The organism is Truepera sp., assembly GCA_032027045.1.
In the GTDB taxonomy this organism is placed as follows: domain Bacteria; phylum Deinococcota; class Deinococci; order Deinococcales; family Trueperaceae; genus JAAYYF01.
The window spans coordinates 1,503,099-1,560,585 of sequence record JAVSMU010000001.1 but is presented as its reverse complement, the minus strand read 5'-3'; the positions used below and the strand labels follow the sequence as shown (position 1 = coordinate 1,560,585).

Genomic DNA, 57,487 nt, shown 5'->3' with positions numbered 1-57,487 from the left:
GGATACTCGCTCGACGCTCACCATGGTGGCGCTAGATTACGCCAAACTTGCGCCCGACTTCTGTGAAGGCATGCAAGAGAGCGTCAAGCTGCGCGTCGGTATGGTTGGCGTTGACACTGGTGCGGATTATCGACTGTCCGGCCGGCACGCCGGGGGGCAGCGCCGGGGTGGTGAAGATACCCAGCTCCCACAGCGACTTCCAGAAGGCCATCGCAAGCTCGTCCGGGCCTATCAGCACGGGAACGATCGGTGTTCTCGAACCCATCGTGTCGAAGCCCAGCGCCGTCATGCCTGCCGAAAGGCGCGCCACGTTGTGCCACAGCCGTTCACGGTGCTGCGGTTCCGCCTCGATGATGTTGAGTGCTTCCAGGGCGGCGGCCATCTGCATGGCGGGAAGCGCCGCCGTGAAGATGAACGGCCGCGCGTGATGCTTGACGTAGTTGACGACCTCGCGGTCACCGGCCATGAAGCCGCCCACGCTGGCGAACGACTTCGAGAAGGTGCCGACGATGACGTCGACCTCGTCCTCGAGCCCGAAGTGCTCACCGGTGCCGCGCCCGTGTTCCCCCAGCACCCCGGTCGCGTGCGCATCGTCGACGATCAGCCGGGCCCCGTATCGCTTCTTGAGGCGCACGATGCCGGGCAGGTCGGCAATATGGCCGCTCATGGAGAAGACGCCGTCGGTGACGATTATCCGCCCGCCCGGCTTACCGACGTCGGCCTCGAGCATCTGCTCCAAGTCGGCCAGGTCGTTGTGCTCGTACTTCCTCAACGTGGCGAAGGAAAGGCGCGCCGCGTCGTACAGCGAGGCGTGGTTCTCGCGGTCGTAGTACAAGATGTCGTGCCGGCCCGCAAGGGCGGAGACGACCGAGAGGCAACCGAGGAAACCGGCACTGAAAGTCAGCACCGCCTCGCGGTGGAAGAACTCGGCCAGGCGGTGCTCGAGTTCCTCGTGAAGAGTGAGCGTGCCGGTAAGGAAGCGGGAGCCCGTGCAACTGGTGCCGAAGTCGTCGAGGGCTCGGCGGGCGGCCTCCTTGAGGCGCGGGTCCTGCGTGAGCCCCAGGTAGTCGTTCGAGCCCGTGATGATCATCTCGCGGCCTGCGACACGGACACTGCCCCCGTGTTGCGACGCAATGGGTTTGAAGTAAGGGTGCATCCCGCTCGCGACGGCTTCGTCGGCCCTGCGGAACTGGAAGGCTTTGGCGAACGCGTCTCGCGCCGCGATCACCGGCGCTCCACCCTCCGCATTAGGCAATACGTCTGACAACGGTTCCTCCGAACGAGCTTGCTGGGATTCGCAGAGCTTAGCACCCCGGCAGGGCGCCGTGCGGCCTGCAGCCGCCCACGTAACCCTATAGCCCAAACGGACCGCTTGGCAAGTATGTGCGCTTCCATGCCCCCTGCCGGGGACGGTTGTGAGCCAATCGACACCACCTGGCGAAGGCCGGCGTTGGTAGAATCGCTTGGAGTTATCTTGACGGTTTCACGCTCACATACGAGTCCCGCGGCGCCAGTGCGGTGCCCGAAGGGGTGAACAACTTGTACCAAACGCTCTCTCCGATCCGGACCCGGTCGGCGACGGTCGACGACGCACCGCTCGTCCAGGAACTGTACGAGGCGACCCCCGGCTACTTCGAGATCATCTCGATCCCCGTCCCGACCGTCGCCGAGGTGCGCACCGACCTGGCGACGGCCATCTCCGACCCCAGGCGCCACGTGGAGTTGGTCCTGCTGGACCCCAGCGAGTCCGAGTCCGGGCTGCACGTGGATCCGGTGTCGGGCGCCGCGGTGGTCGGCTATCTCGACTACAAGCTCGACTACCCCGCCGCCGGCGACGCAACGGTCAACCTGCTTCTCGTGCGGGCCGGCATGCAGAGCCACGGCGTGGGCAGCGCCTGCGTCAAGGACCTCGAGCGGCGCCTGAACGGCCGCTGTAAACGGATGCTGGCGAGCATCTACGGCGAGAACCCCCGCGCGCGCAGCTTCTGGGAAAGCCACGGTTACCGCTTCGCCATCGACGCTCGCCCGCTGCTCGAGTGGTACGGGAAGAGCCTCGCTTGAAAGAGCCCACGTTGGAGGTCGTCAGCGTCTCGCTGGGTTCCGTGAAGCGCGACACCGACCAGGTCGTCGAGGTTCTTGGCCGCAAGGTTCACATCAGACGCATCGGCACCGGTGGAGACATCAAGAAGGCGGAGGCGTTGATCGGCGAGTTCGACGGCCACGTCGACGCCATCGGGCTGGGTGGCATCGACCTCTACTTCGCCGTACGAGAGCGGCGCTACTACGTGCGCGACGCGTTGCGGCTGGCCCGCGCGTCCAAGTCCACCCCGGTCGTGTGCGGCGCTGGTCTCAAGAACACCCTGGAGCGCCTAAGCGTGAAGGCCCTAGCGCCTTCGGTCGGTTGGCAGGGGCGGAAGGTGCTCATGGTCTCCGCGGTCGACCGTTTCGGGATGGCCGAGGAGCTGGCGAGGCAGGGCGCCGACGTGTTCTACGGCGACGTGGTGTTCGCGTTGGGCTTGCCGGTGCCGGTGAGGAGCCTGGGCGGACTCGTGCGCCTCGCGACGGTGCTGGCGCCCATCGTGGTTCGTGTGCCCTTCAAGTGGCTCTACCCGACCGGGGACGCGCAAGATAGCGCGCCGAACGAGCGTAAGTTCGCCCGCTACTACGATTGGGCCGAGGTTCTGGCCGGTGATTGGCACTTCATCAAGCGCTACGCTCCGGCGTCGCTCGCCGGCAAGACCGTGCTGACCAACACCACTACCGCCGACGACGTGGAGTTCCTCAGGCAACGGGGTGCAAGCGCTCTGATCACGACGACACCGCGCTTCCAGGGCCGCAGCCTGGGCACCAACCTGCTCGAGGCGACGTTCGTGGCCATGGAGGGCGCCAGCGGCGAGTTGAGCCCCGAACGCTACCAGGAGCTGATAAGAGACGCGCGGCTGGAACCATTGCGCATGGAGCTGTAGTGCCGCCCGGTCCGAAGCCGGCGTGCCTCGCCCCGCGACGGCGGGCCACAGGTTCGGGGCCGCCGGGGCCGAGGCTGCGACGGCCGGATGGTAGAGTGGCCCGGCTAATCCGCTACGGCGTGGTCGGGTGTTCGTCGACGACACTGCTAGAGCCGCGGTCCGATGCGTTGGAGGGTATTGATGATCAGCGTGACTGACCTGAGGAACGGGACGAAGGTCGAGATGGACGGCGGCCTTTGGGAGTGCGTCGACTACCAGCACCAGAAGATCGGGCGTGGTGGAGCGAAGATGGTGGCGAAGTTCCGCAACCTCGAGACCGGATCCATCGTCGAGCGTTCGTTCAACGCCACTGAAAAGCTGCAAGATATCTTCATCGAGTACCGCCAGATGAACTTCCTCTATTCCGACGGCGACGACTTCACGTTCATGGACCTGGAGACGTTCGAGCAGCCAGTGCTAACTCGCGATCAGATCGGCGACGGGGCGCGATTCCTGAAGGAGAACACCGAGGTCACGGTCGACTACTACGCCAACAAGCCCCTCAAGGTCACGCTGCCGAACGTGGTGGAGCTCGAGATCGTGCAGACGGACCCTGGCGTGCGCGGCGATACCGTTTCGGGTGGCACCAAGCCCGCCAAGCTCGAGTCGGGCGGCACCGTCAACGTGCCCCTCTTCATCGATCAGGGTGAGGTCATCCGCGTCGACACGCGCAGCGGCGATTACCTGGGCAGGGCCTGATGGACGTCAAGGAGATACGCAAGCTGCTGGAGGGCCTGGCCGCCACCGACGTCCGGGAGTTCACTTACGACACGGGCGATTACAAGTTGAGCGTCAAACGCGGCGAGGACCGGGGTCCGGCCACGGTCACGTTCACGCCTCCCCAAGCGGCCCAGCAGGGCGCTTCTTCCGGCAACCAGCAGGCCGCGCAGTCCGGCCAACAGGCACCGCCCCAGGCCCCGCCGGCGGCCGCCGCCCCCCAGTCCGCCGCGTCGGAGGCCGCCGGCCCGCAGCTTCTGGAGGTTCTCGCCCCCATCGTCGGCACGTTCTACGGATCACCCTCGCCCGAGGCGCCACCGTTCGTGAAGGTCGGCGACCGCGTGAGCGCGGGCACCGTCTTGTGCATCATCGAGGCCATGAAGCTCATGAACGAGATCGAGGCCGAGACGGCGGGGATCGTGCGTGAGGTGTCCGTGGGCAACGGCGACCCGGTCGAGTACGGCCAAGTCCTGTTCCGCATAGAACCGGCCTGAGTTCACGGGTGAGCCCCATGTTCCGGAAGATCCTGATAGCCAACCGGGGCGAGATCGCGCTGCGAGTGCTTCGCGCCGCGCGTGAACTCGGTGTGCAGACGGTCGTGGCCTATTCCAAGGCCGACGAGAACTCGCTGCCCGTGCTGTTGGCCGACGAGTCGATTTGCATCGGTCCTGCTCCCGCCGCCGAGAGCTACCTGAACGTCCGGAACCTCCTCGCCGCGGCACTGGTGAGCGGTGCGGAGGCCATTCACCCCGGCTACGGCTTCCTCGCCGAGAACGCCGAGTTCGCCGCCATGTGCGAGGAGCACGGCCTGACCTTCATCGGGCCGCGCCCCGAGACCATCGCGCGGATAGGTGACAAGGCCGCCGCTCGCGCGCTGGCCGCGGCAGTAGGCGTGCCCATCACACCCGGCAGCGAGCCGCTACGCGACCTGGCGGAGGCCACCAGCTTCGCCGACGAGATCGGGTTCCCGCTCATACTCAAGGCGTCCGCCGGCGGTGGCGGCCGCGGCATGCGTGTGGTGCATAGTCACTCCGACCTCGAGCGGCAGTTCGTCAACGCCCAGGAAGAGGCGCGCGCCGCATTCGGCAACCCCGAGCTGTACATGGAGAAGTACCTGGAGGAGCCGAAGCACATCGAGATCCAGGTCTTCGGCGACGGCAAGGGTGACGTCGTGCACCTGTTCGAGCGCGACTGCTCCATCCAGCGCCGCTACCAGAAGATGCTCGAGGAGGCCCCCAGCGGACTCGACCCCGAGCTGCGCGCCAACATCGCCGCGGCCGCCGTCAACCTCGCCAAGCACATCGAGTACCGCGGCGCCGGCACCTGCGAGTTCCTCGTCGACCGGCAGGGAGGCTACTACTTCTCCGAGATGAACACGCGCATCCAGGTGGAGCATCCGGTGACCGAGATGATCACTCGCACCGACCTGGTGCAAGAGCAGATCCGCGTGGCCGCCGGCTTGGGCATGCAGCTGAAGCAGTCGGAGTTGGAGGTGAGCGGTCACGCCATCGAGGTGCGGGTGAACGCCGAGGACCCCGACCACGACTTCAGGCCCAGCGCGGGCGTCATCACGGACGTGCACTGGCCTGGCGGTCCCGGCATCCGCGTCGACTCGCACGTCTACGCCGGCTACAGGATACCGCCCACGTACGACAGTCTCATCGCCAAGATAATCGCCTGGGCCCCGAGCCGGCAGGAGGCCATCGCGCGCATGGACCGCGCCCTCAAGGAGACCGTCATCGAGGGCGTCAAGACGACCGTGCCCTTCCACCTCAAGGTCTTGGACAACGCCTTCTTCAGGCGCGGAGCCGTGTACACCAACTTCATCGTGCGTAGGATGACCCCATGAACGAATCCTCCGATCTCGCCATCTCGGCCGACGTCCTGATGAACATCACCCAGTTGGCCGTCGAGCAGGTCGACGGCGTGCGGCCGACGCTGCCGCCCGCCCGGGTGGGTGAGATCCTCGGGGGGAGGCGCGCGCGTGGCATAGTCATCGAGCGAGACGGCGACGACGTATGGGTGGACCTCTCGCTCGCCGTCGACTACGGCGTGGAGATACCCAAGGTGGCGGCGGCGGCGCAGTCGGCGGTGCGTGAGGCGATCGCCTCCATGACGGGGCTGGTGGTGCGCAGCGTGAACGTTGCCGTGGAGAGCGTCGAGTTGCCGGAAGAGGACGCCACGCGTGGGTAGACGCCAGGCGCGGGAGCTGGCGTTTCGAACCCTGTTCCAGTCCGAGCGCGGCGCCGAGCCGCTGCTGGACGTCTGGCGCAGCGTCAGGGCGGAGCAGGCCGAGGTTGTCGAGGACGCGGACGACGCCGTCTACGGCGACGCCCTCGACGTTACCGACCTCGAGTTCGCGGGGGGCTTGCTGAAGTCCTTCGACGCCCACCGCGAGGAGCTGAACGCCGAACTGGCCGCCGCCATCACGGGCTGGTCGTTCGGTCAGATGTCGCAGACCGACCTCAACGTGTTGCGCATAGCGCTCACCGAGATGCGCCACGGCACGGAACCGCCCGAGGTAGCGATCGAGATGGCCGTCAGGTTGGCGAAGAAGTTCGGCGGCGACGAGTCTGGGCGGTTCGTGAACGGGGTGTTGGCGAAGCTCCTACGTGAACAGCGAGGCGCGATGGGCGTGGATCCCCGCGAACCCGAACCGGTGCGCGAGCCCGAGGACGGCGATGCCCCGAGCTCCTGAGGCCGTGAGGCTCGACGGCAAGGTCGTGTCGGCGGCCCTCGTGGAGCGCATGCGGGACGAGGTGGCGGCGCTCACCTTCGTGCCGCAGCTCGTCTTCGTGCGGGTAGGCGACGACCCGGCCAGCGCTTACTACGTCCGCTCGAAGGAGCGGCTGGCGGGCCGCGTGGGCATGCGCTCGAGAACCGTGGTGCTGCCCGAGGGGACCACCACCGCAGACGTGCTCGAACTGGTGCACGGACTCAACGAGGATGCAGACGTGGACGGCATCCTGGTGCAACTCCCCGTTCCCGGCGTGGAGGCCCCGAAGGTCTTGGCGGCCATCGACCCGGGCAAGGACGTCGACGGGCTTCACCCGATGAACGTCGGGAAGCTCTGGTCGCAGGGCACCGGCCTCGCCCCCGCCACGCCCCTGGGAGTGCTGGCGTTGATCGACCATTACGGGGTGCCGGTGGCCGGTAGGGAGGCGGTGGTGGTGGGCCGCTCGAACCTCGTCGGCAAGCCGTTGGCGGCCCTCTTACTCGCGCGCAACGCAACGGTGACGCTGGCGCACTCGCGCACCCAGGACCTGGGCGCAGTCACGCGCCGCGCCGACGTTCTGGTCGCGGCGGTCGGCAGTCCGCGCCTCATCACTCCCGAGATGGTCAAGCCGGGGGCCGCCGTCTTCGACGTCGGCCTGACACGAGAGGAGGAGGGCATCGCCGGCGACGTGCACCCGGACGTGGCCCGCGTGGCGGGCTACCTGACGCCGATGCCAGGCGGCACGGGGCTCATGACCGTGGTCATGGTGATAGCCAACACGATCAAGGCGGCACGCGAAAGGCGCGCGGGGTGACCGGCGTGCTCGGCAACCTTCCGCTCTGGTCGGCCATCGTGGCGACCATCGTGGCGCAGGTGCTCAAGGTCGGCCTGGTACTCATCACCGAGCGGCGCTGGGCCCCCGAGCGGCTGCTCGATACGGGCGGCATGCCGTCCTCTCACACCGCGTCGGTGGCCGCGCTCGCCACCAGCGTGGGGGTGCTGTACGGCTGGGGCAGCCCGACCTTCGCCCTAGCCTTGGTGTTCGGCTCCATCGTGATGTACGACGCCACGGGCATCAGGCGCGCCGCGGGGCAACAGGCGGAGGCCATCAACGAGCTCGTGAGGGAGTTGGGGCACCTGTTCGACGCCCGCTTCCAGCCGAAGGCGCTCAAGACGCTCCTCGGTCATACCTACCCCCAGGTGCTGGCGGGCGCCATCATCGGGGTGGTAACCGCGCTGCTCATGGTCCTCTGAACGCTCTAGCGGAGGCGCCGTCCTGGCGACGACCGCGCTCCTCACCTGGCCGGCATCAGCCGCGGCCAGTGCTGCCCTGGCGGCGTCCAGGGTGGCGCCGGTGGTCATCACGTCGTCGATCAGCAACACCCTTTTCCCGGCCAGGTGGCGCGAGCGGAACGCGCCCACCAGCGCGGCGCCGCGGGCCGCGCGGCCCAGCCCGGCCAGCTTCTTCGTCGCCCGCACGCGCTCGAGGGCCGGGGCGTGCGGCGTTCCAAGGGCCAGGGCCGCCGCCACGGCCAGTAGCTCTGCCTGGTCGTAACCCCGACCGCGGCGCCGCGAGTCGGTCGTCGGCACGTGAACCACGAGTTGTGGACTCCAGCCCGCCGCTGCAACGCGCTCGGCCAGCAACGGGCCCAGGAAGCCCGCTAAGTTCCGTGCCCCGCCGTACTTGAGGGCGTGAACCAGGCGGCGCCACACGCCCGCGTAGGGCCCGAGCCACAGCGTCTCGGTCGCGCCCGGCGCAAGGCTCCCTACGGCCGCGGCGATGGCCTCCATGCAGGCCGGGCAGACCCCGACGAGGCCGCCTGGGCGTTCCTGGCAGGCGCTACAGGGCGCCAGGTTGGCCAGGAGCGTCGGGAGCAGGCGGAGGGCGTGGGCATACCATGCGTGAGGGGCCCGGCTTCCGAGCCCGGCCGAGTCCTGGGCGGCCGGCGGCGGCCGAGGCCCCACGCGCTGGACCGGCGCGACGCGTGACGAGCGGGCGCGTGGGCGGGTCATGAGGCAGCCTAGCGGCAGCGGTAGTGGAGCTGGCCAGGCGCTGGGCCGTAGTCGCACGAGCCTGGGGCTTCGCCTAGGGGCTTACGCCGAGCGGTCGGCCAGGTCGCCCAGGAGCCCGGCTACGCGGGAAGCCGCGGCCTGGTCGGGAAGCCGTGCGAGCCACGCGCGCACCCCTTCCAGGCCCCGAGCGGCGCGCTCCTCGGCCACGCGCTGCGCGTGGTCCAGCGACCCACGCTCCCTCATCAGCTGGAGCACCTCGTCCATCTCGGCCGCCGTCTTGGCGCCCCTGGGGCGGGCGAGCAGCCGGATGACGCGCCGGCGTTCGGTGGGCCGCAGGTTCGCGAGCAGGTGAGCGAGGATCAGCGTGCGCTTGCCCTCGTAGAGGTCGCCGGCCACCTCCTTGCCATAGCCCTCGCCGGGGCCCAGGTTGAGGATGTCGTCACGGATCTGGAACGCCACCCCCAGGTCCACCGCCGCGCTCTCCAGTGCCGCCGGTGGCGTCGCTCCGGCGCAGTAAGCCCCGAGCCGCAGGGGGGCCACCACCGTGTAGTAGGCGGTCTTGAGCGTGACCATCTGGAGATACTCGCTCTCCGTGACGTCGAACCTGCCGGCGCTCACCCAGGCGAGGTCGAGGTGTTGGCCGGCAGCGGTGGCGAGGAGCATGTCTGTGAACTCGTCGAGCGCCGCCCGCTTGTCGACGGGCGGCGCGTCGGGAAGGGCCGACAGCCGGCGCCACATGAGCATGTGCATGGCGTCGCCGACGTTGAGGGCCACCGGCACGCCCACCTGCTTATGCAGCGCGGGTAGGCCCCGCCGCTCCTCGGAGTCGTCCTCGATGTCGTCGTGCACCAAGACCCAGTTCTGGAAGAGTTCGATGGCCTCGGCGAGGATCATGGCCGCACCGCCATTCGCGGCCCCGTTGGCGCGCGCCGACCACACCAGCAACTGGCCCCTCAACGTCTTGCCCGGTCTGGTGGGGTAATCGCGCATCAGCTGCGCGAAGCGCGCCAACTCGGCTGCGACGCTCTCGTCGACCGCCCGGCCCGGCACGTGGAGGTCGGCCAAGGCCCGGAGAACGCCCTGGCGGATGTCCGTCGCGAGGGTCACGCCGCCGAGTATACGGTGACCCGGGCGGCCAGCGGAGCGGCACGAGAAAGGGGCCCCGGTACTGGCGGGGCCCTAGGAGATGCTACGACCCTAGTGGAACAAGAAGGTCGTCACGATCCAGACGGCGATCAGCATGAGCACCACGAACAGGACCAGGTAAGGCAAGGACGTGGCGTAGGCGGCCAGGATAAGCTTGAAGATCTCCTTCTTGGACAGCTTGCGCTGCGCCGCTAGGTCACCGTTCTTCTGCGCTTCCTCCCCGCTTCCTCCCCCGCGGCTCACCTCGGCGCTCAGCGGTTGATGCAGGCCTTGAAGTGGCCGGGGTTGACTTCCACGAGCGGCGGCACGACCTCCGCGCACTCCTTGGTAGCGATCGGGCAGCGGGTGCGGAACACGCAGCCCGAGGGCGGGTTGATGGGGGAGGGGATGTCGCCCTGGAGGATGATGCGGTCGCGCTTGACCGTAGGGTCCGGGATGGGTACGGCAGACAGCAACGCTTCCGTGTACGGATGGATGGGGTTGGCGTACAGCTCCTTGGCCGGGGCGATCTCCATGATGCGGCCCAAGTACATGACCACGACGTGGTCGCTGATGTACTCGACGACCCCGAGGTCGTGCGCGATGAAGAGGAGCGTGAGGCCGAGCTCGTCCTTCAGGTCCTGGAGCAGGTTCACCACCTGCGCCTGGATCGAGACGTCGAGCGCCGAGACCGGCTCGTCGGCAACGATGAACTGCGGGTCGACGGCGAGCGCCCGCGCGATCCCGATGCGCTGGCGCTGCCCGCCCGAGAACTCGTGCGGGTAGCGGCGCATGTGCGACGGCGACAGGCCGACACGCTCCAGGAGCTGCGCCACGCGCTGCTCGCGGTCCTTGCCGCGGGCCAGGTTGTGGATGGTCATCGCCTCGCCGACGATGTCGCCCACCGACATGCGAGGGTTCAGGCTCGCGAAGGGGTCCTGGAAGATGATCTGCATGCGCTTGCGGTACTCGCGCATCTGCGACTTGCTGAGCTTCGTGATGTCTACCCCGTCGAACAGCACCTCGCCCGCGGTGGGCTCGATGAGGCGCAAGATGGAACGCCCGACGGTGGTCTTGCCGGAGCCGGACTCGCCCACCAGGCCGACGACCTCACCCCGTTGGATCTTGAAGCTCACGTCCTCGATGGCCTTCACGTTGGCAACGACCCGCGAGAAGATGCCGCCCCTGATGGGGAAGTACTTGCGCAGGTTCCTGACATCGAGAAGCGTCTCGGTCTTGGCCGCCGCGGCCGTGTCCTTCTTGTCGTTAGCGTCAGTCATGGTAGTTCCGCCTTGAGGTCAAGTTCCTGCCACCTTACGCAGCGCACCATGTGGCCGCCACCGGTGTCATCGAGTGGCGGGACGGCGACCTTGCACTTGTCGCGCACGAAGCGGCAACGGGGGTGGAAGGCGCAACCCACGGGGAGGTTGAGGGGGTTCGGGACGTTGCCGGGGATCGCGACCAGGCGCTCCTGTTGCAGCACGTGATGGTCCACGCGCGGGATCGAGTTCAGTAGGCCAAGCGTGTAGGGCATCTTCGGGTCGGCGAAGATGTCGTTGACGTGGGCCTCTTCCACGGCGCGACCCGCATACATGACCACGGCGCGGTCGGCGATCTCGGCCACTACGCCCAGGTCGTGAGTGATGAAGAGGATCGACATGCCGATCTCGTCCTGCAGCTTGCGCATGAGGTCGAGGATCTGCGCCTGGATGGTCACGTCGAGGGCCGTGGTCGGCTCGTCGGCGATGAGGAGCTTGGGGCCGCAAGACAGCGCCATGGCGATCATCACGCGCTGGCGCATGCCGCCCGACATCTGGTGCGGGAAGTTCTTGACCCGTTTCCCGGGCTCGGGGATTCCGACCAGCTCGAGCATGTCCGCCGCCAGCTTCATGGCCTCGCGGTAGGACTTGCCCTGGTGGAGCACGATGGCCTCGGCGATCTGGTCGCCCACCGTGTAAACGGGGTTGAGGCTCGTCATCGGCTCCTGGAAGATCATCGAGATGTCGTTGCCGCGGATGCGGCGCATGGCGCGCTCCGACTTGGTGACGATGTCCTCACCCTCGAAGAGGATCTTGCCGCCCGCTATCCTCCCGGGAGGGCTGGCGATCAGGCGCATGATGGAGAGGGACATCACCGACTTGCCGGAGCCGGACTCGCCGACGACGGCCAGGGTCTCGCCCTTGTCGAGGTGGAAACTCACCCCGTCGACGGCCTTGACCGTGCCCTCGTCGGTGTCGAAGTAGGTCTTGAGGTCGACTACCTCAAGGAGCCGATCATTATTGGGCATCTAAGCCCTCCTCACGCGACATTGCGAAGCCGGACCGTGCGGCCTACGGCACGCTATGGATAATCGAGCCAAGCGCACTGTGCATAACTAGCGCAGCGCGCCTCGCAAGATATTCACGGGTCTGTGGAAATACGCTCGCCTAGCCTGGAGCCCCGCTTACCTGCGTTTCTTGGGGTCGAAGGCGTCTCGCAAACCGTCGCCGAGCAGGTTCCAGCATAACACTGCCAGGAGGATGGGGATGCCGGGTATCAGGAGCCACGGCACGAACTGGATGCTGATGCCCCTGGCCGTGGCGTCTCGGAGCAAGAGTCCCCAACTTGCAGTGTCAACCTCGCTCGGCCCGAGGCCCAGGAACGACAGGCCGGTCTCGGCCAAGATGAAGCCGGGGATGGAGAGGGTCAGGTCGACGACCACGTAACTGGCCGTGCTTGGCAGCAGGTGGCGCCACAGGACCCTGGTCTCGCTGGCGCCGAGCGCCTTGGCGGCGGCGGCGTAGTCGAGCTCGCGCGCCGACAGGATGAGGCTGCGGATGATCCGCGCCAGCCCGCCCCAGCCGACGAAGCCGAGCACGACGACGGTCAGGAGGAAGGTCTGCGCCGAGGTCATCTGGAGCCCGAAGGCCTTGGCCAGAGGGTTGTTCGGGTCGCGCAGCAGCGATGCCAACACTATGAGCAAGAAGAGCCCGGGGATGGCCGCGAAGACCTCCACCAGGCGCATGATGATGTCGTCGACCACGCCCCCGTAGAAGCCCGCGATGCCCCCGAGCAGTAGGCCCAGGAAGAAGGCGACCCACACGGCCAGGAGGCCGATGGTGAGGCTCACCTGCCCCCCGTAGAGGACGCGCGAGAACAGGTCCTTGCCCAAGTTGTTCGTGCCCCACAGGAAGATCCTGGCGGGGTCGTCGACGCCGAAGAGCCGGAGGTCCGACTGGAAGAGGCCGAGGATCTTGTAAGGCTGCGACGGCCGGTGCACGAAGAACTTGATGGGGTAGCGCACGTCGGTCACGTCTTCGTAGACCCGCTGCCTCGTGACGGGGTCGCGCGACTCCTTGACGTCGTACACGAACGGGCGGGTGAGCTTGCCCGTCTCGGGGTCGGTCCAGTGGATCTTCGCGGGCGCTCTGAAGGCGGCCGCCGGGCTGCGCCGGTACTCGTTGATGCCGTAGGGCGCAAGGAAACCCGCGAAGATGGCGGTGAGGTACATGAAGACTAGGACCCAGCCGCCGACGAGCGCCGCCTTGTGGCGCCTGAACTGCTCCCAGACGATCTGCCCCTGGCTCTTGCTCTCACGCGTCAGGGGTGCTCCGGCCTGCCGCTCGAAGCTCGCCTCGCTGAGTTGAGCCCCGACCTCGTCGCCGTGAAGTCCGCTCTGCTCGAACGTGGGCGCCTCGTCCTCGGGCCTGATGCGGTCGTCGTCTCTGTCCGTCACGGCAGGCCTCAGCTGTACCGGATCCGCGGGTCGACGGCGGCCAGTAGTATGTCGGAGAGGACGTTACCCAGCATCAAGAGGATGGTCGTCACGACCAGCAGGCCGAGCACGACGTAGATGTCCTGGGAGCTCAGGGCGGTCAGGAACGTCGGCGTGATGCCGGGCCACGACATGACCACCTCGACGAGCCCGGCGCCGCCGACGAGGTTGGGCAGCAACCCGCCGATGCCCGCGACGAAGGGGATGATGGCGGGCCTGAGCGCGTGCTTGTAGGTGACCTTGGTCTTGCTGACGCCCTTCGCGCGGGCGGTACGGATGAAGTCGGACCCGAGGTACTCCACCATCTGTGCGCGCAGGACGCGGGTGAAGCCTGCCATGCCCGACGTGGCCACCACGAACGACGGGATGAGCATGTGCCACATGATGTCCCAGAACTGGCCCCAAGGGGACATCGTGAGGGAGGCACTGCTGGTCATGCCGGCCACGGGGAAGATGAGCTGGTTGTAACCGAACCAGTCCTTGGTCAGGGTCCTCAACAAGAAGAGCCCCAGGATGAGCACCTGGGCGAAGAAGAAGTTGGGGATGGCCAGGCCCACGTACGACAGGGTGCTCACCACCTGATCGCCCACCGAGTACTGCCTGACCGCCGAGTAGACGCCGGCGGGTATCGCGACGGCCCAGAGCATGACGATGGAGAGCATGGCCAGGTACATGCTGTTGCGCATGGGCTTGGCGATGCGGTCCCAGACGGGCTGGTTGGATACGAACGACTGGCCGAGGTTGCCCACGGCCAGGTTCTTCATCCAGGTCACGTACTGCACGTAGACGGGCTTGTCGAGCCCGAACTCGGCGCGCATGCGCTGGATGGTCTCGGGACGCACGTTCGGCTCGAGTTCCTTGGCCTTGAAGAAGTCGCCAGGCACCAGCTGGCTGATCAGGAACATGAGCATCGTCGCCCCGATGAAGGTCGGGATGAGTTGGAAGAGACGTCTGACGAGGTAGACGAACAACGTTAGGCCCCCTGCCCTGAGCGGGCGGTACCACCAGCGGCGTTCACGAGGGCCTCTTGGTGCGCATAAATGGGTTCGTAGTCGAGCATGTCACTGAAGATATGTCTTAGGAAGAGTGGGCGGCGTGTAGCCGCCCACTCTTACCGACGTCGGTTGTGCCTCGGCCTGACTCAGTCGGCCTTGAAGATCATGGGCAGTTCCCAAGCGCCGACGAGTGCGTTGATCTCGTCATCGTGGTGGAAGCCCTTGATGTCGGAGGCCCAGCTGTAGTGAGCCATCGGGCTGACGGCGTACAGGATGGGCATGAGGTCGGCCTCGGTGGCCTGGATCTCGAGGCCCACCTTGCGGGCGGCTTCGGTATCCAGTTCCTCGCGGCCGACGTTGAAGAGCTGGCCCATGAGGGTCTCCTGCGCGGTGAGGCAGCCGCCGCTGGTGTTGTACATGTGCAGGTTCGTGCCGCAAGGGATGACGTTCACGCCGAAGGGCCAGTCGCGCGAGCCGCCGGTGAGGCCGATCAGGATGGCGTCGAACGGGCGGTCATCGCCCTCCGAGAGGAGCTGGTCCACGAGGAGGTTGAAGTCGATGGGCTGGACCTGCACGTCCACGCCGATCTCGCGGGCGCTGTCGGCGAAGATGCCGGCGATCTGCTCGCGGGCCGTGTTACCGGCGTTGGTGGCGAGGATGAAGGAGGCCGTCTTGCCCTCGGCGTTCACCAAGATGCCGTCGGAGTTCTTCTTGTCATAGCCGATCGAGGCCATCAGCTCCGAGGCGGCCTCCGGATCGTAGGGGTACTTCTCGACGTCGTCATTGATCCAGAACGTGTTGATCGGGTAGACGTTGGTGTACATCGGGACGCCCGAGCCGTTGTAAACGAGGTCGATGATCGCGTCGCGGTCCATGACGTGTGCCATTGCGCGGCGGAAGTTCACGTTGCGGAAGAGGGCCTGCTTGTCGGGGTCGGACGCCTTGTTCCAGTTCCAGACGATGAACTGGCTGGAAGCGACCGGGCTCACGGCTTCTAGGACGATGACGTCGATGTCGCCGTTGTTGACGGCCTGGTTGATGACCCCGATGTCGTCGAGGTTGCGCGGGTTGAAGGTGTCGGTCTCGCCGGCGATGTAGAGGTTGAGTGACGTGTCGAGGTCGGCTACCACGGTCATGTTGTAGCCGTCGAGGAAGGGCAGCCTGTTGCCGGCCTCGTCGACGTTCCAGTCACCGAAGTGGGGGTTGCGCTCGAGGATGATGCGCTCGCCGGGTTGGAAGACGGTGGGGATGAAGGCGGTCGACCAGACGGTCTTGGTGACGTCGACGTTGGTGCCCCACAGGGCCTTGACGGCCTCGGCGCCGCCGGTGCGGTAGGCCTCACCGAAGATGGCGTCGGGCACGGGAACCATGGCGGCCACCGGGAAGGCAAGGCGGTCGGGCCGCGGGAAGTGGAAGCGCAAGCCGTTGTCGCCGACCTTCTCGAGGGTGATCGGGTCGTCGTCCATGAACCAACCGTCGTAGCCGTTGGAGCCGACGTCGGGGTCGGTCTCGAGCACGTAACGGATGTAGTAGTCCTGCGTGGTGATGGGGCTGCCGTCGGACCACGTCATGCCGTCGCGCAAGACGATGTCGATCTGCGTGCCTTCGTCGTTAACGGTGTACGACTCGGCGGCGTACGGGAGCCAGTCGTCGGAGTCGGGTCCGCGCATGAGCAGTTGAGCGCCCGTGTTGAACAGGAAGTCGGAGAGTGCCTGCGACTCGGCCGACGTGACGGGGTTGAACGTGCGCGGGTCGCCTACGAAGGCGATCTTCAAGGTGCCGCCATAGACGGCTTCGCCCGGGGCGGCGTTGCTCCAGGCCGCGGGCCACACGAACGGCTCGGCGAACGCGAACGTCGCTATTGCGAGCAGGCTTAGTCCGATGAACAGCTTCTTCATTTCTCCTCCACTCGAGGCGAGCATCAGCGTGGGCGTAAGCCGCTACCGACCCCTACCTTCACGCCTTGGATGACGATGGCCTACGGTAACCCCGAATCGGCAAACCCGCAAGCCGCCACAGACACCAGCAGTGGCCCGGTTCAGCGATCGAGCCCGGCGGCCGGAACGCCGGGTGGGCTATGGACATGTACCCACTTGCCGCGAATCTAGCACCCGGGTTCGCTACCAGTCAACGCGGCCAGGACGGTGTACTCACGGGGTGGGCGTGCCACTGGACAACGTGAATACCGGGTCGGCCACGTGCTTCCCGCCGTGGCGAGAGCGCGGGAGGCCGAGTGAAGCGGGCTTGAGCGCTCGTTAACGAACGCACCGCACTCCTCCGGCCGCGAGGCCGGTAGCCCGGGGCTCGCTCGTCGATAAGGTCAGCGAGGTATCAACCCGAGCAGCAGCGCCAGCACGGCCCAGGCCACCGCCAGGTAGATGGTGGTGCGGTGCAGGCCGCCTGCTGTGCCGCCCAGGCTGGCGCCGAAGTCGCCGCCGCCACCGCCACCCAAGGCGTCGCCGAGGCCCGACTGCTTGGGCTCTTGCATCAGGATCACCGCCGTGATGATCAGCGACACTGCCACGAAGATGATGAACGCTATCCAGAACATTCTTGCCTCCACGTACCGTCCGCGGCCCGCCTGTCGGCCCGCCTGCGTAACTCGTTTGGTGCCGAGAGCGGGAATCGAACCCGCACGGGTCGCCCCGGTTGATTTTGAGTCAACTGCGTCTACCGTTCCGCCATCTCGGCCCGCCGGCGGCCGCATCCAAGGCGGCATACGGACGGTTGAGAATACTACCAGCGACGGCGTGCCTTCGGCAAGAAGAGCCGCCGTTCCAGGCGCTGGCGCCTCCGGTACCCATGGTAGCCTACGCCAGGTATGCACGTGGCCGTCGTGACGTTCCCCGGTTCCAACTGCGTCGAGGACGCCACGTACGCCATCGGCGCCGTGTTGGGCGCCAGCGCCTTCACGGTGTGGCACACGGCCGACACCCTGGAATCCGGCGGCAAGCCCGCGGATGCGGTCGTCATCCCCGGCGGCTTCAGCTACGGCGACTACCTCCGCTGCGGCGCGCTCGCGGCGCACAGCCCGGTCATGAAGGCGGTCACCCGCTTCGCCGAGTCGGGCGGCCCCGTGCTGGGCATCTGCAACGGTTTCCAGGTCCTTACCGAGGCTGGACTGCTGCCCGGCCAGCTCGCCCGTAACGCCGGGTTGCGCTTCATGTGCAAGGACGTCCACCTCGGCGTTGCAAGGACCGACCTCCCTTTCACTCACCGCGCCGCCCCGGGCCAGGTGTTGCGCCTTCCGGTCGCGCACGCCGACGGCCGCTACTACGTCGGCGACCAGGAACTGGCCGAGATCGAGGCTCGGGGGCAGGTCGTGTTCCGCTACGTCGACGAGGCCGGCAACGCCACGCCCGAAGCCAACGTCAACGGCAGCCGCAACTCCATCGCGGGCCTGACCAACGCCCGTGGCAACGTGCTCGGCATGATGCCCCACCCCGAGAGGGCGGTCGAGGCCCTGCTCGGCGGGGAGGACGGCCGCGTGATCCTAGAGTCCTTGCTGAGCGCCTAGTGGCCACCGAGCCGGCGAAGCGTTCTGGTGGACCGCGAGAGGAAGCCATGCCCCACGACTTGAGGTCCCAGGCCGCCTCCTTCGGGCTCAGCCCGGACGAGTTCGACGGCGTGGTCGGCGCGCTGGGACGCCAACCCAACGCCCTCGAGGCCGCAATGTTCGGCGCCCTGTGGAGCGAGCACTGCGGCTACAAGAACTCCCGGGCGCTCCTCCGCCGCCTGCCGACCACGGGACCGCAGGTCCTGCAGGGCCCGGGGGAGAACGCCGGGGTCGTCGACATCGGCGAGGGCTGGGGCGTGGCCTTCAAGATGGAGAGCCACAACCACCCCAGCGCCGTGGAGCCCGTCCAGGGAGCGGCGACGGGCGTCGGCGGCATCCTGCGCGACATCTTCGCCATGGGCGCGCGGCCCTTCGCCACGCTCAACGCGCTCAGGTTCGGGGAGTTCGATACGGCGCGTAACCGCTACCTGCTCAGCGGCGTCGTCCAAGGCATCGCTCTCTACGGCAACGCCATCGGCGTGCCCACCGTGGGCGGGGAGATAGAGACCAACGCCTGCTACACGGAGAACCCGCTGGTGAACGTCATGGCCCTGGGCCTGCTGCGCCACGAGGAACTGCAGACGGGGACGGTGGGCGCGGTAGGGAACAGCCTGCTCTACGTCGGCTCCAAGACGGGCCGCGACGGACTCGGGGGCGCCGTGTTCGCCTCGGCCGACCTGTCGAGCGCGTCGGGCGCGGACCGACCGGCGGTGCAAGTGGGCGACCCGTTCATGGAGAAGCTGCTGCTGGAGGCCTGCCTCGAGGCGTACGCGGCCGGGCTCGTGGCCGGGGTACAGGACATGGGCGCGGCCGGGCTCACGAGCTCGGTGGGCGAGATGGCGCACCGTGCCGGCCTGGGCGTCGACCTTCACGTCGACAAGGTGCCCACCCGCGAGGCGGGCATGGCGCCGCTCGAGATCATGCTTTCCGAGTCCCAGGAACGCATGGTGCTCACGGCGGCGCCGGGCAAGGAGGAGGCCCTCGTGCGTCTCCTGGCCAAGTGGGAACTGGAGGCGGTGGAGGTCGGGTGCGTGGTCGACCATGGCCGCTTCCGCGTCTTCGAGAACGGTGCGGTGGTCGCCGACATGCCGGTGCCCGCCCTCAACGAGCCGCCGGAGTACGTCCGGGAGGGCGTGGAGGACCCACGCATTCGCTCCGCTCGCGAGCGCGACCTCGGCGGGCTGCCCGTGCCCGCGGACCCTACCGGCGTGCTCCTCAAACTGCTCGCCTCGCCGACCATCGCCTCGAAGCGGCCCGTGTACGAGCAGTTCGACCAGCAGGTGATGACCAACACGGTCGTCCTCCCGGGCGCCGCCGACGCCGCCGTGATGCGCGTCAAGGGCAGCCGCCTGGGGGTAGCGGCGACGGTGGACTGCAACTCGCGCTACGTGTACTTGGACCCGGAACTGGGCGCCATGCACGCTGTGGCCGAGGCGGCGCGCAACCTCAGCTGCGTGGGCGCCAGGCCGCTGGCCGTTACGGACAACCTCAACTTCGGCAACCCGCTCAACCCAGGCGTCTACTACCAGTTGGAACGCGCCGTCGACGGGCTGGCCAGGGCGTGCCTCGAGCTCGACACACCCGTGATCGGCGGCAACGTCAGCCTCTACAACGAGTTCTCCACGCAGGGCGGACGCCAGGCCATCCACCCGACCCCCACGGTCGGGATGGTGGGCGTGCTTCGCGACGTCGGCCGTCACGCCGGCAGCGCGCTGAGGCGGAGCGGTGACGTGTTGCTGGTGGTGGGCCCCTTGGCCGGCAGCCTGGGAGCCAGCGAGTACCTCTGGCGGCTGCACGGACTCGAGGCCGGCAGGCCACCAGAGCTCGACCTGGCCGCAGAGGCCAAGGTGCAGGCCGTGGTCCGCGGCCTCGTGGAGGACGGCCTGTGCGACACGGCGCACGACACCAGCCAGGGCGGGCTGGCCGTGGCCCTCGCGGAGATGTGCCTGCCGGCTACGGGAGCGGCACTGGGTCTCACGGCAGACCTGGGCGACGGGGCGGGCGCGCGCTTGGACGAGTTGCTGTTCGGCGAGGCCGCCTCGCGCGTGGTGCTGGCCCTGCGCCCCAGCGCCGTGGAGGAGGCGCTGGCGCGGTGCAGTGCGGTGGGGGTGGCGGCCCGGGAGGTCGGCCATGCCGGCGGTGACCGCTTCACGCTGCGAGGCGGCGGCGCCGTGATCGACTGCGCGCTCGAGGAACTGCGCGGTTCTTACGAAGCCACCTACGAGATGGCGTTACGCTGACGCCCATGAACCAGGCAGAGGGGGCGCCCGAAGGCGAGCTAGGCGAGGACAAGCCGCGCGAGGAGTGCGGGGTGTTCGGCGTGCGCATGCCGGGGCCGGCGGACGTGGCGCGGCTCTGCCACCTCGGCATCTTCGCCCTGCAGCACCGGGGCCAGGAGGCTTGCGGCATCTGCGTCACCGGCGGCGGCCAGGTGCGGCTCGAGAAGGACATGGGGCTCGTGGCCGAGGTCTTCACCGAGGAGCGCCTCGCCAGGCTCCGCTACGAGGGGGCCAGCCAGGGGGTGGCGCACACGCGCTACTCCGTCACCGGCTCGAGCTTGCGCTTCAACGCACAACCGCTCACCGTGCGCTGCAACATGGGCCACCTCGCGCTGGTGCATAACGGCAACTTCACCAACGCGCGCGAGATCCGCGACTCCCTGCTGGAGTGGGGCGCCGTGTTCCAGACCACCAACGACAGCGAGGTGATGCTCAACCTCATCGCCCGCCACAGCCACCTGGACCTGGTCGACGCGACGGCGGAGGCCATGCGAACCCTCGAAGGGGGCTTCGCGGTCGTGCTGATGGACTCGCGACGCGTGATCGGCCTGCGCGACGGTCACGGCGTGCGGCCGCTCGTCATCGGGCGGTTGGACGGCGGCCACGTCTTCGCCTCCGAACCCGCGGCGCTCTCCCTCGTGGGCGCCGAGTTCGTGCGCGACGTGAAGCCGGGCGAGCTCGTGGTCGCCGACGACGACGGCCTCACCTCGAGGCAGGTGCTGACGGCCGAACCGACGCCGTGCGCCTTCGAGTGGATCTACTTCGCCCGCGGCGACTCGACGCTCGACGGCGTGGACGTTCACGCCGCGCGCGTGCGCATGGGCATGGAACTCGCCAGGGAGGCGCCAGTGGAGGCCGACCTGGTGGTGGGGGTGCCCGAGTCGGGCCTCGCCGCGGGCATCGGCTACTCGCGCGTCAGCGGCGTGCAGTACGACCTGGGGCTCTACAAGTCGCCGTACGCGGGGCGCTCGTTCATCAGCCCCACGCAGGAGTTGCGCGAACTCAAGGTGCAGCTCAAGCTTCAGGCCACGGGCTCCGTGCGCGGCAAGCGCGTCGTGCTGGTCGACGACTCCATCGTGCGCGGCACGACGTCCGGGCGCATCGTCCAGCTCTTGCGGGAGGCGGGTGCCAAGGAGGTGCACTTCCGCGTCTCGAGCCCGCCCATCAAGTTCCCGTGCCACTACGGCATCGATACCGCGGCGCGCAAGGAACTGGCGGCCGCCACCCTGAGCGTGGAGGAGATCAGGCAGCGCATCGGCGCCGACAGCCTGCACTTCCTCACCGAGGCCGGGCTCAGGCGGGCGCTCACCTTGAATGGCGTGTGCCTCGCGTGTTTCAACGGCAAGTACCCGGCCGGCGAGCCCAGCGAGCTGGCCCAGCGGGAGGGTCTCGGACCCGACGTCTGGGGCCTCTAGCGCCGGCTTCCGCCCCTGGTGGCCACCAGCCACGTGAACTCCAGCAGCCGTGGAACGCGCCGCCAGCGTTTGCGGTCCGACGCCACCCGGAAGAGCCACTCGACGCCCAACCTCGTGGTCCACGCCGGCATCCTCCTGACCTCCCCGGCCAGCACGTCGAGGGTCCCACCCACGCCGATCATCACGCGGGCGCCCAGTTCCGCTGCGTGCCGGTGCAAGAAGAGTTCCTGCCCCTCACCTAAACCCGCTAGCACGACGTCGGGCGCGGCGCTGCGCACGGCGGCGCACACCGCCGCGCCCTCGGTGGCGCGGTCGAAGTAGCCGTGATGGTGACCCGCGATGGTGATCCCGAAGGCCCCTTGAGCGGCGTTGGCGGCGCGCTCCGCCACGCCGGGCCTGGCGCCCAGGAAGTAGACTCGCAAGCCGGCCCCCCCGCGGCGCATCACCTCGACCGAGAGGTCGACGCCCGGCACGCGGCCCGGCAGCCTCACGCCGGCGCGCCGCGCTGCGAGCGCGACGCCCACGCCGTCCGCCACGCTCAGGTCGGCGGCTTTCACGGCCGCCGCGAGTTCCGGGTCGGAACGCGCCTGAACGACGATCTCCGGGTTGAGCGTCACGACCAGCCGGGGCCCGGTTGGCGCTTCGACGGTATTAAGCACCCAGTCGGCCGCGCCCCCAAGGTCGAGCACGTCCAAGGGGAACCCGAGCACGTAGGCGCGCTCTGGAGGCTCGCCCTTCAAGCCGCCTCGAAGAGGTACAGTTTTCCGAACTCACCCTCTTCTACGGACCTGAGTTCCGGCACGGCCTCGCTGGCGGACACGCGGGCAGCGTGGCCGAGGTCCTGCTCCAGGCCGATGGAGCGCAGGTACTGACCTGCGAGGGACCGCCACAGCACGTCCACCGGGTCGGGGAACGCCCTGAGGATGGTGGTGGCGAAGCGCGTGGCGCCCCGCAGCTCGGGCTTGGGGCCGTCGCGGCCGATGAGGCCGGCGATCAGGGCGGCGGCCAGCGTGTCGTCCAGGTCGGGCTCGCCGGCGAAGCCGGAGCAGACGAGGTCGACGCGCTCGCTGCTCAGCGCGGCCGCGCGGCGGGCCACGGCGCCCGCGTTGTAGAGCGAGCCCAGCAGCACGTGGCGCGCGCCGCCAAGCTGCTCGAGCCAGCGGGGCGCGTTCTCGGACACCATCACCACCTCGCGCCCGCTCATGTCGACGCGCGACAAGTGCGCGGGTGAGTTGCCATGGTTGAAGCCCTCGGGCGGCACGCCCTGGCGCTCGGCGACCAGGACGCGCCCGGCGCCGGCGGCGGCGCGTGCCCTTCGCAACGAGGTGGTCAACGAGACGCCGGTGGCGCCCTGGTCGAAGAGCATGGGCGCCACGGTGCAGGTGCGCAGCACGTCGATCAGGACGACGACGTCCACGTAAGGTCCGCTCGGAACTAGATCCGTGTTGATGAGCATGATTACAGTCCGGTTGCCGGCGTTGCCGGTAGCGCGAGTTGCGCTCGCGTGCGGGCAGGCTCGGCGGTGAAGTGGCAAGCAGCGACCGGGCGTCGCTGCCGCATGCAGAGGCGGTTGCCCACGTTGCCAGGGCGGAGAGTGCTCGAGAAGCGGCGTTCCCCTCGTTCAGGGGCGTTCCACTCGCAGCAGTGCAGCCGACGCACCACCCCGGCGGCGCGAGTCTATCACGAACCTGCGCCGCTTCCCACGTTACTGGGGGCGCCACGGACGCGCCTCCCTCCCGATAAGCTGGCCTGTGCCAGTGCAAACGACGCCACCCGCCCCCTCGTTCCTCGACGCGTACCAGGGCGGCCACCTGAACGACTTCTTCGACCTCGCTCCCGGCGACCTGGACGCGGCCCTGGCCCTGCCGAGACCTGGGGAGAGGAACGCGCTCGTGGACGCGCTCTCGCGCTACGCCGCCGCGCTCGGCGCCCCCGCGGCCGTCTTCGCCAACCTGGAGCGGTTGCGGCACCCCGCCGCTCGTGCGGTGGTCACGGGGCAACAGACGGGCCTGCTGCTCGGGCCCACGTACAGCCTCTCCAAGGCCATAACCGCCGTCGCCCTGGCGCGACGTCTGGATACGGAAGAGCGGCCCGTGGTGCCCATGTTCTGGCTGGCGACGCAGGACCACGACGCCCACGAGGTGGACCACACCTACCTGCTCGACGGCGGCGAGACTCTGCGGCGCGTGGCCGTGGCGTTGCCCGACGGGGTGGCGGTCGGGCGGGCGCCGCTGACGCCGGCCATGCTCCAAAGCGTGAAGGAGGGGCTCGAGAGCCTCACACCCCGGCCACGCTTCATGGGCGAGGTATGGGACCTGCTTGAGGGCACGGCGGCGTCGGTGACGTCGTTCTCCGATTGGTTCGGGGCCATCCTCACGCGCTTCCTGGGGGAGGCAGGCCTGGTGCTCGTCGACCCGTTGAGGCGCGACGTGGCGGCGCAGTTCTCGCCCGTCCTGGCCGCCGAGCTGGCCGACCCCGTCAGTACGGCGGAGGCCGTGAACGGCGCGGGCAGGCGCCTGAAGGCGCTCGGTTACGCGCCGCAGCTCGGGCGCGCCACGGGCGCCACCAACCTCTTCGTGGAGTTGGGCGGGCGGCGCGTGCTCTTGCGCCAGGTCGGCGCGAACTTGATGGCCGACGACCGCACGTTCAAGGCGGCGGAACTGCTCGGCATGCTGGCGGAGGATCCGACCAGCATCACGCCGGCGGCGGGGCTCAGGCCGACGGTGCAGGACGCGCTGCTGCCCACCGCCGTCTCCGTGCTCGGGCCCGGAGAACTCAGGTACGTGGCGCAGTTGCGTGACGTCTACCGCTTCCATGGCGTGCCGATGCCGCTCGCGTGGCCACGGGCGAGCGCCACCGTGCTCGAGCCCGCGGCGGCGAGGCTCCTGACCGGGTTCGGCGTGCACGCGGCCGAGTTCCGCGCCCACCACGACGAGATCCTCGAACGGGTCCTCCTCGAGCGCCACGGCTACTCCGCGCGCTTCAACGAGTCGGCCTCGAGGGTGGAGGCCGAGTTCGCCGCGTTGCTCGAGTCGGTGGCCGCCATCGACCCGACGTTGGAGGGCGCCGTGCGCAAGGGCAGGCGGCACATGGTGTCGACGCTGTCGGGCCTGCGCCGCAAGTCGGCCGCGGCCCTCGCCACCAAGGACGAGATCACGACCCGCCAGTTCGGGCGTCTCACCGCTCACCTGCTGCCGCTCGGTCAGCCTGCCGAGAGGGTCCTGAGTCCCTTCAGCCATGCGCTGAAGTTCGGGATCGAGCCGCTATTGGACCGCTTCATGGGCCTGGCGCCGTCGGGCGATCAGGAGCTGGTGCTGTAGTCGCTGCGCTGCTCCAGGCCCCGGTTGGAGCCCCGGTTGGGGCACCGTGTGGCTCGGTGCGGTGCGCAGGTTGGCGGTCCGGTCGAGACTGGTTGCCTCAGCGCTTGTTCGACACCGAGTAGTTGGGCGCGTCGCTGGTGATGGTGACGTCGTGCGGGTGAGACTCCACGAGGCTGGCCTGCGTGATGGTGACGAAGCGTCCGTCACGCTGCAAGGCCCCTAGGTCCCCGGTGCCGCAGTAGCCCATCGCCGACCGGAGGCCGCCCACGGCCTGGTAGACGACGTCCCCCACGGGCCCCTTGTAGGCGACGATGCCCTCCACACCTTCGGGGACGAGCTTGGCCGCGCCGGCCGCGCTGTCCTGGAAGTAACGATCGGCGCTGCCGCCCGACATGGCGCCCAGGCTGCCCATGCCGCGGTAGGTCTTGTAGCGCCTGCCCTCGCGCAGCAGCTCCTCGCCGGGGGCCTCGGTGGTGCCCGCCAGCAAGGAGCCGACCATTACCACGTCGGCGCCGGCGGCGATGGCCTTGGCGATGTCGCCCGAGTACTTGATGCCACCGTCGGCCACGAGCGTGGCGCCGCTCGCCCGCGTCACCTCGGCGGCCTCCAGGATGGCGCTCAGTTGCGGCATGCCCACGCCCGTCACGACCCGCGTGGTGCAGATGCTGCCAGGCCCCACGCCGACCTTCACGCCGTCCGCCCCGGCCTCGACGAGCGCGGCCGCTCCCGCCCCCGTAGCGACGTTCCCAGCGATGACCTCCACGCTGTAACTGGCCTTCACGTGCCGCAGGGCGTCGAGGATCCCCTGGCTGTGGCCGTGCGCGCTGTCCAGGACGAGCACGTCGGCGCCCGCCTCCACCAGGGCCGCGGCCCGCTCCTCGAGGTCCAGGCCCACGCCGAGCGCCGCCGCCACCCGCAGGCGGCCGAGGGAGTCCTTGGCGGCGTTCGGGTACTCGAGGCGCTTGGTGATGTCCTTTATCGTTATCAGTCCCCGCAGGTAGCCCTCCGGGTCGACCACCAGGAGCTTCTCCACCTTGTGGTGCCTGAGCATCTCGATCGCGGCCTCGAGCGTCGTCCCGACGGGAACGGTGATGAGCCCCTCGGACGTCATCACTTCCGAGACCGGCCTATGCATGTCGGTCTCGAAGCGCAGGTCGCGGTTGGTCAGGATGCCCACCAGCTTGCCATCTGCCTCCACGATGGGCACGCCGCTGATGGAGTACTCGCGCATGAGGTCCTCGGCGTCGGCGAGCGTAGCGTGGCGCTCCAGCGTGATGGGGTCGACGATCATGCCCGATTCCGAGCGCTTCACCTTCCTCACCATCTCCGCCTGGAGGTCGATCGCCATCTTCTTGTGGACGACGCCGATGCCGCCCAGGCGCGCCATGGCGATGGCCATCTGGGTCTCGGTGACGGTGTCCATGGCCGCCGAGACGAGCGGGATGTTGAGCGTGATGCCCGGCGTGAAGCGGGCAGTGAGATCGACTTCCTTGGGCAGGACGCGGCTGTGCGCCGGCACCAACAGGACGTCGTCGAAGGTCAGCGCCGTGGCGACGATCTTCTCTAGCTCGGGCGCCTTCACGCGTGCCGGCGAAGTGGTCATGGTTCTTGCCTCCGGTGGGGTAGGTACATCGCTGAGGATTCGGGTTCGCGGCTGGTCAAGGGTTGCTTTCCAGGAGCAGGGTCATGGGGGCGAGCCAGCGCTCGGGTATGCGCATGGCCCTTCCATCACGGCCCGTCGGGACGTGCGACGTGGTGGCGGTAGCGATGAGGACGGCGTCGGCCGGCCGCGTGATGCGGTAAGCGAAACCCACGCGGCGGCTGCGGACGTCCGTGAGGGTGCTGGCTACCTCGAGCAGGTCGTCGAAGTAGCAGGCGGCCCGATACGAGACCTCCACGTGCGCCACGGCCAGGGACATACCGCCGTCTTCCATCTCGCGATAGCTCAGGCCGCGCTCGCGGAGCCACTCCACGCGGCCGGCCTCGAGCCACGGCACGTAGGCACTGTGGTGGACGACACCCATCTGATCGGTTTCGACGAACCTTACCCGTAGTTCCATGCTGATCCCGGTTGGGCGCGCTCTTCGTCGGCGCCCGTGGACTTCCCGGCAGCATACCGCCCGGGGCCTTCCTGCTCTGGTGCTACAGTGCCGACGGGAGTACCTCGAGTGGCGCAGAGCAAGAGCCGTGCCTTCGGCGCGGAGTTCTTCGACCAGACCAAGTACCGGCGCGGCCAGCTGCCCGCGCCGCGCACGCGCGTGGCGGCCCCCTTCAAGGTCCGCGCCAACCCCGCCGAGGTCGCCAGCCTGCCGGCGCCGCAGCTGCGGGACGGGGCCGGCGTCTGGAGCGTGCTTTCGCGTGACAGTGGGGGAGCGGCCGAGGGCGGGCGCCTCGAGCAGGCGGCCCTGTCGCAGTTGCTGTGGGCCTGTGTCGGCTTCAACTTCGGACGCAAGCGGGTACACGTCACGGCCCAGGACGTTTCCTCCTTGGAGTGCTACGTGCTGGCGTTCAACGTTCAGGACCTGTTCGCGGGCGTGTATCGCTACAACCCCCGGGATCACAGCCTCGATCAGCTGAGGATGGCAGACGTCGGTGAGCCGTTCGCCGACTGCATGCTCGCGCCGGTCGAGATCGGCGCCCAGGCGGCCGCGGTCTGCTTCACCGGCGTACCTTCGCGCCACCGGGTACTCGGCGGCGGCCGCGCTTTCCGGTACCTGTTCCTGGATGCCGGCTCGGCCGCCCAGGGGCTGGTACTAGCGGGCGCCGCGTTGGGCCTGGCGGCGACGTACGCGGTCGACTTCTACGACGACGAGCTTGCCAAGCTCCTACAGGTCGACGGGCGCACCGAGGTCCCGCTCTGCCTCGTGACCATAGGGTCCTGATACCGGCGGGCTGCCGGTTCCGACAGTGGCGCGGCTATGGCGTGCCGTCACGGAGCGTTATGCTCCCAAGCGAATGGCCGCCGGCCGGTCGGCGGCCCGTTGGGCGGGCGCCGTCAGCCCGTGGAAGAGGAAGGGCAGCGCATGCAAGGAGAAGCCCCAGCCAACCCCCAGGCCCCGGCGCGCGGCAGGACGGCCGAAATCCTGGCCGCCGCGCAGGTGCACGACAGCGGCCTGTGGCATCCGGAGGTCGCGTTCGTTCGGGGCGACGGCGCCCTGCTTTACGACGCCGAGGGTAAGGAGTACCTCGATTGCATGGCCGGGATCGCCGTCGCGAGCGTGGGCCACTCCAACGAACGCTTGGCGAACGCGCTGGCTGATCAGGCGCGGCGCCTGATCGTCTGCCCCCAGAACCTCGGCAACGACGTGCGCACGAAGTTCGTAACCAAGCTGTTCGAGTTCGTGCGGCCGCCCCTCGCGCGCGTCTTCTTGGGTAACTCGGGCGCGGAGGCCAACGAGGCCGCGCTGAAGTGGGCGCGGGTGGCGACCGGCAGGCGGCGCTTCGTGGCCGCAGAGCACGGCTTCTCCGGCCGCACGAGGGGCGTCTTGCCGTTCACGTGGGAGCCCAAGTACCGCGAACCGTTCGGCCCGTACGACACCGAGGTCGAGTTCGTGCCTTTCAACGACGTCGAGGCGCTGCGCGCCGCGATCGACGACGAGACGGCCGCGGTGCTTCTCGAACCCATCCTGGGTGAGGGTGGCATCAAGCCCGCGACCGCCGAGTTCCTGCACGCCGCGCGGGAGTCGACCCGGGCCCACGGCGCGCTGCTGATCCTCGACGAGATCCAGACGGGCGTCGGCCGCACGGGCACCTTCCTCGCGAGTGAGGCGGTAGGAGTCGACGCCGACATGGTCACCTTGGCCAAGGGCCTGGCGGGCGGCGTGCCCATCAGCGCGCTGCTGATGACCGACGAGGTGGCCGCGGCCATGCCCAAGGGCGGTCACGGCACCACCTTCGGCGGCAACCCGCTTGCCGCTGCCGCGGGCCTGGCCGTCCTGGAGGAGATCGAGGACCGGGGCCTCATGGCGCAGGCCGCACGGTTGGGCGACAGGCTCATGGCCGGCCTGGCAGGCAGCGGGCCGGCGGTAACGGAGGTCCGGGGGCGTGGCCTGCTGATCGGCGTTCAGCTGTCGGTGCCTGCGGGCCCCGTGATCCGCGAGTTGCAGGAACGTGGCGTGGTGACAATCGCCGGGGCGGGCGATACCGTCCGCTTCCTGCCGCCCCTCGTCATCACGGAGGAACAAGTGGACGAGGTTGTTTCGCGCGCACGGGACGTGTTCTCGCGTGCGTGAGTTTTCCCGGTTACGGTCGGCCGGGTCCTTCCTTATACTGGCGGCGTGAGCCTCCGGCTAGAGAGCATCGCCCTCGAGCTGCTCGAGTACAAGGTCGAAGAGTTCCGCGCCAAGCGCATGGTGCGGGGAGGCATGCAGTCGCTGTGGGAACTGCTCGGGGTGCTCAACCGCGAGCGCGAGCGGCTTAGCGCAGACGAGCGCGGGCGCCTGGACGCGGCCGCGAAGACCATGGGAACGTTGTCCGACTCCAAGGGTCAACGTGAGGTCGTGCCCAACCTGGTGTCCCTCGTCCTCGACGAGGAAGGACCAACGCTGGCGGCCGACGAGGAGCCTAGAAGGCCCCCGACGTTCCACGACTCGTCGCCGGAGGAACGCGACGAGCACGCGGTGCTGCAGCGCCTGGCGCGCCGCGTCTGGTGGGATGACCTGGACGAGTACGTGCAACGTGTTGCCGCCGGCTGGCGTGCCGAACGCGACCGGCTGACCGCTCGCCTGGTGTTCGCTACCCTGCAGAACCTCATGCGCAACGCCGACCGCAGCACTTTCGGCCAGGACGTCCCGGGAGGAGCGTTCCGCGTCATGGAGAGCATCCCCACCATGCGCGACCCGCTGGTCTCCCTGTCGGACCTCGACTCCCTGGCCGAGATCCTGCGCGAGCTGATAAACGTGATCATGACCGTCGGAAAGTCGGGGAACCCCCTGCCGGCCCTGGACCGGGGCGAGAGCGGCGCGTTCGCCTACGTGAAGTCGGCGGCGCTTGCCGTGGCCAACGACCCGTACGCCGGCCGGTTGTCGCCCGACGCGAGTAGCTCCCTCACCTCGACGCAGCTGCGCCTCGCCCTGCAGGAGATGGGCAAGGAGCGGCTGCCCGAGGAGGAGAAGGCCGCGCAGCGGCGAGAGCTCGAGCGGCGGCTGACCGAGGTGAGCGCCCGCGAACGCGCCGACCGGCAGGCGTTCCAGCGCGACACGTACTTGTTCACCGAACTGGTGGAGGCCTTCTTCGGGCGCCTGGCGGGCTACCTCCCGACCGCGGTCGGCGGCGAGGCCGGCGGCCCGCACCTCGAGGGCGGCGTGCTCTTCGGCGTGAACCCGATCCTGAAGTGGGAGAAGGTGCCACCCGAAGCGACGGCGGTGACGGTGCGCATGGTCGGACCCCTGAGGCTCACGCTTGCCGGTCACGACATCGCCATCAGCGGGGTCGGCAACTCCCGGACCCTGTACCTCGACGGCGAGGAGGTGGAGCTCGACGGCTCGAACGTCATCGTGCGCGACCGCGTGCGCATCGGCGCCTTTCGCGAGGGTGAGTACGTCCACGTCCGCATCCGCAACGAGGCGCGCTCCCTGGGTTCGCGGCTCGCCGATGCGCTGCTGGTGAACGAGGTGTTGAGGAGTTCTCAGCGCGAGGAGCTGCTCGCGGCCTTCAAGGTCATCTCCAACAACGTTCGTGGCGAACCCGAAGAAGTGATCACGCAGGCAGTAGCGCGGGCCAACGTGGTCGCGGGCCGCGCACCGAAGCGCGTGCAGGCCCTCGAGGGGCTGCTCCGTGGCGCCGCCAGGGCCTCGAACGTGATGCTTACCGAGGCGGTCGTGGGCGATGTCGTGGAACGTATGCGACACGTGGGCGCCGTTGCGCCCACCGACCTGCCGGCCCTGATCGGATCGTCGGGGGCGAGCGAACATCTCGTCAAGACGCTGACGGAAGAGCCGCTGACCTTCGACCTGGCCGGCTTCAAGATCACCGTGCGCCAGTACCGCGGCCGTGGTAGCGCGGCGCAGGAGAGCCTGGTGGCCATGTTGCCGGGCCAGGTCCTGGGTTCGTTCACCGACTTCCTGCTGGCACCGCGTGTGAGCGGCACCCTCGTGTTCGCCAGGGGTGAGGAGGAGGTGGCCGTGTTGCACGTGCCGCCTCCGGAGCGGGACGTCCTGCCTGCCACCAGCTAGAGCCGCCGGCGGTTCCCCAGGGTGGCACGCGGTCCACTAGGGTGCGGCGGGCGGAGCCTCCTGCGGTGGCGAGAACTCGTAGGCTTCGCGCAGGAGCTTCAGGTCGGCGTCGTCGACTTGCCCATCACCGTTGAAATCGGCAGCCAGGTTCACCCCGGAAGTGCCGTAGGCCCTGCCGAACAGTGCCAGGTCGTAGAAGTCCACGTTCCCGCTCCTGTCCAGGTCCTCGGGCGCGAACTCGCGCAGGCCGCGCAGTTCGGCCACGTCCGCCGGTAGGGGAGCACTGTTAGCGGCCGATACGGTCCGCGCCATGACGCCGGCGCCGCCCTCGGGCAGGCCCGCCAGGACGCCGAGCTCATGCAGCAGCACGGCTTCGAGTTCGTCCCCGACCAGCGGTGAGATGAGCACCTCCACCCGGCCTCCTGGAGACGCCAGGGTGAGGGACTTGGCGTCGGGCCCCATGAGTTCCGGCGCCCCGTAGCGGATCTGGGCCGGTGCGGCCTCGTCGGTCTCGAAGACCACGGCGCCCGGCGCCGCTGCCTCCCACACGCCTGCCGCGGCGGACGCGAAGCTCGAGAGGAGCAGCGGTCCGCCCCTGTCGTCAACGCGGTAACGGACGGTCTTCGGCGCGGCCGGGACGGCGGTGGCCTCGTCCGACTGGCCCTGGGCGGTTGGTGCGGCCTCCGGCTCCCCTTCGGGGGCCGCGGTCTGCCGTGCCTCCTCCCCTGGCGCAGTTTCCGACGTGCCCGTCTCCGGTGCTGCCTCCTGCGCCTCATCCCCCGCGTCGCCTGCAGCCGGTGGCTGGCCCGGCGCCGGCTCGGGGGCCGTGCCTGCCGCGTCCTCGCCGGCGGCCGCGGGTGGCGGCGGCGCGGTGGGCGCGCCCCCCTCGCTGGGCGCGCCCGCCTCGCTGGGCGCGCCCACCGCGCTGGGCGCGCCGCGTTCCAGCAGCGCAACAAGGGCCGCGCGAAGGTCCTCAGGCGTTGGGCTGCTCGAGCCTCGCACGAGGGCGCCCGAGCCGTCTAGGCTCAGGTAGGAGCCATCACCCGCCTGGGCGCCCCCGGGGCCGAACTTCCACGCGCCCTGGGATACTCCGACCACCGGCGACGCCAACCCGTCGTCCTGGCGTGCGAGGACGAGCCAGCGCTCGCCCCGCTCGAACGTCGGCAAGCCGCTCACGAACAAGGTCGGGAGCCCGGCAACGTTGCCGCCGAGGAAGGCCAAGCTCTGCTGGCTGGCGGGCTCCTGGCCCTTCTCCTTGGCCTCGCGGTCGTACAAGACGTCTAGGTCGCCGAACTCGACGAGGCTCCAGGGCCTGTCGTCTCGGGCCTCTGTGGTGACCGAATCGACCGTGCCCATGAACACCAGGTCGGCCTCGAGCGCCATGCTCTCGGGCGAGGCAAGGAGGTAAGTCGTGGCACCGGCCGTTCCGGCGGCGAGCGCCACCGAGAGTACGGCCGCCAGGAAGGTACGCCTCACTGGTCGCCTTCCTCGCCATGCGTGTCCGGAGGCCGGCTCTGGTCACCGGGCTCTTCGAGGCTCGTCTCGGGACGTGGGCGCGGCGCGGCCCCCACGACACCGCTCAAGTACTCGTGCTGCCGCTCGGGGTCGAGGCTCGTGCTGAGGACCTCGGCGGCGTAGGACGCCTGTACGCGCACGGGCGGAGCCACGGGCACGAGCGTGAAGCGGTAGAGCTCGACGCTGCCGTCGAGGCTCTTCCCGAGGGGGGCGAGGTCAACTTGCAACTCGCCGGCCTCGGCCCGCCAGAACAGCGCGACGCCGGGCCGACCCGCGACGGGGCCGCCGTCAGCCAAGCGGAAGACCTCAGGGTCCCACGTGACCAGGCTGCGCACCCCCGTCACCGCGCGCGCCTCCTCGAGCTTGGCGCGCACCGTCACGCCGCCGCGCACCTCCGTCTGGGGCGCGTCGAGCACGAACCGCGTTGGCGGCGGCGACGTTACCTGAAGCGTGTACTTCTGGCTCACCCGAGAGAGGTTCGCGTCGGAGACCTCGACCGTCAGCGCGAAGGTGCCCACTTCGGTGGGGATACCCCGCAGGACGCCGTTCTGGAGGGTGATCCCGGCCGGAAGCGCGCCCGACGTGATGCTGAACGTGTAGGGCCTGAGGCCCCCCACGGCGTGGAAGGTGCCGTCATAGGCCTCGTGCACTATGCCCCGCGGGATGTCGTTGCCGACGAGTCGCAGGGCCTCGCCGCGCGGTGCGACGTCGCCCGCGCAAGCGCTGAGGACGAGCCCGATCGCGACGAGTAGTAGCTGCGGGCCGCCGGGACCTGCCCGACGCCTGGTTCGGCGCGCTCCGTTGCTGCCGTCACTCATCCTTCCGATTCTACAGACTGCCGCCTGCCTGGCGCCCGCGCCTGGGGATTACGCGTGCCCCACGCGCGGCAGCTGGCCGCGGCGCGGCCTAGGCCCGTGGTAGAGTCGGGCCTTGAGAAGCAGACGGGAGCTCCACGTAACGCGTGAGGCGCGGCAGCGCTACGGGCTGCCGCCGGCGGCGTTCAACGCCAACGGGCGGGTCGTGTCGCTGGACCCGACCAGCGCGGCCGCGTGGGCCGGCCTGATCAACGGTCCTCGCCGCGAGGCCGGGATGACGCTGGTAACGGCCGGCGAGCTAGCGGCGGGCGTTGCGCTGCACGAGGCCGCGCACGTGCTCATCGAGCGCCTGGGTTTCGTGGAAGGCGGTCGCTCGGCGGTGGGCGCGGCCGTGCAAGCCTGGCGCGCAGTGGTGGGCGCCGAGGACGCGGACGCCTTCGACCTGGCGTTCGGCGCCGCCTACGCCGGCGCCGGTGGAACATCCCCGGCCCCCTCGTCGGCCGGCGCCGACGCGCGTCTCGAGGAAGTGTGGTTGATAGACGCGGCCCTGCAGAACCCCGGCTTCGCTTCGCTGATGGAACTTTTCGAGCACCCGCTGACCACCGGCCGCGACTGGCAACGCGCCGCCGCAGCTGTGGAGAGCGTGTTCGCCGGGGTGGCGTTGCCCGGCGCCACGGTAGGCCGCGGCGCCGGGTTGGGCGCGGCCGGGCCGGGGGGGCGCGCCTTGGAGCCCGCCGAGGGCACCCTGCTCTGGCTTCTCACGCTGCCAAGGCGGCGTGAGCCCAACTCGCTCGCTGGGCAGCTCAGAGTGGCGGTTGCCGCTTGGAGCAGGTACTTGGGTGACCTCGGCGACCTGCTGAGCCACCTGCTGCGGGCCGCCGACCTGCTCACCGAGGAGGGCAAGCGCGCGCCGGCCGCGCCCGGCCCGCCGCCGCCACCGCCAAGTGATTTCTTGGCAGGCGACGCGGGCCACGGCGAGGCCCGCTTCACCCCCGACAAGGCCTGGATGCCAGAGGTGGCCATGGTCGCCAAGAGCACCTACGTCTGGCTGGCGCAGCTGGCCCGGCGTTACGGCGTAGAGGTTCGGCGCCTCGATCAGGTTCCTGATGAGGCGCTCCGTGAACTGCGAGAGGACGGCTTCAACGCCCTCTGGCTGATAGGCGTATGGGAGCGGAGCCGCGCTTCGCGCAACCTGAAGCGAGCACGCGGCCAGCATGACGCCGGCGCCAGCGCGTACGCCCTGCATGACTACGTGATAGCCGCCGACCTGGGCGGGGAGCCGGCGTTCGAGAACCTGCGCGCGCGGGCCGCTGCCGCCGGCGTGAGGCTGGCGAGCGACATGGTCCCCAACCACACGGGCCTCGACTCGCGCTGGATGGTCGAGCATCCGGAGTGGTTCGTGCAAGTCGCCGAGCCGCCCTATCCGGGGTACTCGTTCACGGGCGCGAACTTGGCCGACGACCCGGCCCTGGAAGTGCGCGTGGAGGACGGCTACTACAGCGGCACCGACGCGGCCGTCGTCTTCGAGCGAACGGACCCCGGCTCGGGCGCGAAGCGCTACGTCTATCACGGTAACGACGGGACGGCCATGCCCTGGAACGACACGGCGCAGCTCGACTACCTGCGAGAAGACGTGCGTCAGGCCGTCATGGCCACCATCGAGGACGTAGCACGCAGGTTCCCGATCATCCGGTTCGACGCGGCCATGACGCTGGCCAAGCGGCACGTTCAACGCTTGTGGCACCCGCTGCCGGGCGAGGGCGGCGCCATCCCGTCGCGCGCCCGCTTCGCGCTCAGCGCCGCGGAGTTCGAGCGCCTCATGCCCCGAGAGTTCTGGCGCGAGCTGGTCGACCGGCTGGCCGACAGTGCGCCCGACACGCTCCTCCTCGCCGAGGCGTTCTGGCTCATGGAAGGCTTCTTCGTGCGCGAGCTGGGCATGCACCGCGTTTACAACAGCGCCTTCATGCACATGCTCATGCGCGAGGAGAACGCGGCCTATAGACGGCTGCTGAAGACCCTGTTGGCGTTCGACCCGCGGATCTTGCAGCGTTACGTCAACTTCATGAGCAACCCCGACGAGGAGACGGCGCGCGGGCAGTTCGGGGCCTCCGACAAGTACTTCGGCGTGGCCACCCTGCTAGCAACCCTGCCGGGCCTGCCCATGTTCGGGCACGGCCAGGTGGAGGGGCTCAGCGAGAAGTACGGCATGGAGTACCTGGCTCCCAGACTCGACGAGCGCCCCGATCCCGAACTCGTGGCGCGGCACCGCCGCGTCATCGCGCCGCTACTGCGGGCGAGGGGGGCGTTCGCGGGCGCCGACGCCTTCAGGCTCTTCGACCTGCTCGGCGAGAGCGGGGTGGAGGAGTCCGCCTACGTTTTCACCAACCGGCCGGCGCCGCTAAGTGACGCCACCGCCTCGTTGGTGGCCGTCAACAACTCCGCTCGGCCCGTGGCCGGCATGCTGCGGATGAGCGCACCCTTCAGTGACCGCTTGCGCGGCGGAGAGCTCCGTTCCGAGCGGCTGTCGGAGGCCCTGGGGCTGCGCGGCAATCATGACCGCCCGGTGCGGCTGACCCCAATGGTCGGGGGCGCCGCTACCCTAGTGACGCAAGGGGAACTGGACGACGGGTTGCGGCTCGACCTGGGCCCCTACGAGGCGCGGGTGCTGGTCGTGGCGCGGGAGCCCGAGGCGCCCCCGACCTTCGCATCAGCGCCCCCGCCCCCAGCTACCAAAGGACGGCGGCCGTGGCGCGGCGACCCACGCCTGGCCGGCGGACGGGCGGCCGCCAGGCGCCGGGCGGCCAAGCGGGCGCGCCGCTGAGGCGGCGCTGCGTACCCGGCTGCCGTAGGTCTTGTCACCACCGCTAACGCCGTGGCCGTCGAAGCAGCCAATCCACTCGGACTAGGCCTCAGGCGAGCGCCCCGAGCCGCCGCGATTGCAGGTGCGTGAGGGCCAACGCCAGGGCGTCGGTAACGTGGTCTCGTTGCTCCACCGCACCGAGTTTGAGGATGGCCCGCACCATGAAGGCGACTTGTGCCTTGTCGGCGCGCCCGTTCCCCACCAGGCTGCGCTTCACTTGCTCCGGCCCGTACTCGAAGACGGGGAGGCCCGCCTCGGCGACGGTCAGCAGCACCACGCCGACGGCCTGACCCACCTTGAACGATGTCTGGCGTTGGTGGCGCAGGAACTGGCCCTCGATGGCGACCACGTCGGGCCGGTGCAGCGCCATGAACGCCTGCAGCTCTTTGCGCAGGGTCAGCAGTCGTTCACCCTGGGCTTGCCGCGCGCTGGTGGTGACCATGATGGTTCCCAACAGGCGGGCCTCCTTGCGCACCTCCTCGACGACCCCCAGGCCCAAGTTGGCGAGGCCCGGATCGACGCCGAGAACGCGCAAGGGGCGGGACCCGTCGCCCGCGGCCGTAACGGGGCCGGGCCTCTTGGTCACTCAGTACTCCGCCAGGTAGCGCTCGAGTTCCCACGAGTGCACGGCCTTGCGGTAGTCGTCGAACTCGAGCGTCTTGGCCGCCACGAAGTTGCGGTAGACGTGATCGCCGAGGGCTTCGACTATCACCTTGTCGCGCCTCAGGTTGGTGACGGCCTCGCGCAGGTTGGCGGGCAGCTCCTTGATCTTGTGCGTGCGGCGGTCGCGCACGCTCATCTCGTAGATGTTGCGGGCGATCGGTGGGGGAGGGGTGAGCCCCTTCTCGAGCCCATCGATGCCGGCGGCGAGCATGACCGCGAGCGCCAGGTAAGGGTTCGCCGAGGGGTCCGGCATGCGCATCTCGGTGCGGGTCCCGTTACCGCGGCGCGCCGGGATCCGGATCATGGCGCTGCGGTTGGAAACCGACCACGCGATGTTGGTGGGCGCTTCGTGGCCGGGTGTGATGCGCTTGTAGCTGTTCACGGTGGGGTTCGTTATCGCCACCATACCGGGGGCATGAGCCAACAGCCCGCCGATCCAGTGGATGGCGGTCTCCGAGAGCTGGTGCGGCGCCTTCGGATCGAAGAAGGCGTTCTTGCCGTCCTTGAAGGTGCTCAGGTGGGTGTGCATGCCGGAGCCGGCGATCCCCGCAACGGGTTTCGGCATGAACGTGGCGTGCAGGCCGTGGTTCATGGCGATGCGCTTGACGACGGTGCGGAAGGTCTGGATGGCGTCGGCCGTGGCGATCGCCTCGGCGTACTTGAAGTCGATCTCGTGCTGGCCCGGGCCGACCTCGTGGTGGGCCGCCTCGATCTCGAAGCCGAGCTCCGTGAGTGCGTTGACCATGTCGCGGCGGGCGTCTTCGCCGCGGTCCACGGGGGCGAGGTCGAAGTAGCCGGCGCCGTCGTTGGTGACGGTGGTCGGGCCACCATCGGCACCGCGCTTGAAGAGGTAGAACTCGGGCTCGACACCCACATAGAGGTCGTCGTAGCCGAGCGCCTGCAAGCGCTCGACCTGGCGCTCGAGGACCCGGCGTGGGTCGCCCTCGAAGGGCGTCCCGTCCGGCTGGTGCACTTTGCAGATGATGCGCGCGACCTGGCCACGCACGGCGCCCTCGATGGCTGGGGGCAGCAGTAAGAAGGTGTCGAACTGCGGGCGCAGCAACATGTCGGACTCTTCTATGCGGGTGAAGCCCTGCACGGAGGAGCCGTCGAACATTATCTCGCCGTCCAGGGCCTTCGAGAACTGGGAGGTGGGAACCTCGACGTTCTTGTTGCGGCCATGGATGTCGGTGAACTGCAGCCGAAGGAACTTGACGTCGTTCTCGCGCAGCAGTGTGATGACGTCCTCGCGGTTCATGCCCACTATCCGGCCTCCAGAGCGTTCGGCGACTCGCGGGGCGCGGCGCGCCACTTGACCGCCGTAACTGGATGAGTGTACGGCTGCATCTGGCTCAGCGTCAACTCCAGAGTGGTCACCGGGCCGCATATACGGTGACGCGGTTCGAGGGGCGAGATCGCGAGCCACCCGGGGCCCGGGGCGCCGGAAGCGCTACTTATGAGCGCCTTGCGCGGCCTGGGTCGGGTGGCCGCGAGCCGCTCGCCCGAGCAGCCGTGGAAGCCCTTAACCGAATCCTGAGCTTTGTAGCTTGCGTCTTGACCGCCGTTGACAGCGCCTGTGACGTTACATACGATGCAGACAACCGCCGTAGGTTCCTCTCGGCGGATAACCGCCGCAAGTCCGTCTCGTATGTTCGAAGCCTCATAAGGAGGAGAACGTGCACAAAAGGTTGGTTTGGATTCTCGTCGCCGCGCTGGTCAGTCTAGCCGCGGCACAAGCCCCGGCCGTCAGCAAGGTCGGCTCGCTCATGTCGTTCACGGGGGCGCTGGCCGAGTTCGGCCCCGCCATCAACAACGGCGTGAACCTCGCCGCGGACCAGCTGAACGCTGCCGCTACCGCCGAACTCGGCGGCCCGATCGTGGAACTGATCACCGAAGACTCGGCCACGAGCCCGGCCTCCGGCGTCGACCGCGCTCGCAAGCTCATCAACACCGACAACGTCGTGGCCATCGTCGGCGCGCTCTCGTCCGGCGTCACGGTCGCCGTGGCCGAGTCCGTCGCCATCCCCAGCAACGTCGTGATGGTCTCGCCGGCCTCCACCTCGCCGCTCGTGGGCATGCTCCCCGACACCAACGACTACATCTACCGCACGGTCGCCTCCGACGCCCTCCAGGGCGTTGTGGGTGCGCAGCTCGCGCGCGGTGAGATCATCCCGGGTCACTCGTTCGACACGGCCTCGATCATCTACGTCAACAACCCGTACGGCCAGGGACTGGCCGAGGCGTTCGAGGCGGCGTTCACCAAGCGCGGCGGCAAGGTGCTCGCCAAGGTCGCTCACCCCGAGGAGCCGCAGCCCACGTACGCTGCGCAGCTCGAGCAGGCGCTGGCGGGCAACCCTGGCGTGCTCATCGCCATCAGCTACCCCGGCCAGGCCACCGTCTACCTCCAGGAATCGCGTGACCTGTACGACTACACCTCCTGGCAGTTCGTCGACGGCACCAAGTCGGTCGACATCATCGATGCAGTAGGCGCCGACGTGGTCGATGGCCTCTACGGCACCGCCCCCGGCGCCGACCCGAACTGGGCCGGCTTCGTGAAGTTCTCCGACGATTACAACGCCGCGTACGGCCAGCGCCCGCCGCTGCCCTACATCGACACCGGCTACGACGCCATGGCCGTCATCGGTCTGGCCATCGCCAAGTCGATCGTCGACGGCGTGCCCGTCACCAGCCAGTCGGTCCGTGACCGCATGCGCGAAGTTGCCAACCCTGACGGCGAGAAGGTCGGCGTCGGCGATTTCCAGCATGCCATCGCGCTCATGAAGTCCGGCAAGGACATCAACTACACCGGCGCCGCCGGCGAGGTCGACTTCGACGCCAACGGCGACGTCGTGACGCCTGTCGAGATCTGGCAGTTCAAGGGCGGCACCATCGTCAGCGTCATGGTGCGTACCGCTTCGGAGATCCCGGCCGAGTAACGACCGGATCTGAACGTGCGGCCACACGTGGCCGTAAGCGAAATGAGGGTGGGCGCCCGTCAACCGGGCGCCCACCCTCTTCCATCTGCTCTTCGGTAGCGTGCGCCTTGCGTTGAGCGTCCGCGGTAAGCCCCCAGCCTGTCCTGGTAGTTCAGGCCGCGTCGCGGTCCAGCGACACGACCTTCTCCTCCTCCAAGATGCCTTTCGGCCGGTAGAGCACGATGAAGAGCATCAGCACGGCGATGAGGAAGAAGCGGAAGTAGGGCCCGCGCGAGGGCAGGTCGGGGGAGATCGCGGCCAGGGTGGGGCGCAGCAGGTCGACGATGAAGCTCGTGCCCGACCAGATGCCCCAGACGACGAACGCGCCGAGGATGGCCCCGCGGTTGTTGCCACTGCCGCCCAGCATCAGCATGACCCAGATGAGGAACGTGCCGTAGAGCGGGTCGAAGTGCCCGTAATCGATGGACACGACGTAATGCGCATACAGCGCGCCCCCGATGCCCATGATCACGGCGCCGACCACGAACGACTGCATGCGAAAGGCCGCTACGTCCTTGCCGTTCATGGCGGCCGACGCCTCCTCCTCGCGCACGGCCCGTAGGACGCGGCCCCACGGCGAGCGGATCGCCCGCTCGAGCACCCGGAACACCAGGTACAGGACGAAGGCCACTATGGCCACGTAGACGAACGGGTAGTCACGCGGCTGCAGCGCCGAGAAGAAGTTGTTCACGAAGCCCGGCAACCACGAGCAGCCGTCGCCCGAGAGGCAGGAGAGGGGTTGCGGGATGCCCCGTAGCGGCTGGGGTCCGTTCGCCAGCCAGCGCTCGTTCTGGAAGACGAGCCGCACGAGCTCGGCGATGCCGATCGTGGCGATGGCCAGGTAGTCGTCTCGCAGTCGCAGCGTCGGCTTGCCGATGAGCCAGGCAAGGATGCCGGCGGTGAGCCCGGCGGCCAGCACCCCTACCCAGAAGGGCGCGCCGAGACCGAAGGCCTGCTGCGTGAACGCCGCGTTGAAGCCAGTGGGCTTCACCGTGGTGACGAGGGCGCTGGTGAACGCGCCCATGGCGAAGAACGCCGCGATACCGATGTTGAAGAGCCCCGTGTAACCCCACTGAACGTTCAGTCCGAGGCTAAGCACGGCGTAGATGCTCGCCATGAGCACGAACGAGGTGACGTACGAGAGCACGCCGCCGGGGATGAATAGCACGGCGAGCAGCGCCAGGCCGAAGCCGACGGCGATGGACGCCAGGTGCTTGACGACGGACGGCTTGAGCTTGAGGAGGCTGGAGACGAAGAGCCAGAGCGGCACCGTCAACAAGACGGCCTTGGCCAGCAAGGTGGGAGTCACGCCCTCACCCCCTCTTCCCGAAGAGACCCTCGGGCCGGACGAGCAGCACGAGCACCATCACCAGGAACGAGATGCCGTGGCCATAAGCCGGGTTCACGAACGCGGTGCTCACCTGCCAGACGATGCCGATGATGAAGGCGCCCGCCAGGGCGCCGTAGGCATTGCCGATGGTGCCCAAGATGACGGAAGCGAAGAGCGGCAGGAGGAGCCACCAGCCCATCTCTGGCCGTAGCTGCACGTCCAGGCCGTAGAGCATGCCTCCGGCCGCGGCCATGCCCCCACCTATCACCCACGTCCAGAACACCACCCGATTGGTGTCGATGCCAGTGACGCGGGCGAGGTCGGGGTTGTCCGCCATGGCCCGCATGGCCTTGCCCACCTTGGTGCGCTCCAGCAGCAGGTAGACGCTCACGATCAGCACGATGGCCAGCCCCAGGATGAAGAGCTGGTCGGGGCGAACGCGGACGCCCGAGAAGAGCTCGAAGGCCGGCCGCGGCCGGCCCGTGTAGTAGAAGGAGAAGTCGGCGCCCCAGAAGATGTAGATGAGGCTGCGGATGCCGAAGGCGAGGCCAAGCGCGGCCATCGCGAACATGATCGGTTGGCTGCGCCTTGCCCTGAGCGGCCTGAAGGCGATCCGGTCCAGGCCGAAGGCGACGAGGCCGACCAGCGGGATCACTATCACCAGGCCCACCAGGAACTCGTAACCGAACGAGAACGGCTTGAGTACCGGGCCCTTGGGGAGCAGGGTGATGACGATCAGTCCGAGGTAGGCGCCCAGGGTCATCGTGTCGCCGTGGGCGAAGTTCGCCATCTTGAGAACGCCGTAAACGAGCGTCACGCCCACGGCTCCGAGGGCGAGGGTGCCGCCCAACAGCGTGCCGCGCACGAGGAGCGACAGCAACTGCGTGCCGCTGACGCCCTTCACCTCGGCCACGATGAACAACACGGCGCCCAGCAGGAGAAGCGCCACCCACATGGTGGCGGGGTGCTCGATGGCCTTCTTGAAGCGCTCGCCCGGCCGGAGCTGGATCTTGGTGGTCTCGGTCATGCGGTTCAGCCCCCTAGGTAGAGGCGCGCGACCTCAGGGTTGGCGAGGAGGTCGCGGCCCGGCCCGTCGACCTGGTTCTGCCCGGTGGCAAGGACGTACCCACGGTCCGCCAGCGCGAGCGACTTCTTGGCGTTCTGCTCGACCATCAGGACGGCGACGCCGGCCTCGTTCACCTCGACGACCTTCTCGAAGATCATGTCCACCAGGAGCGGGGCCAGGCCGGCCGAGGGCTCGTCCAGCATCAGGAGCTTGGGGTCGAGCATGAGCGCGCGGCCCATGGCCACCATCTGGCGCTCACCGCCCGACATCTTGCCCGCCCGCTGGCGCCGGCGTTCCGCGAGGCGCGGGAACAGCTCGAAGACGCGCTCCTTGCGCTCCTTCAAGGGCTCGTCGAGGATGTAGGCGCCCATCTCGAGGTTCTCCTCCACGGTCATGGTGGGGAAGACGTTGTCTACCTGTGGGACGTAGGAGAGACCCTTGCGGACGATCTTCTCGGGGGGCAGGCCGGAGATGTCCTCGCCCGCGAACACGACCTTTCCCTCCCACGGCTTGAGCAACCCGAAGACCACCTTCATCACGGTCGACTTGCCGGCGCCGTTGGGCCCGACTATCGAGACGACCTCGCCCTCCTCGACCTCCAGGGTGACGCCGCTCAAGACCTGCATCTCCCCGTAGCCGGAGACCACGTTCTCAACCGTCAAGAGCGGCATACTGGCCTCCTAGGTACGCCTCGAGGACGCGGGGGTCGGTCTTGACGACGGCGGGCGGACCCTCGACCAGCTTGCTGCCTTGGTTCATGACGACCACGGGGTCGCAGAGTTCCATGACCAGCGGCATGTCGTGCTCGATGAGCAGGAACGTGATGCCGCGGTCCTTGTTCAGCACGCGTATCTTCTCGCGGATCTTGCCCATGAGCGTGGGGTTGACGCCCGCGCCCGGCTCGTCGAGCAGCACGATCTTCGGGTCGGCCATCAGGGTGCGGGCGAGTTCCAGGAGTTTCTTCTGGCCGCCCGACATCGCGCCCGCGGGCTGGTCGGCCATGTGCGTCAGTTCGACGAACTCCAACACCTCCCGCGCCTTCTCGCGCAGTTCCCGCTCCTGGCGCCGCACGGCCCCCGGCCTAACGATGGGGTTCCAGAACGTCTCGCCGATCTGGCCCTTGGGCACGAGCATCAGGTTCTCGGTGACGGTCATGCTCTTGTGCTCGCGAGGGATCTGGAACGTGCGGCAAAGGCCCTTGCGGAAGATGAGGTGCGACGGTAGGCCCGTGACGTCCTCCCCATCCAGGTAAACGCGGCCCGCGTCGGGCCTGTAGAAACCGGAGATGAGGCTGAAGAGGGTGGTCTTGCCGGCGCCGTTGGGCCCGATCAGGCCCGTGATGCTGCCGGCTTGCACGTCGAAGGAGCAACGGTTGACCGCGCGCAGGCCACCGAAGTCCTTCACTAGCCCCTGGATGCTCAGCAGTGGTGCGGCCGACTGGCCCACACTCCCGGCCCGGGTGGGCCCACTGTTAGGGCGCACGACCGAACTTGTCGTACGACTATCCGACACGTCCTATGACCTCGCTCTGGCGCTGGTTGCGCGATTCTGCCGGCGCATCGTACCACCTGAGCGAAAGCACGTCGGGCCGGGATCCGAACCGAAGAGGGCGACGGGCGCGCGCACGCGTCAGCTGATGGCCGCGAACATCTCGTCCACGTCGATCAGCTTCACGCGCGGTCGTCCCTGAGCCACGCCGGCCGCCGTCTCGAAGGCGTCCAGCTTCGCCCAGTGGGCGGCCGTGAACGGCCTTGCGCCGCGGCTCGCCAGTAGGGCGTCGACCGCCTCGGGCCGAGGGTCCTCGGGGGAAAGCAGCTCGTCTCCGGCGAGCGTCGCCACGGTCTCCATGGCGCAGGCCTTGTTGGTCCCGATCACGCCGCTGGGGCCGCGCTTGATCCAGCCCGCCACGTACAGGCCCTTGACGGGCTGCCCGTCCGGGGCGTCCAGAACTCGCCCCGCGGCGTTGGGGATGACGGCCCGGCGTTCGTCGAACGGCACGCCCGGAAGCGGAGTTCCCTGGTAGCCGATCGAACGGAACACCAGGTCGGCCTCCAGTTCCTCGGTCGCGCCCGTCGGTACGGCGGCGAGGCTGCCGTCCGGCCTTGCCTCGAGGCGGTTCTTGGCGCACACGACGCTCGTCACGCGGCCGTTGCCGCGGAACTCCGTGGGGGAGAGGAGGAAGCGGATGTGCAGTCGGCGCGGCTTGCCCGTCGGCTGCTGCTGCCCAAACCCCTGTAAGACCTCGAGGTTCTTGGTGGCGTTCACGTCACCCTGGATGGCTCCCAAGCTCTCGGGGCTTACTTCCAGTTCGTCTTCGCGTACGAAGATGTCGGCGTTGGCCAGCTCGCCGAGTTCGCGCAGTTCCTTGGTGGTGAACTTGGTCTCGGCCGGCCCCCGCCGGCCCACGATGATGATGTCCTCGATGGTGGAGGTGGCCAGGTGCTCGAGGGCGTGATCGGCCATGTCGGTCTCCCCAAGCTCGGTCACCGTCTTCGCCAGGACGCGCGCCACGTCGATGGCCACGTTGCCCACACCGACGATCACCGCGGTCTTGGCGTCGAGGGGCACCTCGAGGTGCCGGTAGTCCGGGTGACAGTTGTACCAGGCCACGAACTCGGTGGCCGACATGCTGCCCTTCAGGTCCTCACCCGCGACGCCGAGGCGCCGGTCGTTAGGGGAGCCGACCGCGAACACCACCGCGTGGTAGTGGCGCTTCAGGTCCTCGAGCGTCAGGTGCTTGCCGAACTCGACGTTGCCGAGGTACCGCACCCGCGGGTCGGCTAGCGTGCGGTCGTACAGGCGCGTGACGGACTTGATCTTCTGGTGATCGGGCGCCACGCCGAACCGCACGAGCCCGTAGGGGGTGGGGAGGCGCTCGATGAGGTCCACCGAGGCGCCATCGCCGAAGGTCTTGACTAGTGCGTCGGCGGCGTAGAAGCCGGCGGGGCCGGCTCCGATGACGGCAATGCGTTTCACGGGGGCGCTACTGCTCATGACTTGATTATGTCAGGTGGAGGCGTGCTGGCGCCCTCCCCGGGCTGCAGGGTAAGCTTCTGCGCCATATGGACCCCGTGCTCGTCCCCACCGAATCCCCGCGCCACCCCGCGGCCGCTAGGCGCCCTGCGCCGTGGCCGATCCGGGTGCACAAGTACGGCGGAACGAGCGTCGGGGACGTGGACCGCATCGGCAAGGTCGCCGCCCGCATCGAACGCGCGGTACACGCCGGGGAGAAGGTGGTGGTGACGGTATCTGCCATGGGCCGCACCACCGACCGCCTGTTGGCGATGGCGCGTGAGGTGACCGCCAGGCCGGCAAGGCGCGAGCTCGACGTGCTGCTGGCCACTGGCGAGCAGCAGAGCATCGCGCTCGTCGCGCTGGCGTTACAGGGACGGGGCATCTCGTCCCGGTCGCTGACCGGGGCGCAGGCCGGGTTCCTGACGGACTCACACCACGGCAACGCCCGCATCCTGGAGGTGGACCCGAGGCCGGTCCTTGGCGCGCTGGAGCCGGTAGACGTGGTCGTCGTCGCGGGCTTCCAGGGGGCCGACACAGCGGGCAACATCACCACGCTGGGCCGGGGAGGCTCCGACACCACCGCTGTGGCGCTGGCGGCGGCCCTGGGCGTTCCCGAGGTGGACATCTACACCGACACCGACGGCGTGTACACGACGGACCCGCACCGCCTGTCCAGCGCCAGCAAGCTGGCGGTGGTGGACTACGACGAGATGATCGAGCTGGCGAGCCAGGGCGCCAAGGTGCTGCACCCGCGCAGCGTCTGGTACGCCCGGCGCTACGAGGTGCGCATTCACGTGCGCTCCTCGTTCGGCAACGCCCCCGGCACCATCGTCACGCGCCTCGCACGCCCGCAGGAGGGCCACATGAGCATGATCACCGACAAGCCCGTCACGGGCGTGGCGCTCGACATGAACCACGCCCGCGTCGACCTCCACGACGTCCCTGACAAGCCCGGCGTGGCGGCGCTGATCTTCGGCGCGTTGGGAAGCGCCGACGTCAGCGTCGACATGATCATCCAGGGCGTGAGGGGCGCGGTCGACAGCCGCCAGCAGATGGCCTTCATCGTGGGTAAGGACGTCGTCGCCGAGGCGCTGGAGGCCCTGGGACCCGTTCTCGAGGGCATGGGTGCGCGGGCCGAGGTCGACACCGACGTGGCCAAGCTCTCGATAGTCGGCATCGCCATCGGCTCGACGCCTGGCGTTGCCGCCCGGATGTTCGACGCCGTCGCGGCCGTGAACGCCAACATCGACATGATCACCACCAGCGAGGTGCGCATCAGCGTCCTCATCCCCGCGCAGCAGGCACAGGCAGCGCTGGAGGCCGTGCACACGGCGTTCGGCCTGGACGCCGCGCCCGACTCCCAGACACCAGGCTGAAGGCCGTGCGGGCCGACCGCCTCGAGCAGGTGTTCCTCACGCCAAAGGGTGGGCGGCTGGAGGTGTTGCTGGTGCTCGAGTCCGAGGCCGGTGGCCGGGAACGGGTGAGGCTCCTGGCACCCGGCGCTGGCGTCGGAAGCGCGGCGGAGGTGGCGGCCGCCAGGTTCGTGGCCAGGTGGCTGTGGCACCGTGGCGGCGGCCCGGCACACCTGCTTCGTGTGAGGGCCAACCGTGGGGCCGAGTTGGCGGACGCGCCGGCTGCCCGTGAGGCGCTCGTGGCGGAACTCGACCGCTTGGCCGCGGAAGGCGAGTGACGCGTGCCTACTGGGCTGACGACCCTGGTTTACGTGAGGCGCGGAGCCTACACGCTCATGCTGCGGCGCACCCGCGCCCACGACCCGCTACAAGGCAAGTGGAACGGGCTTGGCGGCAAGCTGGAACCCGGCGAGTCGCCGGAGGAGTGCATGCGCCGCGAGGTGTTGGAGGAGTCGGGCCTGAGCGTGAAGGAGGCCGAGCTGAAGGGCGTCATCACCTTCCCGGGGTTCGACGGCGGCACCGACGTCTTCACTTTCGTGTTCGTCGTCACGGGCTTCTCGGGGGAGCCGCGGTCGTCCGCGGAGGGCGACCTGTTCTGGGTGACAACCGAGCTCCTGGCCGACCTCGACCTGTGGGAGGGCGACCGCCACTTCCTGCCGTGGCTCACCGAGCCCGGCTGGTTCTCGGCGTCGTTCGTCTACTCGGGCGGCCGCTACGTGAGTCACGAGGTGACCCATTACGGCGGGAACCAGGGGCCCTGAGCAGCGGCCCCTCGGTTGCTGCCCAGTGCCTGGCGCGGTTGCTGCCCAACACCCCGCCCGGTCACGGCCTAGCGCGCCGCTCGACTACTGCCCGGCGCCGTCCCCTTCTGCCTCGAGCCGGGCCTTCGCTTCCTGTAGCTTCTCGCGGTCGACCATCTTTATCAGGCGCTGGGCCAGCCCCACGTCGCCGCGGACCTTCAGGCGGCCCGTGAACACGGCCGCCATGGGGTTCAGCTGGCCGTCGAACAGCTTCACCAGGTCGGCGTCGCTCACCTTGATCGTGACGTCCGGGCCCTCCGCCTTACCCTCGTGAGCGCTCACGACGCCGCCCTCGATCACGTGGTAGATGGGCTCCGAGATGTCGTATTGGACCACCGACCGGGGCGTGGCCGAGTCGAGAGTCACCGCCTTGGGCACGTTGAGCAAGAGCTGTTTCGCGTTCATGTACTCAGTCTAGTCGCCCCGGGGCGTGCCTAACGGCCACCGGTATACTCCCCTAAGGCTAAGTGCCGTAGGAGACGAAACGCTTGAACTTCTCGCTACCCGAGGAACTGCTGAGCATGCAACGCGCCGTTAGGACCTTCGCGCGCGAGGAACTCGGCGCCGTCGCGGCGCAGCTCGACCGTGACCCGGTCTTCCCGTGGCCCACGTTGCGCAAGATGGGCGACCTCGGGCTTCTCGGGATGCTCACGCCTGCCGAGTACGGGGGCGCGGGCCTGGGGAGCTTGGCGTACGTGGTGCTACTCGAGGAGATCGCCGCGGTAGACGCGGCGCACGCCACCATCATGAGCGTCACCAACGGCCTGCCGCAGTCGCTACTGCTGAAGCACGGCACGGAGGAGCAGCGCCGGCGCTACCTTCCGCGGCTCGCCAGCGGTGAGTGGATCGGCGCCTTCTGCCTTTCGGAACCGAACAGTGGCTCCGACGCGGTGGCCATGGAGACGCGAGCGACACGCGCTGAGGGCGGTTACTTGCTGAACGGCACCAAGGCGTGGATCACCTCGGGGGGCGAGGCCCAGCTCTACTTGGTGCTCGCCAAGACCGAACCGGCGGCCGGGGCCCGCGGCGTGACCTGCTTCCTCGTCGAGAAGGGGACCGAAGGCGTCAGCTTCGGCAGGCCCGAGGAGAAGCTCGGCCAACACGCGGCCATCACGACGACCGTGACCCTCGAGGACTGCTTCGTGCCCGACGAAGCGGTGTTGGGCAGCGTCGGCCAGGGCTTCGTGCTCGCCATGGCGGGCTTGGACGGGGGCCGCATGGGAATCGCCGCTCTGGCGGTCGGCATCTCACGCGCCGCATTCGAGGCCGCCCGCGATTACGCGCTCGAGCGCACCACGTTCGGCAAGCCCATCCACGAACACCAGGCCATCGGTTTCAAGCTTGCCGACATGCTGGTCGGCATCGAGGCGGCGCGCCTCATGACTTACCGCGCGGCGTGGCTCAAGGACAACGGCTACCGCACGACGCGCGAGGCAGCCATGGCCAAGCTGCTCGCCTCCGAGACGGCGAGCCGCGTCACCCACGACGCCCTGCAGGTCCTCGGGGCGTACGGTTACACGAAGGAGTATCCGGTCGAGCGCTACTTCCGCGACGCGCGCGTGACCGAGATCTACGAGGGAACGAGCGAGATCCAGCGGATCGTGATTCACCGGCAGATCTACCGCGAGCTGGGCCGCTGATCCGCATGAGGAGTGAGCAGTGATTGGTTTCGAGCTGACGGCCGAACAGAAGCAGTTCCAGAAGCTGGCGCGCGACTTCGTAAGAGACGAGGTGATCCCGGTGGCGGCGCTTCACGATCAGGAGGCCTCGTACCCGGGAGAGGTCGTGAAGGCCGCGCACGAGGTGGGCCTCCTGAACGTCGGCATCCCCGCCGCGGCAGGTGGTCTCGGGCTAAGCCTGCTCGACGAGGCCATACTCGGCGAGGAGTTCGGCTACGGCTGCATGGGCATCTACACGGTGCTCATGGCGTCGGACCTGGGCATCACGCCGCTACTGCTGGCGGGCACGCCGGAGCAGCATGAACGCTTCCTGCGCCCCCTTACCGAGGGCCCTCGGCTCGCCGCCTTCGCGCTCTCCGAGCCCAACAACGGCTCCGATGCCGCCGCCCTGTCCACCAAGGCGGTGTTCGACGGCGACGAGATAGTCATCACGGGCACCAAGACCTGGATCTCCAACGGCGGGATAGCCGACTTCAACGTCGTCTTCGCCACCTTCGACCCGCAGCTCAAGCACCGAGGCACGGTGGCCGTAGTCGTCGAGACCGACCGCGCCGGGTTCAGCTCCAACAAGCTCCATGGCAAGCTGGGGCAGCGCGCCAGCCCGACCTACGAGCTCGTGTTCGACGACGTGCGCGTGCCCGCTTCCAACCTGTTGGGTCAAGTGGGGGAGGGATTCAAGATCGCCATGCGCACCCTCGACCGCACCCGCGTGCCGGTGGCGGCCGGCTCCGTGGGGGTCTTGCGACGCGCGCTCGACGAAGCACGCAACTACGCCCTCGAGCGGCACGCGTTCGGGGGCCCCATCGCCAGGTTCCAGGCCATCCAGTTCAAGCTGGCCGACATGAAGATCGCGCTCGAGACCGCGCGCTGGCAGACGTATCACGCCGCGTGGTTGGCCGACGAGGGCCGGCCGCACGCCGAGGCCGCCGCCATCGCCAAGGCCTACGCCTCGGACAGCGCGTTCGCCGGGGCGCAGGAGGCCATCAACATCTTCGGCGGCTACGGGTACATGAACGAGTATCCCGTCGAGAAGCTCATGCGTGACGTCAAGCTCAACCAGATCTACGAGGGCACCAACGAGATCCAGCGGTTGGTCATCGCGCGCCACGTCCTAGAATAGGGCCAGTGGCGCGCTGCGCCGAGAACGACAAAACGGAGACGTGGGCGCCAGCCGAAGGCGCCCCTGGAGGTCGAAGAAGTGAAGGCAGTGACGATCATCAAGCAGGTTCCGGACGCCGAGGCCCGCATCCGCGCGGCCGCCGGCGGCGTGAACCTGGACGGCGGCACCTTCGTGATCGATGGCATGGACGAGTACGGCGTGGAGGAGGCCATCCGCCTGCGAGAGGGCGGGCTCGACCTCGAGATCGTGGCCGTCGCCCTCGGCCCCGAGCGCTTCGAGGAGGCCCTACGCACGGCGCTGGCCTTGGGCGCCGACCGCGCCGTGCACGTGGTGACCGACGAGGCCCTGGACCCGATCACGCAGGCGCGCGTCCTCGCCAAGGTCGTAGAGCAGGAGAACGCCGACATCGTGTTCGTGGGCGGCAAGCAGGCAGATTGGGACAGCGCTGCGCTCGGACCGGCGCTCGCAGAGGTGCTGGGCTGGCCGCAGTCCGACTGGACCACGGCGCTGAAGCTGGAGAACGGGCAGGCCAGCGTCACGCACGATACCGACAACGGCCACGAAGACCTGAAGTTGCCGCTCCCCGCGGTCATCACCACCCAGCAGGGCCTCAACGAACCCCGCTACCCCACACTGCCCAACATCATGAAGGCTAAGCGCAAGGAGCTCGCCAAGAAGGACCTGTCCGAGTTCGCCGCGGGCCCCGCGCTCACCGAGATCGTGGCGCAGGAGATCCAGACCCGCGACCGCCTGGGCAAGATCATCGGCGGAGACGCCGCCACCGCCGCCAAGGAACTCGTCCGCCTGCTGCGCGACGAGGCCAAGGTGCTTTGAGGAAACAGGAGGAACCCGAGTTGATCCTCGTAGTAACCACCGCCTCGAGCGGACGCCCGCAACGTAGCGCCCTCGAGCTGATAACCGTCGCCAGGCAGCTGGCCGAGCCCGGTGCGGTCCAAGCCGTGTTGTTCGGGCCGCGCGAGGCCGCCGACGCGCTGGCCGCGTACGTGGGCCAGGTTCACCACATCGGCGACCTGGAGCGACTTACAGCCGAGCCGGTGACCACGAGCGTCACGCAGCTCGCGCAGCAGCTTGGCGCCGACACCGTGCTCTTCTCCGCCAACCGCCTGGGCCAGAGCGTTGCCCCGAGGGTGGCCGTGCGCCTCGGCGCCGCGCTCCTCGAGGACGTGATCTCCTTGCGCGCCGACGGCGATGGCCTGGAGGCCAAACGGTACTCGTACCTCGCGCGCGTCACCGAGACGGTTCGCACGAGCGGCGCCGCCAAGGCGCGAGTGGTCAGCGTGAAGCCCAACATCTTCAAGCCCGCGGAGCCGGGTCAACAGGGCAGCGTCAGCGAGTTCTCGCCCAGCCTTTCAGCGAACGATGAGCGCGTCGAGGTGGGCCAGAGCGCCGCAGCCGCGGGCGGCCGCGTGCCCCTCGAGGAGGCCAAGGTAGTCGTCGCCGGCGGGCGTGGCCTGGGTAACGCCGAGGCGTTCGCGCGCGAGGTCGAGTCGTTGGCGGACGCCCTGCACGCCGGCGTGGCGTCCACCCGGGCCGTGGTCGACGCCGGCTGGCGCCCCTACGAGGAGCAGGTCGGGCAGACGGGCAAGAGCGTCAGCCCCGACCTGTACGTGGCGCTCGGTATCTCGGGCGCCGTCCAGCACCTGTCCGGCATGAACCGCTCCAAGGTAATCGTGGCTGTCAACAAGGACGGTGACGCGCCCATATTCAAGGTCGCCGATTACGGCATCGTGGGCGACGTCCAGGCGGTGGCTCCGGCCCTACGTGAGGCGGTGACGGAGCTCCTGGGCTCGTGACGAAAGCCGCCGCGGTGGTCGCCGGCGGGGTAACGGTGCGGCGCGCCGGGCGCCGTGACCTCGATGCGCTGTTGGGGTTGGAGGACTCCTTCCCCGGCGACCGCATGACGCGCGCCTCGTTCGCCCGCCTCCTGGGCCGCGAGAGCGCGGAGGTGTGGGTCGCCGAGTCGGACGGGGTGGTGGTGGGTGACGCCGTCGTACTCTTCCGCCGCGGCTTCAATTCCGCCCGCCTCTACTCCATGGTCGTCAGCCCCGATTTTCGTGGGCGCGGCGTGGCGCGCCAGCTCCTCGCGGCGAGCGAGGAAGGGGCGCGCGAGCGGGGCGCCATCGTCATGCGGCTGGAGGTTCGAGAGGATAACGCGGCCGCCATCGCGCTCTACGAGGGCGCCGGCTACTCGGTGCGGGGCCGCTCTGCCGACTACTACGAGGACCACTCGAGCGCGCTTCGCATGTACAAGCGCTTCACGCGCGGAGGCGCCACCGTCTTAGGCGTCCCCTACTACGCCCAGACGCTCGACTTCACGTGCGGCCCGGCCGCCCTGATGATGGCCATGCGTTACCACGACTACCCGGTGCCGCTCGAGCGTTGGCTCGAGTTAGCCCTTTGGCGGGAGGCCACCACGGTCTTCATGCTCTCGGGCCACGGCGGTTGCAGCGGCCATGGCCTCGCCGTCGCGGCGCTGAGGCGCGGCTTCCAGGCCGTGGTGGTCACCCCCGACGCCGAGGTGCCGTTCCTCGACAGCGTGAGGGGCGAGAAGAAGGAGGTCGTGCGCATCTCTCACATGACCTTCGAGCGTGAACTGCGCGGCCTCGGCGGCAAGGTCGAGATCCGCGACTTCACCAATCAGGACGTGGCCGACGTCATCGCACGCGGAGCGGTGCCACTGGTGCTCCTGTCCGGCTACAGGCTGTACGACGAGCGCGTGCCTCACTGGGTGGTCGTGACCGGCTTCGACGACCACCACCTCTACATCCACGACCCGCTCGTGCCCGACGGCACGAGCCGGGCCGACGCCGTTCACCTGCCGATCGAGCGCGAGTTCTTCGACCAGGTGAGCCGTTGGGGGAGGGCCCGCCACCGGGCCATGGTCGTCATCGAGCGCTGGGGGAAGGTCAGGCATCACCCGCTAGGTGGCTGATGATCTCACCGTAGATTTCGGGGTTCGCCTGGTCCTCGTCCCCGGCCGCGATCGTGGGGTTGTCGTTGACCTCGATGACGTAGAACTCACCGTCGATCTCCTTCACGTCCACGCCGTAGAGGCTCGTGCCGATGGCGTTTGCCGCGGCGAGGGCCGTGGCGAGTAGCTTGGGGTTCGCCTCGTCACGGTGAGTGGCGACGGTCTTGGCCCACTCGCCCGACTCGGTGCGGTCCATCAGCTTCCACTGCGCCGGCGCGAAGGCGTACTTCACGACCGCGAGTACCCGGCCGTCCAACGTGATCACGCGCCAGTCGAAGTCACTCGGCATGTACTGCTGCACCACTACCCGGTCGGAGCGCCGCAAGAAGCGCTTGCCGACCTTGACGAAAGCGTCCGGCGTGGCCACCTTGTCGACGTACGCGCTGAAACTCGAGTTGGGCGCCTTGATCACCAGCGGGGTGCCGAGCTCCTCGAAGAGCCTGGAGGCGTTCATGGGGTTGAGGTCGGCCTCCTCCAGGAAGCGCGTCTCCGGGATGGAGACACCGTGCGCCATGAGCCGCGAGTACATGTTGACCTTGTCGCAACAGATGAGTATGGCGCTCGAATGGTCGAGCACGCGCTTGCCGAGCAGCTCCGCCTGCCGCGCCACCACGTACGAGGCGTTGAGCGGGTCGGTGAGGGCCCTGATGAAGATGCCGTCGTAGTTCTTCAGGTACTTGAGTTCTTGCTTGAAGAGGAAGTCCAGCTCGTGATCCAGCTCGAAAGCCGCGAGCCGGAAGTTGGTGAGGGCCGTCAACTCGACCGACGAGCGGATGGTGTAGCGCTCGGTGAAGATGGCTAGGCGCGCCATGTCCCCATCCCCTCCAGAACGGCGCGCTCGGCGTCGTCCAGATCCTTGAACGGCAACGGCTCGATGGCCGAGAGCAGGTAAGCCTTGGGCGTGACGATCACGCGCACGCGCATGAGGGGTAGGCGGAAGGCCTCGAACACCCTGGCCCCGAAGGCCTGGTACTCCGCTACCGGGGTGGTGCCGAGCACCAGCCGCAGCACGTCCACCCGGTGATCCCCGGGCAGGCGTTGGATGAGAACCGCGTACTTGCCGGTGTAGGTCAGGCCCTTGCGGCGCGACTCCACGGCGGCGTCGTCGAGCAGGAGCTCGCCCCTGACGCTGAAGGGGTTGATGGGGTAGGCCAGCATGGGTGGCGGCGGGAAGCGCTCCACCACGATCTCGTACTCGGGCACCGGGATGCCGGCCAGCCGCGCCTTCTCCATCGCGATCGGCACGACGTAGGCGTCGAGCGCGTCGGCCGTGGTGGGCAGCACCAGCTTTCCCTCGAGCTCCGCGTCGAGCGCGGCGTAGTAACCGCGGGTGAGGTAGGTGTAATCGCCGGCGACGTCGGCGATGTCGGCCGTAACGGGGCCCGCCTTGCCGAAGCGGTCCTTGTCCAGGTTGATGAACGGCTCGTAGGACACGCCTATGCCACCTCGAGTGCGGCCACCCCGGGCAACGCCCGTCCCTCGACGAACTCGAGGGACGCACCCCCGCCCGTGGAGACGTGGTCGATCGCGCCCAGCACCCCAGCGGCGTTCAAGGCGGCGATGGAGTCGCCGCCGCCCACTACCGTGTAGGCGTCGAGTGCGGCCACGGCATGGGCGATCGCGCGGGTGCCGGCGTCGAACGGCGGGACCTCGAAGACGCCCAGGGGGCCGTTCCAGAAGACGGTCTTCGCCGGCGCCAGCGCAGCCTCGAACTCGGCCACGGCGTCTGGCCCGATGTCGAGACCCATGAGGTCCTCGGGGATGGCGTTCGACGGGTGGACCGACGCCGGGGCGCCGGCCACGATGCCGGGCGCGCACACGGAGTCGACGGGCAGCAAGAGCCTCACCCCGTGCGCTTCGGCCTTGGCCATCACGTCGGTGGCCAGGGCCAGCATTTCGCGCTCCACGAGCGACCGCCCCACCTCGCCGCCGCGGGCGACGATGAACGTGTAGGCCATCGCGCCGCCGACCAAGATGGTGTCGGAAAGGTCGATGAGGCGCTCCAGTACCCCCAGTTTGTCGCTCACCTTGGCGCCGCCGAGCACCACCGCGAAGGGGCGCTCCGGCTCGCTCGTCAGCCGTGACAGTGCCTTGAGTTCGGCCGCCATGAGGTAACCGGCGGCGCTCGGCAGCAGCCTGGCAACGGCCTCGGTGGTGGCGTGTGCGCGGTGAGCCGCCCCGAACGCGTCGTTGACGTAGAAGTCACCGTATGAAGCCAGCACGCGGGCGAGCGCCGGGTCGTTCGCTTCCTCACGCGCGTCGAAGCGGCTGTTCTCGATGAGCGTGACGCTCCCGACGGGAGCGTCCGCCACGAAAGCCTGCTGCTCGCTGCTGGCGGGCCCGGGCGTCGGCAGGTAGCGGACGGGGCGGCCCAGAAGCTGCGCCAGCCTGGCGGCCACCGGCCCCAGCCGGTACTTGTCGGAAGGACTACCCTTGGGCCGGCCGAGGTGCGAGGTGAGCACGAGCGTGGCACCCCTGTCCAGCAAGGCCCTGATGGTCGGTAGCGCGGCAGTGATGCGCGTGTCGTCGACGACCTGGCCGTCCTTCACCGGCACGTTGAAATCCACGCGCAGCAGCACGCGCTTGCCACTCAGGTCCAAGTCGTCGACTCCACGCAACATCGTCTCGTGTACCTCAGAGATCCTTGCCCATGATCTCGAGCACGTCGACCATGCGGCTCGAGTAGCCCCACTCGTTGTCGTACCAGACGAACACCTTGGCGAGGCGGCCCTGGGTCTTCGTGAGCAGGCTGTCGACGATGCCGGAGTGCGGGTCGCCCACGATGTCGGTCGAGACGATCGGGTCGGCCGTGTAGCGCACTATGTTCTTCAAACGCCCCTCGGCCGCCGACTTCAGGGCGTCGTTGATCTCCTTAGCGCTCGCCTCGCGCTTCAGGAGAGCCGTGACGTCGGAGATGGAGCCCGTGGGGGTCGGCACGCGAAGCGCCGAACCGTCGAAGATGCCCTTCAACTGCGGAAGCACCTTGGCCACGGCGCGTGCCGCGCCCGTCGAGGTGGGGATGATGTTCGCGGCCGCCGTGCGGGCACGACGCAGGTCCCGATGCGGCGCGTCGAGGATGCGCTGGTCGTTCGTGTAGGAGTGGATGGTCGTCATGAGCGCCTGCTCGATGCCGAACACCTCGTCGAGGACCTTCATGACCGGCGCCAACGAGTTGGTGGTGCAAGAGGCGTTGGAGACCACGTCGTGCTTGGCGGCGTCGTACTGGTCCTCGTTCACGCCCAGCATGATGTCGAAGTCGGAGTCGGGGCTGGGGGCGCTGATCAGCACCTTCTTGGCACCGCCGGCCAAGTGCACGGCGGCCTGCTCGCGCTTGGTGAAGATGCCTGTCGACTCCACGACGATGTCGACCTTGTGGGCGGCCCAGGGGATGGCGGCTGGGTCGCGGTGCTCCGTCGCCGCGATCTTGGTGCCGTCGACGATGATGTTCTCCGCGTCGTGCTCTACGGTGCCTGGGTAGCGGCCGTAGGTCGAGTCGTACTTGAGCAGGTGGGCGAGGGTCTCGTTGTCGGTCAGATCGTTCACCAAGACGACCTCGTGACCCCTGGAGTGCGCGATGCGGAAGATCTGGCGGCCTATGCGGCCGAACCCGTTGATGCCGATTCTCATGTGCTCACTGCCTTCCGGCGGCCGGTCCGGCTTGCGCGTGGGTGCGCAACACTCGTTCGGGCCGCGTGGCGACGCCGTCACCCCGGAGGGGACGGCGTCGTCCGTGTCGCCTCGATTGTACCGCAGGACCGTCGCCGCTTCGCCGGCCGTTAGTCCCGTGTGGTAATTGCCGGGAGGTAATGGCTCAGGCCTTGGCCAGGCCGAACGTGAGCCGCTCTCCTTCCAAGTCGTGGTGCTCCTGGTACATGCCGGGCGCCGGGTGGCCGATGGTGAACGAGGTGGCGAGCACCTCGCGGGCCAGCGCCGCCCCGTGCTCCTCGAGCGCCATGGCCAACTCGCCGCTGCCGCTCATGCAGAGCGAGATGCGATCGGAAACGTCGAGACCCGCTGCCTTGCGGCCGTTCTGTACCAAGCGCACCACGTCGCGCGCTAGCCCCTCGCGCCGCAACGCGGGGCTCACGCGCGTGTCGAGCGCCACGAGGTAACCGCGGCCCTCTTGCGCCGCGTAGCCCTCGGGGCTGCGCGCGTCCAGGAGCAGGTCCTCCGGCCC

Annotated in this window: 55 protein-coding genes and 1 tRNA gene (2 of these 56 only partly in view); 26 read left to right on the top strand and 30 right to left on the bottom strand. The window is 68.7% G+C overall.

Translation table 11 applies throughout. The features are described 5' to 3' along the window. Positions 1 to 24, bottom strand: the start of a protein-coding gene (locus ROY82_07185; GenBank protein MDT3682241.1) for a hypothetical protein. It extends 1,086 nt beyond the left edge of the window; the window shows 24 of its 1,110 coding nt (coding positions 1-24); the start codon lies at positions 22 to 24; its stop codon lies beyond the left edge, outside the window. Positions 25 to 31: 7 nt separating this feature from the next. Beyond that, positions 32 to 1,267, bottom strand: a complete 1,236-nt coding sequence (locus ROY82_07180) for a pyridoxal phosphate-dependent aminotransferase family protein (protein ID MDT3682240.1) — start codon at positions 1,265 to 1,267, stop codon at positions 32 to 34. Positions 1,268 to 1,530: 263 nt separating this feature from the next. Between ROY82_07180 and ROY82_07175 the strand changes: the two genes are divergently transcribed. The 9 genes from ROY82_07175 (at position 1,531) to ROY82_07135 (ending at position 7,692) form a co-directional block, all read left to right on the top strand. Continuing rightward, positions 1,531 to 2,061: a GNAT family N-acetyltransferase gene (locus ROY82_07175; protein MDT3682239.1), complete on the top strand. Its 531-nt coding sequence runs from the start codon at positions 1,531 to 1,533 to the stop codon at positions 2,059 to 2,061. Next, complete coding sequence (locus ROY82_07170) at positions 2,058 to 2,966, top strand: quinate 5-dehydrogenase (protein ID MDT3682238.1); 909 nt, start codon at positions 2,058 to 2,060, stop codon at positions 2,964 to 2,966. The genes ROY82_07175 and ROY82_07170 overlap by 4 nt, the downstream gene beginning before the upstream one ends. Positions 2,967 to 3,146: 180 nt before the next feature. Beyond that, positions 3,147 to 3,704 (top strand): elongation factor P, encoded by a 558-nt coding sequence (gene efp, locus ROY82_07165; GenBank protein MDT3682237.1) that lies wholly within the window; start codon positions 3,147 to 3,149, stop codon positions 3,702 to 3,704. Next, positions 3,704 to 4,216, top strand: coding sequence for an acetyl-CoA carboxylase biotin carboxyl carrier protein (gene accB / locus ROY82_07160; protein ID MDT3682236.1), 513 nt, complete (start codon positions 3,704 to 3,706; stop codon positions 4,214 to 4,216). The genes efp and accB overlap by 1 nt, the downstream gene beginning before the upstream one ends. Before the next feature lie 17 nt (positions 4,217 to 4,233). After that, positions 4,234 to 5,571 (top strand): acetyl-CoA carboxylase biotin carboxylase subunit, encoded by a 1,338-nt coding sequence (accC, locus tag ROY82_07155; GenBank protein ID MDT3682235.1) that lies wholly within the window; start codon positions 4,234 to 4,236, stop codon positions 5,569 to 5,571. After that, a complete protein-coding gene (locus ROY82_07150; GenBank protein ID MDT3682234.1) occupies positions 5,568 to 5,915 on the top strand; it encodes an Asp23/Gls24 family envelope stress response protein in 348 nt (115 codons plus the stop codon). The genes accC and ROY82_07150 overlap by 4 nt, the downstream gene beginning before the upstream one ends. After that, positions 5,908 to 6,420, top strand: a complete 513-nt coding sequence (nusB, locus tag ROY82_07145; protein MDT3682233.1) for a transcription antitermination factor NusB — start codon at positions 5,908 to 5,910, stop codon at positions 6,418 to 6,420. The genes ROY82_07150 and nusB overlap by 8 nt, the downstream gene beginning before the upstream one ends. Beyond that, positions 6,404 to 7,252: a tetrahydrofolate dehydrogenase/cyclohydrolase catalytic domain-containing protein gene (locus ROY82_07140; protein MDT3682232.1), complete on the top strand. Its 849-nt coding sequence runs from the start codon at positions 6,404 to 6,406 to the stop codon at positions 7,250 to 7,252. Before nusB ends, ROY82_07140 begins: the two co-directional genes overlap by 17 nt. 5 nt (positions 7,253 to 7,257) lie before the next feature. Beyond that, a complete protein-coding gene (locus tag ROY82_07135; protein MDT3682231.1) occupies positions 7,258 to 7,692 on the top strand; it encodes a divergent PAP2 family protein in 435 nt (144 codons plus the stop codon). Positions 7,693 to 8,532: 840 nt separating this feature from the next. Here ROY82_07135 and ROY82_07130 read toward each other — a convergent pair. The 9 genes from ROY82_07130 to ROY82_07090 all read right to left on the bottom strand — a co-directional run bounded on the left by ROY82_07130 (position 8,533) and on the right by ROY82_07090 (position 17,016). After that, a complete protein-coding gene (locus ROY82_07130; GenBank protein MDT3682230.1) occupies positions 8,533 to 9,558 on the bottom strand; it encodes a polyprenyl synthetase family protein in 1,026 nt (341 codons plus the stop codon). 90 nt (positions 9,559 to 9,648) lie between these two features. Continuing rightward, positions 9,649 to 9,840, bottom strand: a complete 192-nt coding sequence (locus ROY82_07125; GenBank protein MDT3682229.1) for a hypothetical protein — start codon at positions 9,838 to 9,840, stop codon at positions 9,649 to 9,651. Positions 9,841 to 9,848: 8 nt separating this feature from the next. Continuing rightward, on the bottom strand, positions 9,849 to 10,856 hold the full coding sequence (locus ROY82_07120) for an ATP-binding cassette domain-containing protein (protein ID MDT3682228.1): 1,008 nt from the start codon (positions 10,854 to 10,856) through the stop codon (positions 9,849 to 9,851). Next, positions 10,853 to 11,863, bottom strand: a complete 1,011-nt coding sequence (locus tag ROY82_07115) for an ABC transporter ATP-binding protein (GenBank protein MDT3682227.1) — start codon at positions 11,861 to 11,863, stop codon at positions 10,853 to 10,855. Before ROY82_07115 ends, ROY82_07120 begins: the two co-directional genes overlap by 4 nt. 156 nt (positions 11,864 to 12,019) lie before the next feature. Then, positions 12,020 to 13,291 carry an ABC transporter permease gene (locus ROY82_07110; GenBank protein MDT3682226.1) on the bottom strand — a complete coding sequence of 424 codons (1,272 nt, stop codon included), beginning with the start codon at positions 13,289 to 13,291 and terminating at the stop codon, positions 12,020 to 12,022. Positions 13,292 to 13,299: 8 nt separating this feature from the next. Beyond that, entirely contained in the window at positions 13,300 to 14,301 is a 1,002-nt protein-coding gene (locus tag ROY82_07105) for an ABC transporter permease (protein MDT3682225.1), read from the bottom strand. Between the two features lie 170 nt (positions 14,302 to 14,471). Further along, entirely contained in the window at positions 14,472 to 16,223 is a 1,752-nt protein-coding gene (locus ROY82_07100) for an ABC transporter substrate-binding protein (protein ID MDT3682224.1), read from the bottom strand. 422 nt (positions 16,224 to 16,645) lie between these two features. After that, positions 16,646 to 16,876, bottom strand: a complete 231-nt coding sequence (gene secG / locus ROY82_07095; GenBank protein MDT3682223.1) for a preprotein translocase subunit SecG — start codon at positions 16,874 to 16,876, stop codon at positions 16,646 to 16,648. Between the two features lie 56 nt (positions 16,877 to 16,932). After that, positions 16,933 to 17,016: transfer RNA gene (locus ROY82_07090), tRNA-Leu, on the bottom strand. 130 nt (positions 17,017 to 17,146) lie between these two features. On the opposite strand from ROY82_07090, the gene purQ reads away from it, so the two are divergent. From purQ to purF, 3 genes are read left to right on the top strand one after another with little or no spacing between them, the layout of a single operon-like run. Further along, positions 17,147 to 17,842: a phosphoribosylformylglycinamidine synthase subunit PurQ gene (gene purQ, locus ROY82_07085; protein MDT3682222.1), complete on the top strand. Its 696-nt coding sequence runs from the start codon at positions 17,147 to 17,149 to the stop codon at positions 17,840 to 17,842. A 47-nt stretch (positions 17,843 to 17,889) separates the two neighbouring features. Beyond that, complete coding sequence (purL, locus tag ROY82_07080) at positions 17,890 to 20,121, top strand: phosphoribosylformylglycinamidine synthase subunit PurL (GenBank protein MDT3682221.1); 2,232 nt, start codon at positions 17,890 to 17,892, stop codon at positions 20,119 to 20,121. A gap of 5 nt (positions 20,122 to 20,126) precedes the next feature. Next, positions 20,127 to 21,575: an amidophosphoribosyltransferase gene (gene purF, locus ROY82_07075; protein ID MDT3682220.1), complete on the top strand. Its 1,449-nt coding sequence runs from the start codon at positions 20,127 to 20,129 to the stop codon at positions 21,573 to 21,575. Here purF and ROY82_07070 read toward each other — a convergent pair. Together ROY82_07070 and ROY82_07065 are read right to left on the bottom strand one after the other, a co-directional pair. Then, complete coding sequence (locus ROY82_07070; GenBank protein ID MDT3682219.1) at positions 21,572 to 22,315, bottom strand: WecB/TagA/CpsF family glycosyltransferase; 744 nt, start codon at positions 22,313 to 22,315, stop codon at positions 21,572 to 21,574. The two genes, purF and ROY82_07070, sit on opposite strands and share 4 nt — an antisense overlap. Next, positions 22,312 to 23,031, bottom strand: a complete 720-nt coding sequence (locus ROY82_07065) for a 2-phosphosulfolactate phosphatase (GenBank protein ID MDT3682218.1) — start codon at positions 23,029 to 23,031, stop codon at positions 22,312 to 22,314. The genes ROY82_07070 and ROY82_07065 overlap by 4 nt, the downstream gene beginning before the upstream one ends. 295 nt (positions 23,032 to 23,326) lie before the next feature. Between ROY82_07065 and bshC the strand changes: the two genes are divergently transcribed. Next, on the top strand, positions 23,327 to 24,895 hold the full coding sequence (gene bshC, locus ROY82_07060; protein MDT3682217.1) for a bacillithiol biosynthesis cysteine-adding enzyme BshC: 1,569 nt from the start codon (positions 23,327 to 23,329) through the stop codon (positions 24,893 to 24,895). A 97-nt stretch (positions 24,896 to 24,992) separates the two neighbouring features. On the opposite strand, the gene guaB is transcribed toward bshC, so the two are convergent. Further along, complete coding sequence (gene guaB, locus ROY82_07055; protein ID MDT3682216.1) at positions 24,993 to 26,498, bottom strand: IMP dehydrogenase; 1,506 nt, start codon at positions 26,496 to 26,498, stop codon at positions 24,993 to 24,995. A 55-nt stretch (positions 26,499 to 26,553) separates the two neighbouring features. After that, the gene (locus ROY82_07050) at positions 26,554 to 26,955 is read right to left on the bottom strand and encodes a thioesterase family protein (protein MDT3682215.1); all 402 of its coding nucleotides are present in this window, start codon (positions 26,953 to 26,955) and stop codon (positions 26,554 to 26,556) included. 108 nt (positions 26,956 to 27,063) lie between these two features. Here ROY82_07050 and ROY82_07045 point away from each other — a divergent pair, with 108 nt between their 5' ends. The 3 genes from ROY82_07045 to ROY82_07035 all read left to right on the top strand — a co-directional run bounded on the left by ROY82_07045 (position 27,064) and on the right by ROY82_07035 (position 31,068). Next, positions 27,064 to 27,777, top strand: a complete 714-nt coding sequence (locus ROY82_07045) for a nitroreductase family protein (protein ID MDT3682214.1) — start codon at positions 27,064 to 27,066, stop codon at positions 27,775 to 27,777. Between the two features lie 141 nt (positions 27,778 to 27,918). Continuing rightward, positions 27,919 to 29,127, top strand: coding sequence for an aminotransferase class III-fold pyridoxal phosphate-dependent enzyme (locus ROY82_07040; protein MDT3682213.1), 1,209 nt, complete (start codon positions 27,919 to 27,921; stop codon positions 29,125 to 29,127). A 45-nt stretch (positions 29,128 to 29,172) separates the two neighbouring features. Next, on the top strand, positions 29,173 to 31,068 hold the full coding sequence (locus tag ROY82_07035) for a hypothetical protein (protein MDT3682212.1): 1,896 nt from the start codon (positions 29,173 to 29,175) through the stop codon (positions 31,066 to 31,068). Between the two features lie 36 nt (positions 31,069 to 31,104). Here ROY82_07035 and ROY82_07030 read toward each other — a convergent pair whose 3' ends face one another. Together ROY82_07030 and ROY82_07025 are read right to left on the bottom strand one after the other, a co-directional pair. Then, positions 31,105 to 32,544: a hypothetical protein gene (locus ROY82_07030; GenBank protein MDT3682211.1), complete on the bottom strand. Its 1,440-nt coding sequence runs from the start codon at positions 32,542 to 32,544 to the stop codon at positions 31,105 to 31,107. Next, entirely contained in the window at positions 32,541 to 33,401 is an 861-nt protein-coding gene (locus ROY82_07025) for an Ig domain-containing protein (GenBank protein MDT3682210.1), read from the bottom strand. Before ROY82_07025 ends, ROY82_07030 begins: the two co-directional genes overlap by 4 nt. A gap of 112 nt (positions 33,402 to 33,513) precedes the next feature. On the opposite strand from ROY82_07025, the gene ROY82_07020 reads away from it, so the two are divergent. Next, the gene (locus ROY82_07020; protein MDT3682209.1) at positions 33,514 to 36,219 is read left to right on the top strand and encodes an alpha-amylase family glycosyl hydrolase; all 2,706 of its coding nucleotides are present in this window, start codon (positions 33,514 to 33,516) and stop codon (positions 36,217 to 36,219) included. Positions 36,220 to 36,307: 88 nt separating this feature from the next. Here ROY82_07020 and ruvC read toward each other — a convergent pair whose 3' ends face one another. After that, on the bottom strand, positions 36,308 to 36,844 hold the full coding sequence (gene ruvC / locus ROY82_07015) for a crossover junction endodeoxyribonuclease RuvC (protein MDT3682208.1): 537 nt from the start codon (positions 36,842 to 36,844) through the stop codon (positions 36,308 to 36,310). After that, entirely contained in the window at positions 36,845 to 38,179 is a 1,335-nt protein-coding gene (gene glnA / locus ROY82_07010) for a type I glutamate--ammonia ligase (GenBank protein MDT3682207.1), read from the bottom strand. A 418-nt stretch (positions 38,180 to 38,597) separates the two neighbouring features. Here glnA and ROY82_07005 point away from each other — a divergent pair, with 418 nt between their 5' ends. Beyond that, positions 38,598 to 39,857, top strand: a complete 1,260-nt coding sequence (locus tag ROY82_07005) for an ABC transporter substrate-binding protein (protein MDT3682206.1) — start codon at positions 38,598 to 38,600, stop codon at positions 39,855 to 39,857. A gap of 151 nt (positions 39,858 to 40,008) precedes the next feature. On the opposite strand, the gene ROY82_07000 is transcribed toward ROY82_07005, so the two are convergent. From ROY82_07000 to ROY82_06980, 5 genes are all read right to left on the bottom strand, one after another. Then, positions 40,009 to 41,205: a branched-chain amino acid ABC transporter permease gene (locus ROY82_07000; GenBank protein MDT3682205.1), complete on the bottom strand. Its 1,197-nt coding sequence runs from the start codon at positions 41,203 to 41,205 to the stop codon at positions 40,009 to 40,011. Between the two features lie 4 nt (positions 41,206 to 41,209). Further along, positions 41,210 to 42,253, bottom strand: a complete 1,044-nt coding sequence (locus ROY82_06995) for a branched-chain amino acid ABC transporter permease (GenBank protein MDT3682204.1) — start codon at positions 42,251 to 42,253, stop codon at positions 41,210 to 41,212. Between the two features lie 5 nt (positions 42,254 to 42,258). Then, a complete protein-coding gene (locus ROY82_06990) occupies positions 42,259 to 42,963 on the bottom strand; it encodes an ABC transporter ATP-binding protein (protein MDT3682203.1) in 705 nt (234 codons plus the stop codon). After that, positions 42,944 to 43,774 carry an ABC transporter ATP-binding protein gene (locus ROY82_06985; GenBank protein ID MDT3682202.1) on the bottom strand — a complete coding sequence of 277 codons (831 nt, stop codon included), beginning with the start codon at positions 43,772 to 43,774 and terminating at the stop codon, positions 42,944 to 42,946. Before ROY82_06985 ends, ROY82_06990 begins: the two co-directional genes overlap by 20 nt. Before the next feature lie 147 nt (positions 43,775 to 43,921). Continuing rightward, positions 43,922 to 45,286: an FAD-dependent oxidoreductase gene (locus ROY82_06980; GenBank protein ID MDT3682201.1), complete on the bottom strand. Its 1,365-nt coding sequence runs from the start codon at positions 45,284 to 45,286 to the stop codon at positions 43,922 to 43,924. 68 nt (positions 45,287 to 45,354) lie between these two features. On the opposite strand from ROY82_06980, the gene ROY82_06975 reads away from it, so the two are divergent. From ROY82_06975 to ROY82_06965, 3 genes are read left to right on the top strand one after another with little or no spacing between them, the layout of a single operon-like run. Continuing rightward, positions 45,355 to 46,683: an aspartate kinase gene (locus ROY82_06975; protein ID MDT3682200.1), complete on the top strand. Its 1,329-nt coding sequence runs from the start codon at positions 45,355 to 45,357 to the stop codon at positions 46,681 to 46,683. A gap of 5 nt (positions 46,684 to 46,688) precedes the next feature. Beyond that, a complete protein-coding gene (locus ROY82_06970; protein MDT3682199.1) occupies positions 46,689 to 46,997 on the top strand; it encodes a hypothetical protein in 309 nt (102 codons plus the stop codon). A 33-nt stretch (positions 46,998 to 47,030) separates the two neighbouring features. Continuing rightward, entirely contained in the window at positions 47,031 to 47,480 is a 450-nt protein-coding gene (locus ROY82_06965) for an 8-oxo-dGTP diphosphatase (protein MDT3682198.1), read from the top strand. 84 nt (positions 47,481 to 47,564) lie between these two features. Here the strand turns inward: ROY82_06965 and ROY82_06960 are convergent, their stop codons facing one another. After that, on the bottom strand, positions 47,565 to 47,924 hold the full coding sequence (locus ROY82_06960; protein MDT3682197.1) for an SCP2 sterol-binding domain-containing protein: 360 nt from the start codon (positions 47,922 to 47,924) through the stop codon (positions 47,565 to 47,567). Between the two features lie 83 nt (positions 47,925 to 48,007). Here ROY82_06960 and ROY82_06955 point away from each other — a divergent pair, with 83 nt between their 5' ends. From ROY82_06955 to ROY82_06935, 5 genes are all read left to right on the top strand, one after another. After that, positions 48,008 to 49,159, top strand: a complete 1,152-nt coding sequence (locus tag ROY82_06955) for an acyl-CoA dehydrogenase family protein (protein ID MDT3682196.1) — start codon at positions 48,008 to 48,010, stop codon at positions 49,157 to 49,159. 19 nt (positions 49,160 to 49,178) lie between these two features. Then, positions 49,179 to 50,318, top strand: a complete 1,140-nt coding sequence (locus tag ROY82_06950; protein MDT3682195.1) for an acyl-CoA dehydrogenase family protein — start codon at positions 49,179 to 49,181, stop codon at positions 50,316 to 50,318. A 78-nt stretch (positions 50,319 to 50,396) separates the two neighbouring features. Further along, a complete protein-coding gene (locus ROY82_06945; GenBank protein MDT3682194.1) occupies positions 50,397 to 51,152 on the top strand; it encodes an electron transfer flavoprotein subunit beta/FixA family protein in 756 nt (251 codons plus the stop codon). 20 nt (positions 51,153 to 51,172) lie between these two features. Next, positions 51,173 to 52,132 (top strand): electron transfer flavoprotein subunit alpha/FixB family protein, encoded by a 960-nt coding sequence (locus ROY82_06940; protein ID MDT3682193.1) that lies wholly within the window; start codon positions 51,173 to 51,175, stop codon positions 52,130 to 52,132. Next, on the top strand, positions 52,129 to 53,271 hold the full coding sequence (locus tag ROY82_06935) for a GNAT family N-acetyltransferase/peptidase C39 family protein (protein MDT3682192.1): 1,143 nt from the start codon (positions 52,129 to 52,131) through the stop codon (positions 53,269 to 53,271). The genes ROY82_06940 and ROY82_06935 overlap by 4 nt, the downstream gene beginning before the upstream one ends. Here the strand turns inward: ROY82_06935 and ROY82_06930 are convergent. The 5 genes from ROY82_06930 to ileS all read right to left on the bottom strand — a co-directional run. After that, entirely contained in the window at positions 53,246 to 54,121 is an 876-nt protein-coding gene (locus ROY82_06930; protein MDT3682191.1) for an ATP-grasp domain-containing protein, read from the bottom strand. The two genes, ROY82_06935 and ROY82_06930, sit on opposite strands and share 26 nt — an antisense overlap. Further along, positions 54,109 to 54,744 carry a RimK-like ATPgrasp N-terminal domain-containing protein gene (locus tag ROY82_06925; GenBank protein MDT3682190.1) on the bottom strand — a complete coding sequence of 212 codons (636 nt, stop codon included), beginning with the start codon at positions 54,742 to 54,744 and terminating at the stop codon, positions 54,109 to 54,111. The genes ROY82_06930 and ROY82_06925 overlap by 13 nt, the downstream gene beginning before the upstream one ends. Before the next feature lie 2 nt (positions 54,745 to 54,746). Beyond that, entirely contained in the window at positions 54,747 to 55,931 is a 1,185-nt protein-coding gene (locus tag ROY82_06920) for a phosphoglycerate kinase (GenBank protein MDT3682189.1), read from the bottom strand. A gap of 13 nt (positions 55,932 to 55,944) precedes the next feature. Continuing rightward, positions 55,945 to 56,937 carry a type I glyceraldehyde-3-phosphate dehydrogenase gene (gap, locus tag ROY82_06915; protein MDT3682188.1) on the bottom strand — a complete coding sequence of 331 codons (993 nt, stop codon included), beginning with the start codon at positions 56,935 to 56,937 and terminating at the stop codon, positions 55,945 to 55,947. 184 nt (positions 56,938 to 57,121) lie between these two features. Continuing rightward, positions 57,122 to 57,487 carry the 3' end of an isoleucine--tRNA ligase gene (ileS, locus tag ROY82_06910; protein MDT3682187.1) on the bottom strand. The gene runs 2,967 nt beyond the window's last position, so the window shows 366 of its 3,333 coding nt (coding positions 2,968-3,333); the start codon falls outside the window, past its right edge; it ends in the stop codon at positions 57,122 to 57,124.

Coding starts and splice junctions, on each gene's coding strand:
- efp (MDT3682237.1), top strand. CDS start 3,147: ATGATCAGCGTGACTGACCTGAGGAACGGGACGAAGGTCGAGATGGAC.
- accB (MDT3682236.1), top strand. CDS start 3,704: ATGGACGTCAAGGAGATACGCAAGCTGCTGGAGGGCCTGGCCGCCACC.
- accC (MDT3682235.1), top strand. CDS start 4,234: ATGTTCCGGAAGATCCTGATAGCCAACCGGGGCGAGATCGCGCTGCGA.
- ROY82_07150 (MDT3682234.1), top strand. CDS start 5,568: ATGAACGAATCCTCCGATCTCGCCATCTCGGCCGACGTCCTGATGAAC.
- ROY82_07140 (MDT3682232.1), top strand. CDS start 6,404: ATGCCCCGAGCTCCTGAGGCCGTGAGGCTCGACGGCAAGGTCGTGTCG.
- ROY82_07120 (MDT3682228.1), bottom strand. CDS start 10,856: ATGACTGACGCTAACGACAAGAAGGACACGGCCGCGGCGGCCAAGACC.
- ROY82_07115 (MDT3682227.1), bottom strand. CDS start 11,863: ATGCCCAATAATGATCGGCTCCTTGAGGTAGTCGACCTCAAGACCTAC.
- ROY82_07100 (MDT3682224.1), bottom strand. CDS start 16,223: ATGAAGAAGCTGTTCATCGGACTAAGCCTGCTCGCAATAGCGACGTTC.
- secG (MDT3682223.1), bottom strand. CDS start 16,876: ATGTTCTGGATAGCGTTCATCATCTTCGTGGCAGTGTCGCTGATCATC.
- purQ (MDT3682222.1), top strand. CDS start 17,147: ATGCACGTGGCCGTCGTGACGTTCCCCGGTTCCAACTGCGTCGAGGAC.
- purL (MDT3682221.1), top strand. CDS start 17,890: ATGCCCCACGACTTGAGGTCCCAGGCCGCCTCCTTCGGGCTCAGCCCG.
- purF (MDT3682220.1), top strand. CDS start 20,127: ATGAACCAGGCAGAGGGGGCGCCCGAAGGCGAGCTAGGCGAGGACAAG.
- ROY82_07065 (MDT3682218.1), bottom strand. CDS start 23,031: ATGCTCATCAACACGGATCTAGTTCCGAGCGGACCTTACGTGGACGTC.
- guaB (MDT3682216.1), bottom strand. CDS start 26,498: ATGACCACTTCGCCGGCACGCGTGAAGGCGCCCGAGCTAGAGAAGATC.
- ROY82_07050 (MDT3682215.1), bottom strand. CDS start 26,955: ATGGAACTACGGGTAAGGTTCGTCGAAACCGATCAGATGGGTGTCGTC.
- ROY82_07040 (MDT3682213.1), top strand. CDS start 27,919: ATGCAAGGAGAAGCCCCAGCCAACCCCCAGGCCCCGGCGCGCGGCAGG.
- ROY82_07025 (MDT3682210.1), bottom strand. CDS start 33,401: ATGAGTGACGGCAGCAACGGAGCGCGCCGAACCAGGCGTCGGGCAGGT.
- glnA (MDT3682207.1), bottom strand. CDS start 38,179: ATGAACCGCGAGGACGTCATCACACTGCTGCGCGAGAACGACGTCAAG.
- ROY82_06995 (MDT3682204.1), bottom strand. CDS start 42,253: ATGACCGAGACCACCAAGATCCAGCTCCGGCCGGGCGAGCGCTTCAAG.
- ROY82_06990 (MDT3682203.1), bottom strand. CDS start 42,963: ATGCCGCTCTTGACGGTTGAGAACGTGGTCTCCGGCTACGGGGAGATG.
- ROY82_06980 (MDT3682201.1), bottom strand. CDS start 45,286: ATGAGCAGTAGCGCCCCCGTGAAACGCATTGCCGTCATCGGAGCCGGC.
- ROY82_06975 (MDT3682200.1), top strand. CDS start 45,355: ATGGACCCCGTGCTCGTCCCCACCGAATCCCCGCGCCACCCCGCGGCC.
- ROY82_06960 (MDT3682197.1), bottom strand. CDS start 47,924: ATGAACGCGAAACAGCTCTTGCTCAACGTGCCCAAGGCGGTGACTCTC.
- ROY82_06930 (MDT3682191.1), bottom strand. CDS start 54,121: ATGGCGCGCCTAGCCATCTTCACCGAGCGCTACACCATCCGCTCGTCG.
- ROY82_06920 (MDT3682189.1), bottom strand. CDS start 55,931: ATGTTGCGTGGAGTCGACGACTTGGACCTGAGTGGCAAGCGCGTGCTG.
- gap (MDT3682188.1), bottom strand. CDS start 56,937: ATGAGAATCGGCATCAACGGGTTCGGCCGCATAGGCCGCCAGATCTTC.